Consider the following 57,439-nt stretch of genomic DNA (forward strand, 5'->3'; position numbering starts at 1 on the left):
TCGCTGAGGCTCGGGGTTCCTTCGCTCCGGCATTCATCCGGGGGCATCGCCCTCCGGTTGGCTTCGCTGGCACCTACATGCGATGTGTTCGACTGCGTCGAACGGCGCTGCGCGCCAATCCCCGGATGAACACCTCCACTCAGCCTGCCGAGGGGGCGGGTGGATCAAGATCAAAAGCTGCAGGCGAGCTAACGCTCGACCTGATGAGTGGTGAGAAGCGTCTGTGTACGCCGATCTGCTTTTGCTCTTCTGTGGGAGCGAGCTTGCTCGCGAAGGCGGTCTGACAGCCGACCAATTTCTTGCTGATGTACACCGATCAAATTGTGGGAGCGAGCTTGCTCGCGATGGCGGCCAGCCAGCCGACCAATTTCTTTCGAGTGTACCCAGCCCAACTGTAGGAGCGAGCCTGCTCGCGAAGACGGCCTGCCGGCCGACCGAAATCTTGCAGATGTACTCGATACCTGTGGGAGCGAGCTTGCTCGCGATGACGGCCTGACAGCCGACCAATGTCTCAAAGGTGCCCCCGATCCCCTGTGGGAGGCTCGAATCGCTTTTCAGGGTTGGCCGCCACTGGCACTCACGCGTGGTTGCTCGTTTGTTGCATTCACTCCCTTGTCCCAAAGAGCAACCAACCCACCGAAAGTCCCGACATAGGCCGTGCCGTCCGGCGCCAGTGTGATCGGCGACCAGTTGTTGTCGAAGGCCTGGCCGACCCCGCTCAGCGCCTTGAATCGGGTCTGGCCGCTGTCGAAATCCAGCGCCATCAGGTACCAGGCGTTCTCGCCGTCGGGCTGCGGCTCGAAGGTGTAGAAGTACAGCAGACCGTTGCTCACCGAGAGTTTGGGGACCACCGAAGGCGAACGTTCCTTCGATTCCCAGATCCGGTCGCAGCCCGACTCATCGCTGCGGATGTCGATGCGGCTGATGCCGCCGTGCACGGCCTGCCAGTCCTTCTGCGCGAAGGCGCTGGTGTAGCCGGCGTTGTTCTCGAGGATGATCGAGCGACCCCAACCGATGGCCGAGTTGTCGGTGGCCGAGGCGTTGTTGTCGAACACCGGCAGCTTGCAGATCAGGCGATTGCCGGCGTAGTCCTGCTCGCGACGGTAGACCAGCAGGTTGATGCGTCCGTCGCTGTTGTCGGTGATGGTGACGTAGCGCTCGCCGAGCAGGGTCGGGGTGGTACCGCTGCCCTGATTGATCGCGCCGACCTTGCGCCCGGTGCCGCGGTCATAGACTTCGCGCCAGCCTTGCACGGGCTTGCCCTCGGCATCGGCGACGAAGCGGTACATGGCGTGGTCGGACACCAGGTAGACACCATCGGCCGCCACCGACATGCCGTTCTGGATTTCTTCGTGGGCCAGTTGAATGCCCTGGACCTTGCCGGTGTCGGGGTTCAGGGTGCCGATGCGGCCGCGCCGGGTGATCCACCAGATCAAGCCTCGGTGATCGGGCATGACCCCGGTGACGGGGTCGCATTCGCCTTTGGGGAACCAGTTGGCAGGCTTCACACAATCGTGGGGGACCTTGTCGCTCAGGTCCCAGTTGTCGACCGCTTCGAACGACCACGCACCGGACTCATCCTGACGATGCACGACGCGCTGGATGTGCTGCTCGGCATCGGCGATGACCACGCGATTCTGTTCGTCGACATAGAAATAGGCGCCGGAGGTGTCGGCCATGATCTTGTCCGGGTCCAGGGTAATCAGCGCGTGGAAAGTCGACGGACGCGGCGGCAGCGGGTAGCGGGCCAGCAGCTTGAGGGTGCGTGGTTCGAGCAATTGCAGTTCGAACTGCATCAGGTTGGCGCACAACACCACCAGGCGACCCTGCTGATCGAAGGTATGGATCGGGCACATGCCGCCGGGCTTGCGGCTGCCATCGCGACTGTTCACCTGAACATCCCGGCCCAACGGGCCTGGCCCCGGGTGCGTGTCGGAGCTGTAGCCATCGGAATGCATGTAGCTGCTGCCGTTGCTGGTCATGTAGGGGTTGGCGGGAATGGTACCGTTCAGCGGTTGCGCGACAGCGGCGCTACCGATCAAGGGTGTGGCGCTGCCGTTGCTGGCCAGCGGTTGCGGGTCATAGGGCTCGGAACAGGCACTGAGCAGGCCGAGCAGGGGCAGGGCAAGCAGGAGTGGAGCACGCATCGAAGCCTCGCGATCTTGTTATTGGTGTGATGCGCAATAAGCGGCAACGAGGCTGCCCGGGCATCGGCTGATTGGACTAACCTCGGTGAAAGGCCTCGCACCGCTGATCAAAGCGGACATGTATTTTGGCCATTTCGATCTCCTTTTGGCCTGCCTCACGCTGTGAACCGGCGACGCCGTCAGCAAGAATCAGACGCGGGTCGCTGAGTCGGCAACCCAAGGTGAAAACCACGACCAGACGCTTCACTTCCTTGCCCTTGGCTGTTTTCAAGGCTGCTGCCGTGTACAGAACATAAAAACCATCGAACTCACGCCACACTTGGGGAAATGATCCATGGACTCAATGAAACGCATACTGGGCGCCACCGTTTGCGGACTGTCGCTGCTGGCCAGCGCGGTGCATGCCGAACAGCGCGAATTGCGGGTGTACAACTGGGCGGACTACATCCTGCCGTCCGTGCCCAAGGATTTCGCCAAGGACACCGGGATCAAGGTGACCTGGGACACCTTCGACACCAACGAGTCCCTGGAAGCCAAGCTGCTGACCGGCAACTCGGGCTACGACCTGGTGGTGCCGTCGAACCAGTTCATCGAAACCCAGATCAAGGCGGGCGTGTTCCAGAAACTCGACAAGTCCAGGTTGCCGAACTGGTCGCACCAGGACCCTGCATTGCTCAAGCTGCTGGACAAGAACGACCCGGGCAACCAGTACGGCGTGCCCTACATGTACGGCACTGTGTTGATCGGTTTCAACCCGGCCAAGGTCAAGGCGGCGCTGGGCGAGAATGCGCCGGTGGACAGCTGGGACCTGGTGTTCAAGCCCGAGAACATGGAGAAGCTCAAGGCCTGTGGCGTAGCGATGCTCGACTCACCGTCGGAGATCCTGCCGCTGGCCCTGCATTACCTGGGGCTGGATCCGAACAGCCAGAACCCCGATGACTACGAAAAAGCCAAGGCATTGATGCTCAAGGTTCGCCCCTACGTCACCTACTTCAACTCCGCCAAGTACATGACCGACATCGCCAACGGTGATATCTGCGTGGCCATCGGTTACTCCGGCAGCTTCTATCAATTCGGCAATCGCGCCAAAGAGGCGGGCAACGGCGTGGTCGTCGACTGGCGCCTGCCGAAAGAAGGCGCGCCGATCTGGTTCGACACCTTCGCCATCCCGAAAAGCGCGAAGAACGTCGCCGAGGCCCACGAATTCCTCAACCACCTGCTGGACCCGAAAGTCATCGCGCCGATCAGCGACTTCCTCGGCTACCCGAATGCCAACAAGGACTCGCTGGCGCTGATCAACAAGGACATCACCGGCAACCCGAACCTGACACCGACCAGCGAGGCATTGAAGACGCTGTACGTCGTGCAGCCACTGCCGCAAAAGCTTGAGCGGGTCCGTACCCGGGTCTGGACCAATATCAAGTCCGATCAGTAACACCGGGAAATGGTGTGAGATATCTGTGGGGGCACAGATTTTGTGTACACCCATGATCCCTGTGGGAGCGGGCTTGCTCGCGAATGCGCAGTCTCAGCCAATGCAGGTGTCGACTGACCCACCGCTTTCGCGAGCAAGCCCGCTCCCACAGTTGAATGTGTTGTGCACAAATCCTGCGTACGAAGTAATGCTCCTTGTGGGAGCGAGCTTGCTCGCGATGGCGGACTGACAGGCAACAGAGATGTACGGTGCAGGGCTCAGCGAAAAAACTCCCCCGGTGTTTCACCGAATTGCTGGCGGAAGGCTGCGATAAACGCCGACGTCGAGTCGTAGCCACAGGCCAACGCGACGTCGGTCACTCGTTCGCCCTGTTCCAGTGGCGTCAGGGCGCCGAGCAGGCGCAAGCGCTGGCGCCAGGCGCGAAAGCTCAGGCCGGTGTCGCGCAGGAACAGGCGACTGAGGGTTTTCTCGGTGACGCCGAATTGGTCGCTCCAGTGGCTGAGCGTGGTCTGTTGCTCCGGGTGTGACTCCAGGCTTTGCGCGATTTGCCGCAATCGACTGTCCTGAGGCAGCGGCAGCATCAAGTCGATCTGTGGCGCCTCGGCCAACTGATCCAGAATCACCTGAGCCAATCGACCGTGCGGCCCGTCCTGATCGTATTCCACCGGAACCTGACTGAAGGCGCGGATCAACTCGCGCAACAAATCGCTGACCCCCAGTACATGACAGCCCGGCGGCGCCCACGTCGAGACGCTGCAATCGATGTACAGGCTGCGCATTTCCGTGCGCGGCGAACTGAACACCCGGTGCGGCATGCCCGCCGGAATCCACACGGCACGCTCCGGCGGGGCCACGAAACGCCCGACGCCGGTCTGTATTTCGAGCACGCCCGCAATCGCATAGGAAAGCTGCACCCACGGGTGGCTGTGGCGCCGGGTCAGTGCTCGATTGGGCAGCGATTCGGTACGGCCGTAGAGCGGTCTTGGCAGGCTGGACAGCCCGGGAATACTGCGTCGAACACTCTTGTCATGTCCTTTAGGCGGCATCGGCTGGCTCATCGGCGTTAGTCGGTAATTATCAGGCACGTTAGAGTCACTTTCATGTACTGGCAACCCCCGGATGATCACCCCCCATGACTCGCCCCCGTTTGTTACCCGACAACTTCACCCTGACCCTGATCGGCGTAGTGACGCTCGCCAGCCTGCTGCCCGCCAGCGGCCAGGTCGCGCTCGGTTTTGGCTGGCTGACCAACATCGCCATCGCGCTGCTGTTTTTCCTGCATGGCGCCAAGCTGTCCCGCGAGTCGATCATTGCCGGTGCCGGGCACTGGCGCCTGCATTTGCTGGTGTTCAGCCTGACCTTTGTGCTGTTTCCGTTGCTCGGTCTGGCGCTCAAGCCGCTGCTGTCGCCGCTGATCGGCAATGACCTGTACATGGGCATGCTCTACCTGTGCGCGCTGCCCGCCACGGTGCAGTCGGCGATTGCCTTTACTTCCCTGGCGCGGGGCAACATCCCGGCGGCGATTTGCAGCGCGGCGGCGTCCAGCCTGTTCGGGATTTTCCTCACGCCGTTGCTGGTGACCCTGCTGCTGAATGTCCATGGCGAAGGCGCCTCGACCCTCGACGCCATCCTCAAGATCAGCGTGCAGTTGCTGCTGCCGTTCATTGCCGGGCAGATCGCGCGGCGCTGGATCGGCAACTGGGTGGCGCGCAACAAGAGCTGGTTGAAGTTCGTCGACCAGGGTTCGATTCTGCTGGTGGTCTACGGCGCGTTCAGCGAAGCGGTGATCGAAGGCCTCTGGCAGCAGATTCCGTTGTTGGATCTGCTTGGGCTGGTGCTGGTCTGTTGCATCGTTCTGGCGCTGGTGTTGGTGGCCTCGACCGTACTGGGCAAGGCATTCGGCTTCAACCAGGAAGACCGCATCACCATTCTCTTCTGCGGCTCGAAGAAAAGCCTGGCAACCGGCGTGCCGATGGCGCAGGTGCTGTTTGCCGGTAGCACCATCGGCTTGCTGATCTTGCCGCTGATGTTGTTCCACCAGATTCAACTGATGGTCTGTGCGGTGCTGGCGCAGCGTTATGCCAAGCGGCCGGAATCGATTCCCGAGCTGATGGCCCAGGTTGATCCCTGATTTGCCAGCCATGGCGGCTCGAGTGAGCCGCCACGGGTTACGGGTCAGCGCTTGTCAGCGACCAATGGCGGGGTACGCGGCGGGATCATGCGTTTGCTGCCGGTCGATTCGAACGCCGACGCCAAGTGCAGCAGCGACGAGTCGTCATAGGCGCGCCCGGCAAACGTCAGGCCGACCGGCATGCCGATGTCCGGCATCACGCCCATCGGTACGGTGACCGTCGGCACACCGAGATGACGGATGGCGAGGTTGCCATTGGCGACCCATACGCCGTTGCTCCAGGCGATATCCGCCGATTGCGGATCGACATCGGCATTCGCCGGACCCACATCGGCCACCGTCGGGAACAGCACCGCGTCGAGGCCCAGGCGATCCATCCAGTCTTCCAGATCGATCTTGCGGGTCTTTTCCAGGCCGCGCAGGCCGTCCGGCACCGTGCTGATCTGATCCCACGGCGTGATGCCGCGTTCGGCCATGCGCACGTATTCGTCCATGCCGGCGGCCAGGTCACCCTCGCGGTTGGGCAGGGTGCCCGGGTCATGAGGGAAGATCTGCGGGCCGTCGACATCGACGAGGCGATTCAGTTTGGGATCGCCGTTCGCTTGCAGGAAATCATCGAAGGCCCAGGCGGACAGGTCCCACAGTTCATGGTGTAAAAATTCCTTGGAGACGATGCCGCGATTGAACACGGTCGGCGCACCAGGACGATCGCCCTCGCAATTGGAGACCAGAGGGAAGTCCACTTCGAGCACTTCGGCGCCCGCGGCTTCGAGGGCCTTGCGCGCCTGTTCCCAGAGCCCGATCACCGAAGGACGGGTGTTGATGCGTTGGCCAGTCGGGCCACCGATGCCCGGTGCTTCGGAGGTGCCGGCTTCAGGGTCGGCGTTGATGTACATGCGCGGGATGCCGAATTTCTTGCCTTTGAGCGCATCGCTATTCGCGGCCAGCGCGGCATAGGACTCAGGGCGTACCGAAGAAGATTTCGGGATCGGTACCCAGGGCTGCAGGCGCCACAGGTCGCCACGGGTGTCCGGGTCATCGGCCACGACCACGTCGAGCACTTCGAGCAGGTCGGCCATGGTCCGGGCAAACGGCACGACCACGTCCATGGTCGGGGTCAACGGCCAGTTGCCGCGCACCGAGATCACGCCGCGCGAAGGGGTGTAGGCGCACAAGCCATTGTTCGAAGCCGGTCCACGGCCGCTCGACCAGGTTTCTTCCGCCAGGCCGAAGGCCGAGAAACTGGCCGCGGTCGCCGTGCCGGCACCGTTCGACGAGCCGGAGGCGAAAGGGGCGGTGAGGTAGTCAGCGTTGTACGGGCTCTCGGCGCGGCCGTAGACACCACGCTGCATCCCGCCGTTGGCCATTGGCGGCATGTTGGTCTTGCCCAGGCAGATGGCCCCGGCGGCGCGCAGGCGTTCGATGGTGAACGCATCGCGATAGGCGACCAGGTCCTTGAAGGCCGGGCTGCCGGAAGCGGCGGTGAGGCCCTTGACCAGATAGCTGTCCTTGGCGGTGTAGGGGATCCCGTCCAACGGCCCCAGCGTCTGGCCCTTGGCGCGACGGGCGTCGGACGCCTGGGCTTCGGCGAGCGCCTCGGGGTTGCGAACCACGACCGCATTCAGCGCGGTAGGCGTTTCGGGGCCGTCAAAGGCGTCGATCCGTGCAAGATAAGCCTGGACCAGTTCAACCGAGGTGGTCTGGCCGGATTCGAGCGCGGCGCGCAGCTCGGCAATGGAAACTTCGGTAACTTCGATCATGCTGCCACCGCCGCTTGCAGGTGGAGGGTCCCAAACACTTCACTTTTCTCGAAATGGACATTCATATCGTTATTCTCGTTGCACTGTGTGGCACGACAGGGTCGGGTGTTAAAAATACTGAGCACTATTTAGCATTAAACCGTGATTTTAGGAATCCGTTGTCCAATTTATCTTACAGATGACAGGGAAAAGGTTCTTCATGCAATCTCGGGGGAAACTGTAGGAGCCGGCTTGCCGGCGATGGACTCAAGTGCGCCGCGTTTATCCATCTCACACGCGTTATCGTTAACGACCATCGCTGGCAAGCCAGCTCCTACAAGAGACCGCGTCCAGGTCGAAAATGATCTGAACTCCAAACCAGATAAAGAACCAGAAAAAAGGCCACCACAACCCGACGTTGTGGTGGCCCGAGGGTGACTTATTATAGTGGCCCGCGCGCGCAGGCCAATGGATCAGTGAGCGCCTGCGGCCTTGTTCAGGTCGCTTTCGGCCCATTCGGTGTAGACGCAGGCATCCGCGGTAGCCCAGCGCACCCGCACCGGGTCACCGGACTTGAGCGGCATGCCGGCGGCGGACAGCGCCTTGACCGTCATCGAGGTGCCGCCAGCGGTGACCACGCTGCACGTCTGGCTTTCACCCAGAAACAGCACTTCCACGACCTTGGCCGAGACTTCGTTCCAGCCGGCGGCCAGCGGTTCGGCAATGGCTTGTTCATTGCTCAGGGCCAGGGCTTTTTCCGGACGCACCATCAGCAGCACGTTCTGATCGGTTTGCAGGCCGGCCGTGAGTCGGATCGACAGCGGTTGCCCCTCGAAGGTCGCCACCGCATTACCCTGGGCCTTGAGTTTGAGGAAGTTGGAGTTGCCAAGGAACGAGGCGACAAAAGCATTCGGCGGATTCTGGTACAGGTCATAGCCGCTGCCCAGGCCGACGATCTTGCCGTGGCTGAAAATCGCGATGCGCTGGGACAGGCGCATGGCTTCTTCCTGATCGTGGGTCACGTAGACGATGGTGATACCCAGGCGCCGATGCAGCTGACGCAGTTCATCCTGCAAGTCTTCGCGCAGTTTCTTGTCCAGTGCACCGAGGGGTTCGTCCATCAGCAGGATGCGTGGCTCATAGACCAGCGCCCGTGCAATGGCGACTCGTTGCTGCTGGCCACCGGACAATTGCGAAGGGCGGCGATGGGCAAACTGCTCAAGCTGCACCAGCTTGAGCATCGCATCGACCCGGCGTTCGCGTTCGGCGGCGGCCAGTTTGCGAATGGCCAACGGGAAGGCGATGTTGTCGCGTACCGACAGGTGCGGGAACAACGAATAGCGCTGGAACACCATGCCGATATCGCGTTTGTGCGGCGGCACTTTCACCAGCGACTGGCCGTTGACCAGGATCTCGCCGCTGCTCGGGGTTTCGAAACCGGCCAGCATCGACAGCGTGGTGCTTTTGCCCGAGCCGCTGGAGCCGAGGAAGGTGAGGAATTCACCGTCCTTGATGTCCAGCGAAATGTCGTCCACGGCGGCAAAGTCGCCGTAGTATTTGTTCAGGTTGCGCAGGCTCACCAGGGGCTTGTCATTTTGCTGCGCGGAATCTTTGATCACTGCACTCATGTCGTACTCCTGCGCGCTCAGGCGCTGATTTCATTGCGCCGGCGCAGTGCGGCGGCGATCACCATGACCAATACCGAGAGGCCGATCAGCAGCGTCGAGGCGACGGCGATCACGGGCGTCAGGTCCTGGCGCAGGGTGGTCCACATTTTCACGGGAAGGGTTTGCAGGGTCGGGCTGGCCATCATCACGCTCAGCACCACTTCATCCCAGGAGACGAGGAAGGCGAAGAGGGCGCCGGCCACCATGCCCGGACGAATCGCCGGGAAGGTCACCTTGAACACCGCTTGCAGGCGCGAGGCGCCGCAGATCACCGCTGCATCTTCGATCGACTGATCGAACAGCTTCAGCGAATTGATGATCGAGATGATGGTGAACGGCAGCGCGACGATGACGTGGCTGACCACGAACGCGAACATGGTCCCGGTGTAGCCCAGTTTCAGGAACAGCGCGTACACCGCCACGGCGATGATCACCAGCGGCACGATCATTGGCAGAGTGAACAGACCGTAGAGCATTTCCCGGCCGGGGAAGCGGCCACGCACCAGGGCAAAAGCTGTGGGCAGACCCAGCGCGACGGCGAAGAACGTGGTCAGTACCGCGACCTTGAGGCTGGCCATGGCCGCGCTCATCCAGTCGGCGTTGGAGAAGAACTGGCCGTACCATTTCAGCGTCCAGCCCGGTGGCGGGAACACCAGCCATTGCGACGAGCCGAACGACAGCAGCACGATGAACACAATCGGCAGCAGCAGGAACAGACCGATCAGCCCGGTGGTGGCATACAGGCCGAAGCGCATGCGCCGGCTCATGGCATTGGGGGTCAGGAGCATGACGGCTTACCTCGCGTTGCTGGCGCCAACCGGGGATTCCGGCTGGAGCTTCAGGTAGAAGTAGAACAACACCAGCGTGATCACGATCAGCAACGCGGCGCCGGCGCTGGCCAGGCCCCAGTTGAGGAACGACTGCACCTGCTGAATGATGAACTCGGGCAGCATCATGTTCTGCGCACCACCCAGCAGCGCCGGGGTCACGTAGTAACCGAGGGACATCACGAACACCATCAGGCCACCGGAGAACAGCCCCGGCCGACACAGCGGCAGGAACACCCGGAAGAAGTTGGTCCACGGGCTGGCGCCGCAGATCGAGCCGGCCTGCAGGATCATCGGGTCGATGGCCTGCATGGTCGCCTGCAACGGCAGCACGATGAACGGGATCATGATGTAGCTCATGCCGATCACCACGCCGGTGAGGTTGTGCACCATCTCCAGCGGTTGATCGATGATGCCCATGGCCATCAACGCCTTGTTGATCACCCCGGAGGCTTGCAGCAACACCAGCCAGGAGTAGGTGCGGGCGAGCAGGCTGGTCCACATCGACAGCAGTACGATGTTCAGGATCCAGCGCCCCCAGCCGCGCGGCACCAGGGTGATCGCCCAAGCCAGCGGGAAGCCCAGCAACAGGCTGAACAGCGTCACCAGGCCGGCCACCGAGAAGGTGTTGAGCAACACCCGCGCATAGGCCGAGTTGGCGAACAATTGCTCATAGTTGCCCAGGCCCGGCACCGGTTCCAGCACGCCGCGCAACAGCAGGCCAATCAGCGGCGCGAGAAAGAACAGGCCGAGGAACAGCAGGGCGGGGATCAGGTTGCTCGATCCGCGCCAGCGTTGCGCCAGGGTAGGGGATTGCGTCATCGCAGCCGCCTTGCCGACAGCGCCGGAGGCGCTCCCGACTGGCGTCGATGGACGGGACGCGGTTACCGCCATTTTCATTTGACCAGCCATTCGTTCCACCGTGTCGCGATAGCCGGACCGTTCTTGGCCCAGTACGCGAAATCAAGAGTGATCTGATCCTTTGCGTAGGCGGTCGGCAGGTTAGGGGCCAGCGCCGAATCCAGGCGCGCCACACTGTCGACGTTGACCGGGGCGTAGGCGGTCAGGTTGGAGAAGTCCGCCTGTCCTTTGGCGCTGCTGGCATTGGCCAGGAACTTCATCGCCGCGTCCTTGTTTTTCGAACCCTTGGGAATGACCAGGATGTCGGCCATGACCAGATTCTGCTTCCAGCTTACGCCGACCGGGGCGCCGTCTTCCTGCAGGGCATGGATCCGGCCGTTCCAGAACTGGCCCATGCTTGCCTCACCGGAGGCCAGCAGCTGCTGTGACTGCGCGCCGCCGCCCCACCAGACGATGTCTTTCTTGATGGTGTCGAGTTTCTTGAAGGCGCGGTCCAGGTCCAGCGGGTAGAGCTTGTCCGCCGCTACACCGTCGGCCAGCAACGCCAGTTCAAGCACGCCTGGGCTTGGCCATTTGTAGAGGGCGCGTTTGCCGGGGTAGGTCTTGGTGTCGAACAGCGCGGACCAGTCCTGCGGCTTGTTGGCGCCGAGCTTGCCTTCGTTGTAGCCGAGGACGAAGGAGAAGAAGAACGAGCCGACGCCGTGATCGCTGACGAAGCGCGGGTCGATCTTGTCGCGTTCAATGACTTTGAAATCGAGGGGTTCGAGCAAGCCTTCGGCGGCGGCGCGCAAGGCGAAGTCGGCTTCGACGTCGACCACGTCCCACTGCACGTTGCCGCTCTCGACCATGGCCTTGAGTTTGCCGTAGTCGGTCGGGCCATCCTGCACGACGGTGATGCCGCTGGCCTTGCTGAACGGGTCGGCCCAGGCCTGCTTCTGCGCATCCTGGGTGCTGCCGCCCCAACTCACGAAGTTGACGCTTTCAGCCGCCAGCAATGCCTGGCTGGTCACGCTCAGCAGTCCCGCAAAAAGAACTGCGGTCGCACGTTTGTTCAACACCATTTTCACGCCCTCATTGTTGTGTTTATGAGCGGGGCTTTGGAGTGCCCGCCTATCGGGAGCAGTAGGTCCGTCGAGTCAGTGCTGACTGTTCGGTCTATGGAATATCATATTATGGTATTCCAAACTTTGTGCAAGCATTTTGCCGTACCGGCTATCAGCCAAAAGGTGTTTTTTCTGTGGATCTGAACTTCGTCCGGCGACGCAATCCCCTGTGGGAGCGGGCTTGCTCGCGAAAGCGGTGTGTCAGACAACTTTGGGTCGACTGACACTCCCTCTTCGCGAGCAAGCCCGCTCCCACAGGGAATTGCGTTAAACCAAGAGTCACTCGGTGAATGGAATACTCTCCACCACCTCCAGGTCATACCCGGTCAAACCGGCATATTTCAGCGGCGGCCCGAGATGGCGCAGCTTGCCGACACCCAGGTTTTGCAGGATCTGCGCACCGGTGCCCACCTCCGAATAAATCCGCGACTGCGAACGGCTGAACTGCCGGGGCGTCTGGGTCAATTGCGGCACGCGTTCGAGCAACGCCTGGGAGGATTCGTGATTGGCCAGCACCACCACCACGCCGTGGCCTTCGGCGGCGACACGCTGCAAGGCGGCCCACAAGGTCCAGTTGGTCGGCCCGCTGTACTCGGCACCGACCAGATCGCGCAACGGGTCAATCACATGCACGCGCACCAGCGTCGGCTCATCGCGGCGCAGATCGCCCATGACCATGGCCATGTGGACACCGCCTTCGATGCGATCCTCAAAGGTGATCAGACGAAAGGTGCCGTGCACGGTGGGCAGATCACGTTCACCGATGCGCACGATGGTGTGTTCGGTGCTAAGGCGGTAGTGGATCAGGTCGGCGATGGTGCCGATCTTGATCCCGTGCTTGCGCGCAAACACTTCCAGGTCAGGGCGCCGGGCCATGGTGCCGTCGTCGTTCATCACCTCGACGATCACCGAGGCCGGGGTATGGCCGGCCAGGCGGGCCAGGTCGCAACCGGCCTCGGTATGACCGGCGCGGGTCAGCACGCCGCCTTCCCGGGCACGTAACGGGAAGATATGGCCGGGTTGCACGATGTCGGCAGGGCCGGCGCTGGCAGCGACGGCGGCGGCCACGGTGCAGGCACGATCGGCGGCGGAGATTCCGGTGGTCACCCCGACGGCGGCCTCGATGGACACGGTGAAGGCGGTGCTGAACACGCTGCCGTTGCTCGGCACCATCTGCTCCAGGCCCAGGCGTTTGCAGTGCTCGTCGGTCAAGGTCAGGCAGATCAGGCCACGGGCTTCGCGGGCCATGAAGCTGATCGCCTCGGGCGTGCAGCAGTCGGCGGCCAGCAGCAGGTCGCCTTCGTTTTCCCGGTCTTCGTCGTCGACCAGCAGGACCATTTTGCCGAGGCGGTAATCTTCGATGATTTCTTCGATGCTGTTGAAGGCCATGCTGGAGTCTCAGTGTTTGTTGGATGGGTATTGTGGTATACCATAATACAAAACAAACCGAGAGGTCACTATGAAGGCGTACTGGATTGCTCATGTGGATGTCACCGACCCCGATCAATACAGCCAATACACCCAGCGGGCGCCGAAGGCGTTTGCCCTGTATGGCGGTCGGATTCTGGCGCGGGGCGGGCGCAGCGAGGCGATGGAAGGCCGGCCTACGCCGCAACGCAGTGTGGTGATCGAGTTTGATTCCTATGAGCAGGCGGTGGCTTGCTATCACTCGGCGTTGTATCAGGAGGCCAGGGGACATCGCGAAGGCGTGGCGAAGGCAGAGGTCATTATCGTCGAGGGCATGGCGCCGCTCTGACCAACACCGCTTGACCCTGTAGGAGCGAGCCTGCTCGCGAAAAACGTTAGAGCAACGCGTTCGGTCAGTCAGCACGCGTCATCGTTGACGACCATCGCGAGCAGGCTCGCTCCTACAGGGGGAGTGGGGTTTTTTCAGCGAATGAAGTGAATCTTCCCGCTGTCGTCATTGCCCATGTAGATGCCATAAACCCCGGCCTGGCGCTCCTCGATATAGCGCTCAAGGATCTGCCGGATCGCCGGATAGTAGATGCTGTCCCAGGGAATGTCTTCGGGCGCGAAGAACTTGTAGTCGAGGGTTTCCGGGCCGTACTGCCCGGTAATCTCCAGCGCGATGGCGCGGAAGATGATGTACACCTCGCTGATCTTCGGCACGCTGAAGATCGAATAGGGCGAGACGATTTCGGCACGCACGCCGCTTTCTTCCCAGACTTCACGCAAGGCCGCCTGTTCGGTGGTCTCGCCACTTTCCATGAAGCCTGCCGGCAGGGTCCAGGTGCCGGGGCGCGGCGGAATCGCGCGTTGGCACAGCAAATATTTGCCGTCCTGCTCGATGATGCAGCCGGCAATGATTTTCGGATTGATGTAATGGATGTAGCCGCAACCGCGGCACATCAGGCGCTCGTGCGTATCGCCCGGCGGCAACTGTGACCTGAGGTCTGCGCTGCCGCACTTGGGGCAAAAGCTCGGGCTGAACATTTCAGCGACCTATGCGCGGTTCTTTCAGCGCGATGGGCAAGGTAATCGCCGGGATGTCGCCGGTTTCTTCCTGCTTGCGCTTGAGGTAGTCCAGGGCCACGGCAGCGGCCGCACGCACGTGGTCGACGCAAGCCTGGTGGGCGGCCAGCGGATCACCGCCCTTGATCGCCTCGACCATGCGTTCCATTTCCTGGTTGCTGGCGCCGCGACGGTTTTCCTGGGACACCGAGGTCGCGCGCAGGTAGCTGATGCGTGCCTGCAACTGGCGCAATTGAGTGGCCGCGACATGGTTGCCCGAGCCTTCGAGCAACACATCGTAGAAACCTTGCACCGAGTCGATGACCTGTTGCAGCTCACCGTCCTTGAGCGCCTTGCGATTTTCTTCGAGGGCTTTTTCCAGGGCCTTGATGTCCTTGGCCTTGGCGCGCAGGGTGAACAGTTGCACGATCAGCCCTTCGAGTACGCAGCGCAGCTCGTAGATGTCCACGGCATCGGCCAGGGTGATGATCGCGACACGCGGGCCCTTGGCGTCGGCGAACTCCACCAGGCCTTCGGATTCCAGGTGACGCAAGGCTTCGCGCACGGAGGTACGGCTGACGCCCAGGCGATCGCACAGATCGCGTTCGACCAGACGGTCTCCCGGCAGGAGCTGGAAGTTCATGATGGCGCTTCGCAGTTTATCCAGCACGATTTCGCGCAGGGTAACGGGGTTGCGATTGACCTTGAAGCTGTCGTCGAGTGGCAGGCGTTTCATGGGGTCCGCTCTGATTGTGGCTGTCCATGCAAAAAAGAGCACTTCGATTACGGGAATCTGGGTGCCCGGTCAGATCAAACAGCCAAGGGTTAACTGGAGGCCTCGGCATCGGCTTCGGCGAAGGCTTCACGGGCGAGCCGGAAACTGTCTACGGCAGCGGGGACACCGCAATAAATGCCGACCTGAAGCAATATTTCGCGTATTTGCTCACGACTCAGGCCGTTACGCAAGGCGCCGCGTACATGCAGTTTGAGTTCATGGGGCCGGTTGAGGGCCGAGATCATCGCCAGGTTGATCATGCTGCGCTCCTTGAGCGACAAACCCTCACGACCCCAGACATGACCCCAACAATACTCGGTGACCATTTCCTGCAACGGTCGGGTGAAGTCGTCGGCGTTCTCGATGGAACGATTGACGTAGGCCTCACCCAGCACCTGAGTACGGATCTTCAGGCCTTTTTCATACTTTTCGTTGTTCATTTACGTAGCTCCCGCGGGCTCAAAGGCCGCCCATCAAGGTGTATTTGAGTTCCAGGTAATCCTCGATGCCGTACTTCGACCCTTCACGGCCCAGACCCGAGGACTTGATCCCGCCGAATGGCGCGACCTCAGTGGAAATCAGCCCTTCGTTGATCCCGACCATGCCGTACTCCAGCGCCTCGCTCATGCGCCAGGCGCGGCCCAGGTCGCGGGTGTAGCAGTAGGCGGCGAGGCCGAATTCGGTGTCGTTGGCCATCTCGACGGCCTGGGCCTCGGTGTCGAAACGGAACACGGCGGCCAACGGGCCAAAGGTTTCATCCCGGGCGACTTTCATCTGCGTGGTGACGCCGATGAGCACGGTCGGCTGGAAGAATCCATTGCCCAGCGCATGGCGTTCGCCGCCGCACAGCAGTTGTGCTCCGTGGGCCAGAGCGTCTTGCACGTGTTCTTCGACCTTGGCCACGGCGCGCTCGTTGATCAGTGGCCCTTGGGTGACGCCATCATCGAAACCGCTGCCGACCTTGAGTTGCGAAACCCGCTCGGCCAGGCGTGCGACAAAGGCGTCGTGGATGCCGGCCTGCACCAGGAAGCGATTGACGCAGACGCAGGTCTGCCCGGCGTTGCGGAATTTGGCGATCAGCGCGCCGTCAACCGCGCGTTCCAGATCGGCATCGTCGAAGACAATGAACGGCGCGTTGCCGCCCAGCTCCAGCGAGACTTTTTTCAGGGTCGGCGCGCACTGGGCCATCAGCAGTTTGCCGATGGCGGTGGAGCCGGTGAACGACAGTTTGCGCACAAGGCTGCTGCCGGTCAGCTCGCCACCGATGGCGATGGCATCGCCGGTGATCACGTTGAAAATGCCCGCTGGAATCCCGGCCTGTTCCGCCAGCGCAGCCATGGCCAGTGCCGAGAACGGAGTTTCCGGAGCCGGCTTGACGATGCACGGGCAACCGGCCGCCAGTGCCGGGCCGGCCTTGCGGGTGATCATCGCCGCCGGGAAGTTCCACGGCGTGATGGCCGCGACGACGCCAATCGGCTCCTTGCTGACCACGATGCGCGCATCGCCCTTGTGGCTGGGAATGGTGTCGCCGTAGATGCGCTTGGCCTCTTCGGCGAACCACTCGATGAAGCTCGCGGCGTAGAGGATTTCGCCTTTGGCTTCGGCCAGTGGCTTGCCTTGTTCGAGGGTGAGGATGTGTGCCAGGGCGTCGGCGTTCTCCAGCATCAAGGCATGCCAGCGCTTGAGCGTATTGCTGCGCTCCTTGGCGGTCAGCGCGCGCCAGGCCGGCCAGGCTTTGTTGGCGGCCTCGATAGCCAGGCGCGCATGCTCGGCGCCGAGGTTCGGCACTCGGCCGATCAGTTCACCGGTGGCCGGGTTGAAGATGTCCTGACAGGCGCCATCCGGCGCGTCCAGCCACTGGCCATTGATGTAGGCCTGTTGGCGGAACAGTTGCGAGGCTGCTGGGCTCATGCCGGCTCCTTAGTAGAGTGGTGGACCCTGTGGGAGCGGGCTTGCTCGCGAAGGCGGTGTATCAGGCGCCATCAATGTTGGATGTGCCGGCCACTTCGCGAGCAAGCCCGCTCCCACAGGGGGATTGTGTTCAACCATCAGGCCAGGGTGGGCAGGGGGCCCAGTTTGCCTTTGTGGTAGATCATCGGCGTCACCGGTTGGTCGGGCAGGATCAGGTTCTTCACCGCGCCGACGATGATCGCGTGATCGCCGCCGTCGTATTCGCGCCACAGTTCGCACTCGATGATCGCCGTGGCCTTGGCCAGGATCGGGTTACCCCGTTCGCTCAAGTGCCACTCGATTCCTTTGGCCTTGTCCTTGCCTTTACCGGCGAAGGCATAGGCCTCGGCGGTCTGGTCGGCGGACAGCAGGTGAATTGCGAACTGTTTGCTGTCGCGCAGCACTGGGTAGGTATCGGAGCCGTAGTTGGGGCAGAACAGCACCAGTGCCGGGTCGATCGACAGCGCACTGAAGGCGCTGGCGGTGATGCCGACGATGCCGCCGTCCGGGTCCAGGGTGGTGACCACCGTGACCCCGGACGGGAACGAGCTCATCACGTCTTTGTAAATGCCGGGTTCGATCATTTTCCAGGACTCCTAGCGCATCACGAAGGGATCAGGCATCGGTGCCTGGGACAGGTTGATCCACACCGTTTTCAGCTCGGTGTAGGCCAGCACCGAATCGATGCCGCTTTCGCGTCCATAGCCGCTGTTCTTGAAGCCGCCGATCGGCGCCATGGCCGAGACTGCACGGTAGGTGTTGACCCAGATGATCCCCGAACGCACGTCCCGGGCCAGGCGATGGGCGCGGCCCAGGTCGCGTGTCCAGATGCCGGCGGCGAGGCCGAACTGCGAGTCGTTGGCAATCTCCAGCGCCTGGGCTTCGTCCTTGAAACGGATGACCGAAGCCACCGGACCAAAGACTTCTTCCTGCATGATCTTCATCGAATTGCGGTCGCACTCGAACAGCGTCGGTTCGTAGAACCAGCCGTCACCCAGATTCTCTGGACGCTTGCCGCCCAGGCGCAGGCGCGCGCCTTCGGCGATGGCATCGGCCACCAGGCCTTCGACCACGGCCAGTTGCTGTGCGGTGGCCATCGGGCCCATTTCGCTGCTGTCGTCCTGCGGGTTGCCAATGCGGATGCGCTTGGCGCGTTCCACCAGACGACCGACGAATTCGTCGTAGATTTCGTCCTGCACCAGCAAGCGCGAACCGGAGACGCAGCTCTGCCCGGAGGCGGCATAGATCCCGGCGATAGCGCCGTTGATCGCGCTGTCGAGGTCGGCGTCGGCGAAGATGATGTTCGGCGATTTTCCCCCCAGTTCCAGCGACAGCTTGGCGAAGTTCTCAGCACTGCTGCGCACCACATGCCGCGCCGTCGCCGCGCCGCCGGTGAAGGCGATCTTGCGGATCAGCGGATGGCGGGTGAGGGCGGCGCCGGTGCTTGGGCCGTAACCGGTGACGACGTTGACCACCCCCGGCGGAATCCCGGCTTCCAGTGCCAGGCGCGCCAGTTCAAGAATCGTTGCCGAGGCGTGTTCCGACGGTTTGATCACGATGGTGTTGCCCGCGGCAAGCGCCGGGGCGAGTTTGATCGCGGTCAGGTACAGCGGGCTGTTCCACGGAATGATCGCGGCAACCACACCCATGGCTTCGTGCACGGTGTAGGCAAACAGGTCCGGCTTGTCCAGCGGCAGGGTGCCGCCTTCGAGCTTGTCCGCCAGGCCTGCGGTGTAGTGGAAGAACTCCGGCAAATAGCCGACCTGGCCACGGGTTTCGCGGATCAGCTTGCCGTTGTCACGGCTTTCGAGCTGCGCCAGTTGTTCTTTGTTCTCGGCGATCAGGTCGCCCAGGCGTCGCAGCAATTTGCCGCGAGCGGTGGCCGTCAAACCGCGCCATGCCGGGCTGTCGAAAGCCGCCTGCGCAGCCTGCACGGCACGCTCGACATCGGCTTCGTCGGCATCGGGCAGTTCAGCCCAGGGTTCGGCCAACGCCGGGTTGAGGCTTTCGAAGGTCTTGCCGGACAGGGCATCGACCCATTCACCGCCGATGCACATCTGGAAGTGTGCGAGTGTCATGCAACGATCCCCTTGATCTGGTTTTGTTTGGAGTGCGCGGTCTGCAGAAACTCCAGCAACAGCTGGTTGACCAGGCGCGGCGACTCTACCGGCATCATATGCCGTTGCTCGGCGAGTACGGCAACGGTCGCGCCGGGAATGCGTTCGGCCAGTTGCCGGGCCATTTCCGGGGTTGAGCCGGGGTCCAGTTCGCCGGTGGCGATCAGCGTCGGCACCTGGATGCTGGCCAGGTCGTCGGCGCGGTACATGTCCTGGGTGGCGAACAGTTCATAAGTGGTCAGGTAACCCTGGGGATCATTGCCGGCCAGGGTCTGGCGAATCGCGGCGATCTGCGCCGGGTTCGCGGCCTGGTATTCACGGCTGAACCAGCGCGACAGTGCGGCTTCGGCATTGGCGTCCGGTCCGTGTTCGGCAGCCTGGCTGGTGCGGGCGATGACCCCGGCGCGCTGTTCGGCACTGCGGTTGAACACGCTGTTGAGCACCACCAGGCCTTCCAGGCGTTGCGCGTAGTGCAGGGCAAAGGCCCGCGCCACCAACCCGCCCATGGAAAAACCGATCACCGTTGCCTTGGGCAATTGCAGGTGGTCGAGCAGCTCCAGCAACTGGTCGGCATAGCCGAGCAGCGGCGTGCCACTCTCCGGGCGCGGGCTGGCGCCATGGCCGAGCATGTCGTAGGCGATGACGCGGTACTTCGTGGCCAGGCCAACGATCTGGCCGCCCCACATTTCTTTGTTCAGGCCCACGCCGTGGATCAAGACCACGGGCTGGCCTTGGCCGGTCGCCAGGTAACTGGTGCCAGCCGGGGTGAGTTCAGCGGTGAGCCGAATCATGGAGCGCTCCTGCAATGCCTTCTTGTTGTCGTTCTGCTGGCCGGTTACTGGGCTTTTTCGGCGGCCAGTTCTTCCAGGTCGATGTAGCGGTTGCCGATGCGCGGGTGCAGGCGGCCGCCATCGGCGCAACCCAGGACCACGACGATTTCGTCGGCACGCGGCGCGTCTTCGATCTGCATTTCCAGGGTGATGTAGTGCGAGCGCAGGCCTTCGTCGTCCTTGTGCATCATCGGGATCTGGATCGAGGTGCCCGGGCCGCCGCGCTTGTTGGTGAAGCTCAGGTAGCTCTTGGCCTTGACCGCTTCGCGGTAATGGTTGCCGAAGCGCAGGGTGTGGATCACCGCCGAAGCGTGCTCGATTTCGCCATCGGCGCCGACCACCGCAGCCTTGCCGTACGCCTCGATTTTCTCGGCGCCGCCAATGATGCCCACCAGACGCTCGACCATCAGTGCGCCGAGGTCGGAGCAGTTGGCGCGGATCTGTGGTTTCAGGTCTTCGACGAAGCCGTTGCCCAGCCAGGGGTTCTTCATCACCACGGCCAGACCGACCATGGTCACGGGCTTATCGGTGGCTTTGCCGCCTTCAATAAAGGTTTCTTCGACATAGCTGACGATCTTGCGGATTTCGAAACTCATGAGCTGCTCCGTAGAGGTTTGGGTGTCTGTGCGTCTGATGGTATACCATAATACCGGAAGCACAAGTCCCCGAACGGAGTTTCTGGCTGGATGGCGATAAAAGGGGGGCGGGCGAGGCGCTATGCGTGTCGGGAAGGACTTATAAAAGACGTAAAAAAACCCGGCTGATGAGGCCGGGTTTTCGTCGATTCCTGCGGTAAAGCACTGCATTCAGACAGCGCGGCTTTCGATCAGACGATCCGAACCGCCTTCGGCTACGCGGTTTTGCAGGAGTTTGTCCGAGCCACCTTCGGCAACGCGGTTTTGGATCAGTTTGTCCGAGCCACCTTCAGCAACGCGGTTTTGCATCAGTTTGTCGGAGCCATCGGCGGCGACGCGGTTTTCGATCAGGCGATCCGAACCACCTTCGGCGACACGATTCTCGATCAGACGATCGGAACCACCTTCGGCCACACGGCTTTCAATCAGACGATCGGAGCCGCCTTCGGCGACCACAGGTTGAGCAGAGGTAGCGGCGAAAGCGTTAACTGCGAAAACCGAGAAAGCGATGCTGAGGAGGGTCTGGCGTTTCATGATCGTGTGCTCCGGGGTGCTTATGGGTTGGTATGGAGCAGATGTTACGCCGTGGATTTTTTAAGAGAACTTCATTGAATTGATGGTGACTATCGACGCAGTCAATGGTGGATTCGGCGCTCCCACAGGTTTTTGCAGTGAACACAGGGTTCGCGGTGTTAGCGGGAAATGAGGCCGTGATCGATGGCGTATTTGACCAGCGCCGCCGGCTTGTCGATGTTGAGCTTGCGTCGGATGCTCAGGCGATGGGTTTCCACCGTGCGCACGCTGATGTCCAGTTCCCGGGCCATTTCCTTGTTGTTCAACCCCTGCGCCATCTTCGACAACACCTGGCTTTCCCTCGGGGTCAGTTCGTTGTCGGTGTTCCTGTCGGCGATCAGCCGCTGGGCGATTTCCGCGCTGTAGAAGGTTCCGCCGCTGGTGATGGCTTCGATGGCGGCGATGATTTCCCGTGACGGGGCGTTCTTGAGCACGTAGCCGCTGGCGCCGGAGCGCACCGATTCACTCACGTATTCGTAATTGTCGTACATGCTCAGCACCAGCACCTTGAGCGATGGGTACTGGCTGCGCAACACGCGGGTCAGCTCCAGGCCGTTCATGTCCGGCAGGCTGATGTCGACCAGCAGCAGGTCCGGCTGGCAACGTCCGACCATCTCGATGGCCGCGGCGCCGTTTTCCGCTTCGCCGACCATTTCCAGGGGCGACATCACGGCCAGCAGCGCCTTGATTCCGTCGCGGACCAGGGAGTGATCGTCGACCAGGGCGACGCGGATCGGGGAGGGCAGGTTCATCGCAGCTATTCACTCTTGTAGTTTTGGGCCGGGTCAGCGTTATGCGTCTGGTTTCATTGGCAGCCGCACATCCAGCTCACTTCTGCCCGGCATCGAGATCAATTCGAAGCGCCCGCCAAAATGTTCGACGCGTTCGCGGATGTTACGCAAGCCAATGCCAGCCTGACGACGTTCGACCTGGGCGACGTTGAAACCGATACCGTCGTCGACCACCGTCAGCCGCACGGACTCGTCGCAGCCGCGCAGTGTAATGGACACGTTCTTCGCCCGGGCGTGGCGTTCAATATTGGTCAGGCCTTCCTGGACGATTCGGAACAGCGAAACAGCCGCGCCGTCGACCAATTGGCAGTCGAATTCATTTTCGTCATAGGTCACGGTCAGCCCGCTGCGCTGCTCGAATTCCGCGGCCAATTGGCCGATGGCCGCCGGCAGGCCGAGGGTGTCGAGCAGGGATGAGCGCAGGTCGTGGGAGAGGCTGCGGACTTCACCGATGGCATCGCCCAGGCGCTCGGTGGCGTCTTTCAACGTGCTCAAGCCCTTGTCGGGGGCCTGTCCGCGTTCCAGCAGATGGCTGGCCAGTTCGAATTGGAACTTGATCGAGACCAGCACCTGGCTGATGCCGTCGTGCAACTCGCGGGACACCCGTGATCGTTCCTCTTCCTGCAGGCTGACGATGCGTTGGGTCAGGCGCTGCAGTTTCTTGTCCGCCAGGCGATGCTCGCTGACGTTGAGGGTCATGCCGGTGGCGAAGACGAACAGCACCGCGACGAGGGCGACCACGGCAATCGCCATCATGGTCTTGCGGATGCCCATGGCCACTTCGGCACGGGCCTGCTGAGTGGCGCGTTCGACATCCTCGAGGTAGATGCCGGTACCGAGCATCCAGCCCCAGCGATCGAGCATCACCACGTAGGCGAGCTTGTCGGTCACCTGGCCGGAGGAGGGTTTGTTCCAGGCATAGCGTTGAAAACCTTCGCCCGATTGCGCGCTTTTGAGCAGCGCCTGGATCACCGGCAGGCCGTGGGGATCTTTCATGTCCCACAGGTATTGGCCCACCAGTTCCGACTGGCGCGCATGCATCAGGCTGCGGCCTTCGTGGTCGTAAACGAAGAAGTAGCCGTTGATGCCAAAGCTGAGCTTGCGCAGTTCTTCCAGCACTTGTTGTTGGGCACGGGCATCGCCGTGGCCGTCGTCGTACAGCGGCGCGATCAGGCTCTGGGCCATTTCCACGTAGTTTTTCAGCTCCGCGCGCTTGCTCGCCAGAATGCTGTCTTCGATCAGTTGCGCCTGTTGATCGCCCAATTGGCGATTGAGGGAAATCACCAGCGCGCAGATGACGGCAATGGCCAGCACCAGCGGCAGAATCCCGAGGGCGACGATCTTGTGTTTGAGCTGCATGTTGACTCCTGCCCGCGCGAAGGCTCGGGATCATATGCCAAAGATACATAGCCTTGTTGGACGGAATGACCATTGGCCGGGGTGAAATGCGAAACCAATGTGGGAGCGGGCTTGCTCGCGAAAGCGGTGTGTCAGCTGACATCAATATTGACTGATCCACCGCCGACGGTAACCAACAGAAATGAGATTTTCATAACGGAGGATCGGTAGTTGTAGGTTGTGCGACCCATTAGAAATGAGAGGCTTGAGGCATTAGATTCGAGAATCAGCGCAAGCGGGTCGTCAGAATCGAGAGTGACCAATATGAGCAGAATAGTGGTCGTAAAATCTGCTGACGTTTCAATTCGAACAGGTCGCTCATGTGCTGGAGATCGCGGAGGTCACCGGTGTGTTTAATTGACCCAGCATTGCGGACAGTAACTACGAATATTTTGACTGCAATCCACTCATCGCTGCTGCTCACTGCTGTGGCGATCAGTAGTCATGGCGTTCTGAACGATGCTGTCCGGGGGGCGGTTGTATAACGCTTTTGCATTGGTAGGCGAGCCATTGTGCTGACCAGTCCCTATTCATCTGCCTTGCATGCCATATATCAGGTGTGAGTCGAGCACCTTAGGATGTCACGAATAATCTCGATGTCGAGGAGGCTGTAGCCCGAGCAGACGTGGGGGAGCTTTCGGGGATCAATTCCAAATTCACGCAACGCGGTAAGCCCCTCGGTAGGAGGGATTTTCAGAATGGTAAAGACATCGTTGATGTCGAAAAGATTTGCCGAAGGGGTATTATTGTCCAGAGTAGATGGTTTTGTGACTGAGCGAACGTATTCCCGCTTTTGATCTGACGTGTACGGTGGCGGATCGCTTCGAAGCCTGTCAGTCAAGTTGAGCGTGTATTGTATGTTTCTTAGCGTGACAGGCGTCATGCTATCACTTGATCGCTGAGGGTCGGTGTCACAGACTAAACGATAGCGTCGAAGATGGCGTCGAAGATGCTTAAGCATCACGCAGACCGTGGCGCGATGATAAAATTTTGGTTCGCAAAAAGGGTTTATTAAGCGTATTTCGGCTGCCGTCGTAAGGTGTTCGCACAAGTCGCTGGTTAAACCGAGCCTGGTGCACAGCTCATCTAATAAAATGTACTGTTTAGCGAACTGCGTAGTCGCGTTCTTGTTGAGAACGTCGGGAAGGAACGATCGATAAGGCACCGGTTTGATCTGACCGACAAACCAGCCTTGATTGCGCAATCTATTCACTGTGGACAACGAGCACTTGAGCGTTGTGGCCACCTCATCCTGGGTCATACCTTCCAAATTTTCCGAGGGGGGCGTGTAGGCCGGCCGGTACGCAGCGTTAGCACGACGGATGATCTGACAGCGGGGTAGACCGGTGGAATCATCAGGAGGGGGCTGCTCTATCCAGCGGTCAAGGTTGTAGGTGTGGAGCGTTTCAGCAGTGGCGCGCTCATCGCCAAACACGGCGCGGAGCATAATCTGATAGTCAATTGTCGCGAGTCGGCAGCAAACATGCGCATGGCATGAAAGTTTATGTGTAGATAGCCGGTTCAGCGCACGACTAGCAAGCCAGGCGACCGCAGCACTACCGCCATTAATCCACGGGGCCATGTGTAATGGTCGGATAAATCCGGGATAACTCGCTGTCTGCAACGCCACAGTCCTGTCTATATGGTCAATGACTTGTATCGGTAAGTTGCAGCACTGGTGATGATCGGCCCTTCGGCGCGCCTCCCAGAGCGTGGCACACAGTTTGGCAATGTTGTACTTTAACGAAATGTCCTCAACGACATGATGAGACTTAAACGGATCGGTCACGGCCGGCATGAAGTCACCGATGATCCGGTTCGCTGCACTGCGCTGGAAACCGCACTGGCAGTTTAATAACTGGGCGTTGTGCCAGAACTGTTTCATGTGACAGTGGGGGCAGGTGCTGATCAATTTCAAACCGTGCAACAGGCACACTTCGAGGTCAGCAAGGTCATGAAAGATGGGCGATTGTGCGGCGTCAATACATTGGGGGCAGTAGCGCAAGCTGTTGGCACAAGCGCCGCGGGGTAAAAAGATATTGTCCACCTTGAAACTGCGTGGGTGCGGCAGTATGGAGTAAAAAATTCTACGCAAGTCACCCGTGAGGACTGGCGCTTGCTGCTCCACGATGTCAAGCAGTGGGGAGCTTTGGCCTAGCAAATCGCTCCAGCGGGGCGGTATCAAGGCGAAGTAGCTGCACATGTTCCTCACCGTACCAAATCCGTTGTAGTGTGCCATACGCATCAGTAAGCTTTTTGGGCTCTCGAATTCGGCGGGTTTAGGTAAATAGCAGAGTTTATTCATACTGCTTTTTCAACGCGGCAATCACCTCTGAAGCAGACATGCAGAAGGGATTGCTTGCTCGACAGAAATGGAGGTCGGCGGCGGCGCGGGCGAGGTCTTCCAGGGTGAATTTATTGTCCTCGCGCGCCAAGGCGAGTGTCAGACTGTCATTCAAGAGCATGTTCAAATGGCGGAAGTTGCCGGCAGTGGCTAAGCAAATCGTCTTGAATGTAGTCTCTTGGGTGAGGCTGACCCGCTCTGTGAAATCTGCGGGCTCGATGACTTTATGCTCAATGGCCGCGATCACTTTTTGAAACAGGGCGGTGGCGGCTTTGTCAGCAAAGTCGAAATACCTCAGACGTTTGCGATAAGGGTAACGGTCGCTCAGTTCAGGGATGCTGTCTATCAGTTCTTCAATATCCGGCAGTCCAGCCAGCATGATAGGAATCGTTGTCTGGTTGAGGAGATGGTTGATCCAGCGGCAGACCTTTTTCTTTGGCTCAGGTGTTTTATGATCAACGAGACGGTGAAACTCGTCCAGGATAACCAGTTGTGTCTGGGTGACGATCAAGCGCTGGATGATCATTCCGGTCAAGGTGGCGCTACTGAAGCGCAGTAGGCGCTCACGATCTTCTAGGCCAAGTTTCAGCAGTAGCTCTACAGCCACGGCTTTGATGGAGGCTGACGGGGGTAACTCGATGAGGACGCAGGGCATTATCAGGATATGACTTTGTTCAGTCTCGAGTTCCGTGGCAACTCCGACTCCGACTTCGTGTTCGATCCGTTCACACAGCGTGGATTTGCCCACCCCCGGATCACCCAGTAACATTATCGACGTCGCGGCTTGCCGGTTCTTGGTCGCCTCCATGCTTTTTTGTGCCAGTGCGTACGCCCGAGCAAAGTCGGGGTGCCACACCACGCACTGTGCAAGCGCTTTAAGCACTCGGGCTTGGCGCTCGCTACTGGTGGTCATGATCCGTCTACCCGCCAGGGTTCTGCGTCGTCGACACCCCAAGGTTCTTCGAAGTCGATGGGTGCAACGCTTGGTGGAGGCTCGGTGGGAATCGCCTTGTGCGTGCGTGCACGCTTTGATTTATCCGCAATGAAGCGATCGCGATCCTCCTGCATGCGTTGACGTAAATGCTCCAAAGCAACATGCGCCTCGCGGTCATCGAATTGTTTGCCGTCAGCCGCTATTTTTTCCTGTACCAAGTCATGCTCGAATTTGGTCAGGCCTGGTTGGTAGTCTTTTGCGGTCCCCCAGGCGGGTACCTTGTCGCGGGGCGCGATGGGAGCCGCGACCCAGATCACACCTAGATCAGTCGGGTCGTAATAGCAGATCGCGTCTTCACCCTTGCGCAGCTTGGCCCGGATCCTGCCCAGATTGGGTCCGGTCCAATAGAGCTTGAAGAATTGAGCGCGGTTGCCGCTGAGGGCGGAGTATTCGATGCCGCGGAACAGGCCATCCACTGCTTCCGGCTTGAATTTCCGCGGGGGCAGTTGGTTCCGCATCGCACGCTCCCAGGCCACCCGGGGGGGCATGCGCAGCGCCCGATGTTTCGTGTTGTGGTAGACGTCTTCCAGCCACTCACGAAAATAATCTGCCAGGGACTCGACGGTGTAACAGGCGTGGCGCACCGAATCATAGTCTCCGCACGCCTCGGGGTTCGAGAAGGTGGTGCCGTACTGCTCATGCAGCCAGAACTCAAAGGTTCGGAAGAAACGCTCGATGCGGGGACGGGTATTGGGACTTTTCGGCGGCGGCAACGTCCACTTGATCCCCAGGCGATCAACGATGGTGACAAAGAGGCTATTGTAAAATTCGGGACCACCATCACTGACCAGAACCTCCATCGTCCCGCGCTGATACTCCTCGCCGGGGACTGCCACCACCGCCATCCGAATTGCTCGCAGCGTTTTCTCGCCACACGGCGGCGTCAGTGACAATTCCCAGCCGATGACCATTTCCGTGCACAGGTCAAAGATGGCGGTGAGGCTGGCGATCTTGCCCAGGACCCGGCCCTCCCGGTCGACGACCACGATGTCCAAGGTGTGCGAATCAATCTCGCACAGCTCCAGTGGCACGCTGGGTCGTGCTTGGTGGCCGCTAAACCCATGCTTTTTATTGGCGGCTGCAGCGCCGAGATGCCGATAATCCGTGCGATAGCCGGCGCGTTTGGCGATCGCACGAACGACGGTTGAGCGACAGGGGCAGGAGAGCAACGGTTGCAAACCCGCTACACGTTCGCGGTTGGTTTTTATCACCCAGCCGTCCAGGAATGAAAAAATACTGTGGACGGTGACGCGTTTCTTACTCGACAGGTATTGCTCTTCGATGGTCGCGTCGAGCTTGGCCTGTACCTCAGGGGAGAGCTGGCGTCCCCGGGGCAGCGTGCTGGGCTGTTTATACAGGGAAAATTCGTCGTTATGGTTTTCGCGGAAACGCTGGGCCCAACGGCACAACGTCGTGTAGGCGGGAGGATGGGGGTCGCCGGTTTCAACCGCGATCCGAGCGATGATGGCCTTGGTGGCCTGTTCCGGTAAGCAGTTCCCCTGTTCGCTTAATGCCGTGACGATGTAGCGCTTTTTGCGTTTCGCTTCGATGACTTTAGGGTCGTCGGGATCAAGAAAGGCGCTGGCATTGGAGCCATGGCCAGGCTGATCGGCGAACAGGGTGATGTTGCGCCGCTTAAGGTCGCTCATAAACGTGTCGACACGAATGTAGATAACCCGCAGCTGCAAGACGGTCGAGAGGGTGACCACCTCATCGTCGAGCTGGATCACTTCATGGACGATGCCGTCGATCAGGTATTGCGCACCAACGAGTGGTACGGCTATTTCCCTAGACACTATTTGCTTCCGCATCCGGGCCTTGAATGACCATGTCCAGGTTCAGCGCTTGACTCAGGTTGGCTTTAATGTCACCAAAGAAAAGGCAACTGCACAGGGCCGCGAGAGAGAGCGCTTGGGTGCGGTTCAACACCTCTTTCACGGTCGCCGGCCAACTCAGCTCTCGCAGCAGTAGCAGGCACTTTTGGTGCTCGTCAGGGGTGGTAGCCAAGCTACGTAGGTACAACGACTGCAACGTAGCAAACGTCGGCCCGTGAACGTTGGCCTCCGTGACGCGGTGGAACCGCCAGCCATGCTGGTGACACAGAGCGTCGAAAGCCATCAGGGTGTCAGTACGCTGCGCCGCCAGGTGGGCGAAACTCTCCTGCACCGCGCAATAACAGCCACCGCCATCCTGGTGCGCGATCAAGAAATGGGGGGCGTAGCGGTGTTTGTTCGTGCCTGCTGCCCACGCGAAGGCATGGGGCAGCGCCCAGTACTGCTCAACGTCCGGGTCATGTTCCAGGCGTACACAGTAATCGGCCTGCAAGCGGGTCCCACAGCGTAGCGAGCGGCGATTTTTGCGCGACGGAAAGGTCGTCGAAAAATTGCGATGTCCCGGTTGCGGCCAAGGAAAGGCCGGGACGGGATCGCAGGGCATGCTGTTGATACTGGCCAACATTTCAAGCTCCTTATGCACCGAACGGACTGGCGTCTGCCGTGTTGATATTATTTGACGGTTGGTGTGCAGTTTCCACCCGACTTTCCGCACCGCAAAAAATGCAACAATCGCTCTAATTCTGTTGTTTCAAAGACACGGAAAGTTTTCGCATTGACCACGCGTGTGCTGGTGTTTGACCGACGTTGCGCAAAAGTCGCCAATAGGGTCCATGATTGAGCGGGCAATGATGGCACCTGTGCCAGGAGCTCATCTGATGTCGGATAACAAGTCAGTGGATCAGCTACGGGCGATTTTTTTTGGTCAAACGCTGACCGAGGAGGCCGGATGTGCGGCCACGGGACCGGCCCTTGCTCGTTGGGGGGATACGTGGTGGGCCAAGCGCACGGGGCGTGCGATTCCGGAGACGTTCAATCACAAATGGCCCGACTTCCTCACGGGACGATTGCCGCGAAATCCGCTGCGCGCCGCCCTGATTGCAGCGTTCCCCCTCTTGCAGACGGTGTTGGACGATCCGCTCTGGCCGCTGTTGCAGCGCCTGGTACATCCACAAGAGGACACCGGCTGCTGGGCCGCCCAATTGCGCCTCAACGGACGCCCGTTTCGCTACTATTCCGCCGCGCGACTGATACGGCTGTGCGGCGTGCCCGATTGGCGAAGACTGGCAGGTCTTCTGGCGCTGATGGGCAGTGAGCGTCCTGGCGACGTCCGCTCGCAGTCATGGCTGCGCCTGGTAATTGCACTTTACGTGCTGTGTGCGTGTCTGGATCTGCCTGCACGGACCGACCCGCTTGACCTCTACGGGGTCCTGGATGAGGCGAACCGTCTGGACAAGTTTGGACCCCTCAAAGGCTGGCCGAACTCTGCCGCAGACTTCCAACACAAGCTCCGTCGATTGCAACGGATCAGGCAGCGTCTGCAAGCCAGGGGTTGGCTTGTTGGATGGAATCTCAAGGATCGCCTGCTGTTTTGGCATTTGCTGTGGAACCGGGCAACGTTGACCCGGTTGCTCAACAGTGCCCCCACTGTCGATTTGACCAGGCGTGATCTGCTCAAACAATCGCGTCATTGGTTTCGCCAAGCCCAGCGTGACCAGGTCAGCTTTGCGCAGGCGCCGCCGGGGGCATGGGACTGGTGCGATCCTTCGCGAGGCAATACGGTGCCTTACGCATGGGTCATGCCCGCGTCGTGAGTCAACTTAGTCGTGCCGGAAAGGAGTAGAAATGACCGTTGATGTGAGCAATGAAGAAATCTTTGCCGCCGCCGACGCCATTCTGGCCAGCGGCCAATCTGCCACTGTCGCGCGTGTCCGTGCGTATTTAGGGCACGGCAACCCCCATCGGATCAGTGCTCTTCTGGATCTATGGTGGGCGCAATTGGTCAGTGGACTGCAACAAGATACGCCTCCCGCCGCGGTCAAGATGGCCTTGGGCATGCTTTGGGATCAAGCGACTGCGCAAGGGCGCCAGGATGCAGAGCGCGCCCTCGCGCGCCAGCGACAAGCGTTGGTTGAAGATCGGCGGGTGATGGAGCGCGCATTCAGCAAGCAGCGTCAGGCGCTCGAGCGCAGACTGACGAAGGAGCGGCACGCATTCGCCGAGGAGCACCAGCGCCTACTGGAACGCAATGAGCTGATGCGGGAGCGCCTGCGCCAGCTACGCGAAGCTGCGAAGGGGACAAAAGTGGCGGTGCGTGTCGCGCAGAAAAACCTCGAGCAGACGAGGCGGCAACTGGCGTTTGCCCAGGCAGTGGACGCGCAACATCACCGTCGTGATCACGAACAGGCAGTGGAGCTGAACGCGGTGTACAGCGAACTACTCAGTCGGCCTCTTTCCGATGGGGAAGCCCCAGGAATAGCAGCGTCGGCGCCAGGCGGCACGGAGAGTAACCTGTGGCGGGATTTCATGCCGTTGCTGGACGCGGCGCAGCGCGTCCTCGGGCGGCGCCTGGATGAACTGCAGCGAGCCATCAGTCCAGCACCCGCCGGGCCCGGTCACGCCCTGAGCCCAACCCAGCGCGACAGGTGCCTCGGGCAATTGCGGGTTGTCGAGCATTTGCTGGGCGAGCTTCGGCATCAGGAAATGGTCTACCGGCGTGCGGTCGCTGCACTGGACGATCGATATTTCCCGCTCTGTTTGGAGGTCAAACAAAAGCTAGGGGATTTGACGCCTCTTCGCTGATGGCCGGTAATCCATCTGCTGCGCGGGTGTCCGCGTGATGGCCGAGCTTTCCCTACGACGCGGGCGCAACGATTCACGCTAGGGTGTACGTTGTCAGGCCGCTGTCGCGAATGTGGCAATCGTGTCAGGAGGCTTGGCAATACGCGCTGACATCTGGCCCGCATTGCTCGCTCGGGGCACGCGGGCGGATTACCCCAGGCCGGCGGGGGGTACCACGTCCTCCTCGTCGAGCAGTCGTGTGGCACGGCTGGACAGGAGGGATCCGGCCTGGAAGTAGCCCATGACGGTACTGACGCTGCTGTGTTCAGTCATGGCCATGACCTCGCCCAGCGGTACCCCTTGGCGACCCGCCTCGGTGACAAATCCGGAGCGCAAACTGTGCGCCGCCCAATCCCCCATCAAGCCGGCCAGTTGTGCCCGACGCTTGATCATCCGGGCGACCGCATCCCCTGACAGCGCCTGCGCAGTCACCTGGTCCAGCTTGCGCAGTCGACGGAAGACCGGCCCGGCGGGGCAGGGCGCGGCCGCGAGCCAGGCGTCGAGGGCACGCGCCGCGGCCCCGCACAGGGGTATTTCGCGGACCTGGCCGCCGGTGTCGGTCTTCGTGGCCCCCAGGGCATACAGCCAGGTGTCTTCGTCGAGCCGGCGCAGGTCTTCTATCCTTAAGGCGACCACTTCCGAGCGTCGGCGCCCCCCACCACTCCACGCGACCAACAACAAGGCCTTATCCCGTACCCCGCGCAGGCCATCGGTACAGGTCGCGAGCAATGCCTGCAGGGGCTCACGGGTGATCGCAGTTTTCTTGCGGACGCTGACGCCCTGGCGCACCTGGGCTTTACCGGCCTCGCGCAGCAACGTGGCCACCTCCGTCGACGCGCAGGGATTGTCCCAGCGTTGGAGCTTGTGCCATTTGGCCAGAACGGCCAGGCGATGGCTGACGGTGCTGAACGCCAGCGGCCCTGGTTGGCGTTTGACTTTTGCCTGGCACAAGGCGCGGTCGATCGTGGCCGGCAGCAGGTGGTGCCATGTCCCGTCCGCCGCGGGGCGCGCCAAGTGGTCGACAATAAATTGCACGACCACCTCGGCGGGGAGGGCGCCATCGCCCAGCGCCTGGCCGTAACGCAGCTGCAGCCACGCGTCCCAATAGGCCAGGGCGCTGCGGTAGCTGCGCACCGTGTTGGCGGCTGTGCCGGCGGCGATAAAGGCGTCGACGGCCGCTTGCGTATGCTGGGTCAGTTTGGTGGGTTCCAGCGGCATTTCCGGCGCTGGAATCACTGAAACCGGTGGAGTCGTATTATTTGATACGTCCAACGTATATTCCTAATAGTGTTAGATCGGATAAGCGAAATTTATCAGATCTAATATAGCCGGAGGTGGGCCATGGCAGTAGGGGTGCCGGAATATGAGGTGTTTGCCGCCGCCGATGCGGTATTGGCCCGCGGTGAACGGCCGACGGTCGAACGGGTGCGCCTGGAGTTGGGGCGCGGCAGCCCGGCACGGGTCGGCAGTCTGCTCGATCAATGGTGGGCACGCCTGGCCGAGCGATTGATTGGCGAAAGCCGCCTGCCGGCGTTGCCGGCCGAGGTGGCGCAGGCCTTTGTCGCGGTGTGGCAGCAGGCGATTCACTTGGCGCAGGGCGTCGCCGAACAGGCGCTGGCGGAGCAGCGTCAGGTGCTGAGCGTAGAACGTGAACGGGTGGCCGCGGTCGAGGACCAGGCGCGTCAGAATGCGGCGCAATTTCGCCAGCAGGCGGCAGAGTCCTTGGCTGGGCGTCAGTCAGCCGAGTTGCGCCTGGCAGATTTGGAGCTGCTACTGTCCCAACGCCAGGCGCAGATCGAGGACCTGCAACAGCAGTGTAAAAGCTTGCTGCACGAGCGCCGCGAAGTTCAGCAGCACAACCAGACAATGCAGCAGGATCTACAGTCGCTGCGGCTAAAGGCCGAGCAGGAGCGCGTCGCCCAAGAGATTTACGTTCGCGGAGTCGAAGACCGTGCGCACCGCGAGGTCGACCGCGCGTGCGAGGAGGGCAAGGCGATGTCGACCCAGCTGAAAGAGGCTGGTCGGCACGTCGAGCAGTTGCAACGGCGACTGGAGTCGATCCAAATTGAACTCAGTGAAACTCAGCAACGTGCCGTGGCACAGCAGACCCGTGCTGAAACGCTGGAGCAACAATTGATGCAGATGCGTCAGGCTCCCGCCGTCAAGCGTACTCCCAGGATCAGAAAACCCAAGCTGAAGAGCGACTCCTGACAGGTGATGGCGTCACTACGATCGATACCATGACTTGTGATGGAACCTCGCTATGAATGGTAATGGCTGGTTCCGGCTTCTGGTCATCTGGCCTTGTTCGACCCAAGGCTGGATAGTGATAATTGGCAGAAAACGGCCGATTCTGTTGAAAAAGTCGGTTTTTCCAGACTGCCCGCATACTGACGGCTGAAAGCGCCTTTTTTGCGCGCCGCTACGCGAAATCTGAACCCGGGAATCCACTGCTAAAAGTAAAGATTTCAATCTCAAGCGCGTACTTTTCTGTCGTGGAATCTATGGCCGACTTTTTCAACAGAATCGGCCAAAAGCAGTCACACAGTGCTTTCCACGTAAACGTGTGTGGTTGACTCACTCCTACGCATTCAAGGCGTCCCGACCATGAATACCCGTGCATAGATTGATGCCATAGCGGCAGGTCAAGGTGTCTACTAAGCTAGCCTCCAGCACCAACCTTTCGTTGATCATTGCAAGGCTGATTGCCCACCCAGCTTGCGGCATAGCGAATTGAGATAAGCAGTACTAATGCCGACATCCACGATGACCCCGTACTCGGTATCGATCGGATAGTTCGTAGAATAGGCGTAGAACGCTGAGCCAATTGGAGCTGCGGTCCAGTGGGCTTGAGGGTCCGTCAGTGATAGGCGCTTCGTCATAGACCACTGTGCGTCAGTCTTCGTGATACAAGCCCCAGATTTCATTTCGCATAAGAGGGGTTTTCGGCATTATGACGTTTAAACTCGTGGAAATACTCACTTTCAAGGAGGCATGCTTGCGCAGCGCCAAATCACCAGAAGAGGAGCCAGAATGTGGCGCCAAACGCGGACGTCTACCACCGCTTTCAATGGTGCGTGCCTTTGAGGCAGTGAGCCGGCTTGGCTCGATGCGCAAGGCTGCGGATGATCTTAATGTCGGTCATACGGTCGTTTCCCGTCATGTGCGAAATCTTGAATCCTGGCTTGGCACGCGACTTGTGGATGCTGGACCACGAGGCATTCGGCTGACTGCGGAAGGCAGGCTTTTTGCCGAGACGGTGGGCATGGCTTTCGACATGATCGCCAAGTCGACGGCGGAATTGCGTCCGGCGGTAAGCCGCTCGGTTTTACGAATCTGGTGTGTCCCTGGTCTCGCGACGCGCTGGCTGGCACCGCGTTTTAACCAGCTCCAACTTGCGCTGCCCGGTATTGATTTCGTCATGCGCGCGACCGATCTAGAGCCCGATTTCGCGCATTACGACGCCGATGTCGATATCCGTTATTTGGATGAGCCGAAGGGGAATGTGCGCTGGATTTTGCTGGAAAGGCCGCGGATTTTCCCGGTCGCTAGCCCGGACTGGATTAGCAAGAACGCACCCATCCGCTCTCTTGACGATCTTGTGAGTCAGCCGTTGATACATGAGGAAAGCCGCGATCAATGGCGACAATGGTTCCATCAGGCTGGCTATGGGCATGAAGTAGTGTTGAACGGGCCGCGGCTCTGGTCAGCCAATCTTACGGTCGACGCGGCCCTAACAGGGCAGGGAATCGCACTCGCGACACGCCTAATTGCCGCCGATGATCTGCGCACCGGGCGGCTGGTCGAGTTGCTTGGAACCGATGTTCGGCTCGGAGGCTATTATTTAGTTGGACCGCGTGAGCGTTGGAATGAAGTGACATTGGCGCGTTTCCGCGCTTGGATGCAGCAGTCTATCGCGGAGACGACGGGTGGCCAGTCAGCTGGTGTGATAAGTCAACACTGTTGCGCTGAAGAATAATTTAGCCGTCAGGTAAAAGTTCGGTTTGATACTTGAGTAGATCCAGGTCGAATAGCCTCAAACTGATCTTCCGCTCAACACATGCGCGCATGTTCCTCCTGCCATTGACGCTGGCTCGTCAAAGTTTCGTCCATTCACACAAGTATCTCCCAGTTGTTGTCGCAACCGTGCTCATTCACCAACATGCTATGCACGCGCCCATCACAAACGGACCCGTTGCGAATGACTGGCGAATGACCTTCGACAATCGGCTTGGGGGGGGCGCTGTCCGCTAGTTTCGCTGTTAGTGGCAAAGACTTGCCGTTTATGGCGATTTGCTCTGGATAACGATCCGTTCGGAATGTACGAAGCTCATGGGGAGGAATGCCTCCGTACTAGCTATGGAGTGGTGACATGAAGTCACCACTGAGGAAGTAATAAAGTGCCTGTCTGAGCAGGAGAAACTGTATCAAACTCAGCTCTCAAATGAGTGGGTGCGGGCTGAATATCAAAAACAGCGAAAGGGAAAACCACGTTAGTGCACAGCGATTCTCATGCCATAACCGCGATATAACCAAGTGCCGCAAGCTAGTCTGGAACGACTGTGTTCCGGACTAATTTCCCAGCCAAAACTTAAATCCAGACCCCGCCAAGTTGCTATTAAGGTGAGCGGGGTCGTCACTTTCTTTCTTGGAGACACCCATGTCCAATGCCACTGACACACTGTATGCGAGGGATATAGCCCATCACCTTCATAGCTATACCGATGCGCGGATGCACGAAGGTGTCGGTCCGTTGGCAATTGAGCGCGGGGATGGGGTTTTCGTCTATGACACCGAGGGGCGTCGCTATATCGAAGCCATGTCGGGCCTGTGGAGTGCGGCACTTGGCTTCAGCGAGGTGCGACTGGTCGAGGCAGCCATGACGCAGATGCGTAAGCTACCTTTCTACCACACCTTTACTCACAAAACGCATCAGCCTGCCGTGGATCTCGCGGAGAAGCTCATCTCGCTGGCGCCGGTGCCGATGAGCAAGGTTTTCTTTACCAACTCCGGTTCTGAGGCCAACGACACGGTGGTGAAAATGGTTCGTTACTACAATAACGCCCGTGGCCTGCCGCTGAAGAAAAAGGTGATATCCCGCATCGGAGCCTACCATGGCGTGACTATTGCTGCGGCGAGCCTAACTGGCTTGCCGAACAATCATCGTGCTTTCGACCTGCCGATGATGGACATAGCGCATGCAATGTGCCCGCATCACTATCGTTTCGGCGAACCCGGCGAGTCGGAGGAGGCATTTTCGGATCGTCTTGCAAAAGGGCTCGAAACTCTCATCCAACGCGAAGGGCCCGATACAGTGGCTGCGTTCATCGGCGAACCTTTGATGGCGGCCGGTGGGGTTATTGTTCCTCCGCGCGGCTATTGGCAAAAGATCCAGACGGTTTGCCGCAAGTACGATATTTTGTTGGTAGCAGACGAGGTCGTCTGTGGATTTGGCCGCACTGGCAACATGTTCGGCTCGACTACGTTCGGCATCGAGCCAGACATTATGGTGCTGTCTAAACAGTTGACCTCGTCATATCAACCGCTTGCAGCAGTGTTGATCAACGAACGGATTTATCAGGAGATCGCGGGGCAAAGTTCGACCATCGGGACCTTTGGACACGGCTTCACCGCGAGCGGGCACCCAGTGGCTGCGGCAGTGGCGCTGGAGAACATCAAGTTGATTGAAGAGCGACACTTGGTAGAACACGCGGCCGAAATGGGCGCGCGACTGCGAGCTGGCCTTTCGCAATATGCTGACCACCCGTTAATCGGGGAAATCCGAGGTGTCGGCTTCATTGCCGCCGTTGAGCTGGTCGCAGATAAATCGGAGAAAACCCGGTTCGAGCCGCTTCGCCGAGTCGGTAGTTATTTCAATGCTCGCTGCCAAGAGCACGGCATGATTGTCCGCAACATTGGCGACAGCATTGCGTTCTGCCCACCCCTGGTCACTACAGCGGAAGAAGTCGACCTTATCATCAACTGTTTCAGCAAGGCGTTGGAGGATACGCAGCGGTGGCTGGCGCAGGGGCATTGAGTACGGGTACGGCTCGACTTTGATAGGTTTGGTGTCGTATCGCGGACTCTCCTGTGAGAGTAGGTTGCGGGCCTGCTAAATGGCTTACAGGCAAGCCCGTTGTAGTGTTTACGGAAAATGCCACGACATATATATGTTAGAGCCCTGATTATTCGGGGCTTTTTCGTTGGTGCCTGCCCCGGCCTCGCCACCGGTGGTGTTAATGAAGACCACAGCGGTGACACCTTGGGTAACAATAGGCGCGAATTACAAATATGCAGCCGATGTGAATTCTGCCGATGGGTCAGGAATCGCTGGATAAGCTTCTGTATTTGTTGAATATTTCCTCACCTAGTCGCTATGGTCGGGCTCAATGCTCGCGTCGATCACGGGTTGGCAATACCGAGCTTCTGCGCCACTTTGAGGCACTGTCTTGCACGGAGCTTTTGAAGCCGTGACCCCAAGCGACGATTAGTTCAGCATGTTGTCAATTCTGGCGTTAGGAATACTCTTTATGGTCAGTTCCAGTTCATCCCAGTCGATGCAAGACTTCAGTCAAAACTTGCGCCTTCTCTGCGGATATTATAAGTCGGTGGCTAAGGTGTGCCGCTCCCTTGATATCAACCGCCAGCAGTTCAACAAATACTTGGGGGCGCAAGCGACTCCCTCGTCCTTTACCCTGCGCAAGATCTGCACTTTTTTTGGGGTGGATGAGGAGGAAATATTCTCCGAGCATGAATCCTTCCGCGCTCTGCTCAACAGGCAACGCACGGCACGAGAGCCGGACAGTGCGGTACCAGCCGATTTTTTCCCGAGCTCCGCGCAGGAGTTGTCGAAGTACCAGGGTTACTACTTTGTCTATTTGATGTCGCCTGCCGCGCCGGGGGAGGTGATCAAGTCGATTACCCGCTTGACCCGCTCCGGCGAAAAGATCCTGAGTAAAACCTACGAGCGGATGAGGCTGGGCGATGACCAACTGAATAGTTTCGGCATCAATAAATATCGTGGGTTCTGCTTTGCCTCATCGGATCTGATTTACATCGTCGAGCGCGAGTACCTCTCGTCCCGGGGCTATATCTGGTCAGCGCTTTATCCCTCGTACCGCAGTCGTTTCCGTTTTCTCAACGGCTTGGTACTCGGCGTGTCGGGTGACAATTTCCGCCGTCCTTTTGGTGCCCATATTGTATTTGAGCACCTAGGCGAATCGATCGACCTGCGTAACGCTCTCACCAGTTGCAGCTGTTTTCCGATTGATGCCCCTGAGATTCCCGACGAGGTGAGGTCGCGGCTGCTGGTACATCCATCAGAAGGTGAGTTCAACCTCGTCCCTCCGCTGTTTTAATCTTTTTTTAAAATTGACGCTAGGTGACGCTTTGGGGCGTCACTTGGCGTTTTTTTCTTCGTGCTCGCGAAATTGAGCTGGCCGTGCGGCAGATCGATAATGCCATACACCACTCAAATGTCAGTTTCGTTAACGGCCAATCACATTATTCATTCCGGTTGAATGAGTGCCTGTTTCTACAAGTGATCCGCTGCGCCCGCCATAAAAATAAGAGGAACACCTATGAAATTCAAAAGAACATTGATGGCGGGGTTGATGGCGCTGTCCATTACTGCGCCATTGACCAGTGGTTTGGTGTATGCGGCAAACAATACCTTGGTTGTCGCTGATCGAGCCTCTTTCAAGGATTGGGATCCAGCCTCCGCCTTTTCGGAGGAAGTGCGGGTACTGGGCAATATCTACGAGACACTAGTGGTGTATAACGCGCCAGGCAGTGCTGAGGAGTTTTCCCCCGGGCTTGCCACGTCCTGGGAAGGCAGCGACAACGGCAAAACCTGGACCTTCAAGCTGCGGCACGGCGTTAAATTTCATGACGGTTCGGCCTTTAATGCCGCAGCGGTCAAAAAGTCCATTGATTACGTCAAGGAGCTGAAGCAGGGCGCTGCATTTGTATGGAACGGTCTGGACGCCGTCGAGGCCCTCGCTGACGATACGGTAGTGCTCAAGTTTAAGAGTCCTACTCCGGCCAATCTGATCGCGGCAGGTCAGTATGCCGCTTACATAATTGCCCCGGCGGCGTTAGAGAAAGGTCATGACTGGATGATGGCCCCCAACGCCATCGGTACCGGTCCCTACAAACTTGGGCAGGTCGAACAGGGCCAGCAAGTGGTGCTTGAGCGATTCGATGGCTACTGGGGAGGTTGGAAAGAAGGGCAATTTGATCGGGTCATCGTGAAGGTCGTGTCCGAAGCTGCCACTCGTACCCAGATGATCAAAAATGGCGAGGCCGGTGTCGCTTGGGATATCCCTCTTGATCAGCTCAAGGTGTTGGGAGAGAACCCCTCCATCAAGGTGAGCACCGCGCCTTCGTGGAAGAACTTTCAATTTTTGATCAATACCCAGAAGTACCCTACGAACAACCTGGCATTTCGTCAGGCGCTGCAGTACCTCTGGGACTATGAAAGTGTCACCAAAGATATTTTGCATGGCTACGGCAGCGTTCCCAAGGGGCCTTTGCCCACCAGTATCTGGGGGCATGCCAGCGTGCCTATGGCCTCTTACGATCTGGATAAAGCCCGACAATTGTTGGAAGCCTCCGGTGTACCTAAGCAGGACTGGAAGGTCTCGATGCAGTACATCAGTGGCATCTATGCAAACGCTGCTGAACTATTCCAGGCCACGGCTTCTCAGGTTGGCGTTGAGGTGGAGTTACTCCCCGGCGAGTGGGGTGTGATCTGGGATAAGGCAAAGAAGCTGGATACCGCTCCCAACATGCAATCTATGGCTTGGTGGCCGACGTATCCGACACCCAGCGATTGGCTTTTCAGTGAGTTCCATACAGAAAAAACCACGCTATTCAATCTGTCTCACTACAGCAACCCAAACTTTGATCAGTTGATCGAAGAGGCGTCGGCGTTAGAGGGCAGTGATCGGGCCAAGTCCACTGAAAAGTACGTGCAGGCCCAGCAGATACTGGCCAAGGACGCTCCTGCGATCTGGTACGCCGACGTGCAGCAGATACGTGTCTCCCGCAAAGACATCAAGGGTATGGAAAAGAGCCTGAATCCTGCTTATGAGGCGATTCTCTACTACAACCTGAATCGCTGAATGCTGAGTCGTCTTTGATGAAGTGGTACGTGTAATACCTGATTTGCCATGTAAATCGATAACCAGGCAGTTAGTTAATTTGCCTGGTTATTCCCTCAAGGGTTAATCCGCTTTTGGGGGTTTTTAGTAGGGCGTAAGAAGTCAGGGTCAAGTTTTTTAGCCACAAGGGGTATTCCAAATGGCGAAGTATATAGCTCAGCGATTGATAGTGATGTTCTTCATTCTTTTGGGAGTGTTGACCATCACCTTCGTTCTGAGCCGAGCTCTTCCGGGTTCCCCGGTAGAAATGATGCTGGGAAACCACCCCACGGTGGAGCAGATTGCCGTCGCACGGGAAAAACTGGGGTTGGATAAGCCTCTGCCGATCCAATACTTCAATTACATCGGTGATCTTCTCCGAGGTGATTTTGGCACTAGTCTGCGCACCGGGCGGCCGGTGGTGGAGGAAGTGGTCAGGCGGGTTGGTGCGACTTTTGAACTGACATTCCTGGCAATGTTCTGGGTGGTGGTGCTAGGGGTGCCGATCGGTGTCATCTCAGCGGCGCGGCAAAACTCAGTGGTCGACAATGCGGCACGAGCGGGGTCCATCGCCGGGACGGCGTTTCCAGTTTTCATCCTGGCCATGGGCTTGCAGTTACTGTTCTACGGCAAGCTCAACTGGCTGCCACTACAAGGACGTATCGATGCTTCCATACTTCTCGATAGCCCTTTTGAGCGTGTAACAGGCTTTTACCTGATTGACACGCTGCTGGCCGGTAATTTCGTAGCACTGTGGAGCGCCATCAAACACCTGACGCTACCCGTGCTCACCCTGGTCATCGTGACCTTGGCCACTGTCACCCGGATCACCCGAAACATGATGGTGGAGGTGCTATCCGAGGAGTACATCCGTACGGCCGTTTCTTACGGTGTACCCAAGTGGCGTATCCATTACGCCTATGCCCTGAAGGCGACAATGATTCCGCTCCTGACAGTGGTGGGCCTGACCTTCGGTTACCTGCTCGGTGGTGCGGTAGTTGTTGAGTTCATTTTCGATTGGCCTGGCCTGGGCGGCTTCGTGGTTTTTTCGATTGCCCAGAATGATTTCCCCGCTGTGATGGGCGCCACCTTGGTGCTGGCCACGACGTATCTGTCGATCAACCTGATCGTTGATCTCTTGTATCACCTTGTTGATCCGAGGTTGCGAGTCCAATGAGTATCCAAGACGTATCCCTGTCCATGCCCTCGCGAGCCCCCTCATGGCGTATCAAGGCCCTGGCGTTTGCCAGCGATAACAAGTTGTTTGTATTCGGCGCGCTGTTATTGCTGCTGATCATCCTGGCGGCAGTCTTCGCCCCTTGGCTTGCACCTTATGAGCCGAACAAGATTGTCTTTTCCCAGAAATTGCTGGCACCCAACTGGGCACACTGGATGGGCACCGACGAGTTTGGTCGCGACATTCTTTCACGGGTGCTTTATGGCGCACGCACCTCGCTGATCATCGGAGTGAGCGTGACTCTGATTGCGATGCTGATCGGGATTCCGATTGGGCTTGTTTCCGGTTACTTCGGTGGTCGAGTCGATACGCTGCTGATGCGTTTATCAGATGTGTTCCTGGCCTTTCCGCCGCTGTTGTTGCCGATCGCTATCACCGCTGCGCTGGGATCGGGATTGGCCAACGCCATGTTAGCGCTCGCTGTCTCCTGGTTTCCCTGGTACGCGAGGATCATGCGCGGTGCGGTAGTACGGGTTCGGTCAGAAACCTATATCCATGCCGCCCGTTCCATGGGTGTCAGTCACTGCCGTATTTTGCTTCGCCATGTACTGCCCAATGCCACCACGCCTGTGATCGTGCAGGGCTCCATGGACTTTGGTTACACCATTCTCGCCGCTGCCTCGCTGAGCTTTATCGGGCTGGGGGCCAAGCCGCCCATGATCGAATGGGGGCTGATGGCCGCGGCGTCGCGCTCGCAGTTACTTGAGAATCCCTGGACGGTGCTGTTTCCCGGAGTGGCAATTTTTGTCCTGGTGCTGGCCGTCAACCTGGTGGGTGACGGGCTGCGCGATGTGCTCGATCCAAAGAAGGGGACGCGCTGATGATCGACGAATCCTTGCAGTATTCTGCTTTCGAGCGTCTCGCCGCTTCGAATAACGACGCAGCTCAAGACCTGGTGCTGGAAGTGGAAGGGCTGACGGTGTCTTTCCCTGGTTTGTTCAAGACCGTAAAGGCCGTACGCGGCATCGACCTTAAGGTAAGGCGCGGTGAGATCCTCGGGTTGGTGGGGGAGTCGGGCTCGGGCAAGTCTATGACGGCCATGTCTTGCCTTGGATTGATGCCTGAAGCCGCTCGGCTGGAAGGCAGTGTCAGGGTCGCCGGACAACAGGTCAACGGCGCCTCGGCATCGCAGCTGGCGGCTTTGCGTGGCGGTGGTGCGGCGATGATCTTCCAGAATCCGATGAAGGCGCTCAACCCGTTCTTCACCATCGGGCGGCAGATGTTCGACGTCATCGGCTGCCATCGGCAACTGAGTAAGGCACAAATCCGCGCCGAGGCGCTGAGCTCGTTGGAAGCGGTGAGCATGCCCGACCCCCCTCTGGCGCTAGCCAAGTACCCGCACCAGATGTCTGGAGGTCAGTTGCAGCGAGTGGTGATTGCCATGGCGCTGGCCTGTCGGCCGAAACTGCTGATCGCCGATGAGCCGACCACGGCGCTGGACGTCACCGTGCAGGCGCAGATCATCGCTCTGCTGCGCAAGCTGGCACGGGAGCAGGAGCTGGCGATTCTGTTTATCACCCATAACCTGGGGGTAGTGGCTTCGCTCTGTGACCGGGTGGCGGTGATGTATGCCGGCGAAGTGGTGGAGAGCGGTCCAGTGGGCGAGGTGTTCAAGCGACCTGCACACCCCTACACCCTTAAGTTGATGGGCACCGTGCCCAAGTTGGGGCAGGGACCCCAAGCCCTGGGCTTCATCCCAGGGCAGGTGCCGAACATGGCGGCTCCCCCGGCTGGCTGTGCCTTCAACCCACGTTGTGAACGCGCCACCGGACGCTGCAATCACGCTGCGCCGAGGGTTGTCATCGGCAAGGAGCACTGGGCAGCTTGCCACAACATATTGGTCAAGGTGTGAGGCTTCTGTGAAAGGTAAACGGCTATGAATAACAACAAACAGCCCGCACTGTTGAGCGTCAATCAGTTGCACAAGACCTACGCCAGCCGCGATGGCCTGGTGACGGCCATTGACCACATCAGTCTGGAGGTGCAGGTCGGTGAGACGGTCGCGCTGGTGGGGGAATCCGGTTGTGGCAAAAGTACGGTGGCCGCGACCTTGCTCGGTCTGCTGCCAGCCGATAGTGGGCAAATTCTGGTTGAAGGTCGGCCGCTGCCCACTGATGCCAGGGCGCGGGGCAGGAGCTTGAGTATGGTGTTCCAGAACCCGTACGCCTCGCTGAACCCGAAAATGACGATCAAGGCGATTGTTGCCGAGCCGCTGAAGGTTGCCTTTGGTCTGCGCGGTAGCGCCTTGCACGCGCGCATTCTCACGCTGTTGGGAAATGTGGGGATGGGCGAGGAGCACATGGAGCGCTATCCCCATGAATTCTCCGGTGGTCAGTTGCAGCGCATCGCTATCGCTCGGGCCCTGGCGCTGGAGTCGAAACTGCTGATCCTCGATGAGCCTACGGCGGCGCTCGACGTTTCGGTCCAGGCCCAAGTGCTGCAACTGCTCAAGACGCTGCAGAACGACAATGGCCTGAGCTACCTGTTTATCAGCCACGACCTTGCGACGGTCGAGTATCTGGCGCAGCAAGTACTGGTGATGTACTTGGGGCGCATCGTCGAGGCCGGGCCTGTGGAGCAGGTGTTTGGCCGACCGCGTCATCCCTACACGCGTGCGCTGCTCAATTCCGTGCCCTCCATCGACCCGGAGCGCCGTGACGAGTTGCAAATCCTGAGTGGCGAGATCCCCAGCCCCTTGAACCGGCCTGCCGGATGCCACTTCGCGCCTCGTTGCCCGCAGGCCAGTGAGCGCTGCCGCCGAGAAGTGCCGGCCGAGACCCAGGATAACCGCCACCGCTTTTCTTGCCACCACCCTCTGAACGATGAGAGCTGAACCCCTATGTACAATAAAAAAGATATGACCGCTCCCGGCATTGGTTATCAGGACCTAAGTTTGATGCAGGGCTATCCGCCGTCCCGGGAAAAGCAAGTTGGCCTGCATAATTGGGACAGTCCGCCCTATAACCGCTGGTCGTTCCAGCACATGAGCCAGTTGTTTCCGGTGGCCGCTATTCATCGCAGTCCTGGACCGGTCACTGAACTCGAGCGCAACGAACGCTCACTGGACGACGTACGTTTCCAGCGGGTCGACGGCGGACAAACCGATCTGGCGACCTTCCTGACCGACAGCTACACCGATGGTTTTTTGGTGCTTCATCAAGGCAAGGTGGTTTCGGAGCAGTATTTCAACGGTATGCAGCCGCACACGTTGCATCTGTTGCAATCGGTATCCAAGACCGTCGTCGGTAGCCTGGTCGGCAGGTTGATCGGCCAGGGCCGAATCGATCCCCAAGCGCGTGTCAGTGACTATGTGCCCGAGCTTTTGGCAAGCGGCTATGGCGACGCCCGGGTACAGGATCTGCTGGATATGCGCACGGGAGTGAGATTCAGAGAGGACTACACCGATCCGGATGCTGAATTCATCCAGTTGGATATCGCCTCGGGTTGGCGTGAACGGGGAGAGCGGGAGTCACCTGACAGCATTTATGGTTTGTTGAAGTCGCTGAGTAAGGACCGTGAACATGGTCAGTTCTTTGAGTATCGCTCAGTGGATACCGACGTGCTGGCCTGGGTCTGTGAGCGGGCCTGCGGCGAGCGGCTCCCTGTTTTATTGAGCCGGGAGATCTGGTCAAGACTGGGGGCAGAGCAAGACGCGAATATCACCCTCGATTGCGTTGGAACTGCATTGGCCGATGGCGGGATGAGCGCCACGCTGCGTGATCTGGCGCGCTTTGCCCAGATGTATCTGCAGGGTGGACATTTCAACGGTCAACAGATTGTTCCAGAGGAGTTTGTGCGTGCATGCGGCCGTGGTTCCACACCGGCTTTTGAAGTCCTCTATGGGTTCTATGTCAAACACTTTCCTGACGCCGCCTATAGCAATCAGTGTTGGGTGCTGGACAGTGAACAGGGTACCTATTCGGCGCGAGGAGTATTTGGGCAGAGTATCTATTGGGATCCGGCTTCTGAAGTGGCAATCGTAAAACTTTCCAGTTGGCCGGACTTCATCAACTCAGAGTGGACGTTGAATACCTTCCGTGCTTGTGCAGCTGTGGTTGAAGAACTGCAACGCGACTGACGCGGGTGACCGCGGCTTGTCACGCACCTCCCAGCCTTGGTGAAGAAGTGCAAATTGCAGGCTCGGCATAGCTACACCCAGACCCGGCTGAACGCCGGCGGCTGACCCTCCCGGCCCTCACTTGAACGCTGTTTGCAGCCTTCGTTCTGGTGGGCCCTACCCCTTTCATCCAGACCGCGCTTTTGCCGTGGCCGGGATGAGTGTTGCCAACAATAAAATAAACAAGAGACGGAGCGACCATGAACTTGAACACCACCCGGGCCTTGCGCTCATTGACCCCGCTGGCGCTGTTGGGGGCGCTTTCCACCCCAGCGATGGCGATCCAGGTCACCGACAACCTCGATCTCGGCGGTGCCGTCCGGGCGCGTTGGGACTATGACCCGGATCGTGACATCCAGAAGTTCAACTTCGACACCGCGATCCTCAGCGCCAAGTACAACTCCGATACCTGGATCGGCGAGGCCCAATACCGTTTCTACGGTCGAGCCTACCCTTATGAGTACACAGAGAATGTCGGTGACGTCCAGTTCGCCGAATTGGCGTGGATCGGCTACAAGTTCAACCCCGACCAGCAGGTTCAAGTCGGCCTGAACCAGCTGCCGTTCGGTTTGCAGCCGTACTTCGGCAGCACGTTCTACCAAACCCTGGGCAGCGTCATAGGACTGGAAGACGTGGAAGAAGTCGGCGCCAAGTACATCCAGCAAAGCGGCGACTGGAATATTCAGGCCGGTTACTACCTGCGCCCCGCTTGGCAGGGTAAAGGCACTAGCAATGGTGAAACCTACTCCACCGTGGTCTCCGAAGCGGACAGCTATGTCATCGACGGTAGCAACAACCAGGAACGCAACACAGTGGTCCTTCGGGTGGCCAAGGCGCTGGACCTGGGACCGTGGAAGTCCGAAGTCGGGATCTCCGGCCTGACCTCGTCCCTGGAGAACCGCGACACCAACAACGATGGCCGGCGCAATGCCATGGCGGTGCACTACATCGGCAAGAACGGCCCATGGGGCGTACAACTGCAAGCCGCGCGACAGCAGATGTCCCCGCGCAACCCCGGCACCGATGAACTGGTGACTTTCGGCAGTTACGACGCCACCTTCAACGTCGCCAGTCGCGGCAACTTGTACGTGGCGGATGTAAGCTATGACGTCAGCGGCAAGTATCTGTTCGATCAGATCAGCGGTGTGAAGCTGTACGCCAACTACAGCGCCTTCGATAAATCTGCGGACGATTTCAAGACCTCGCAACGGATGATTTTCGGCACCTCGTTCTCCCTCAGCAAACTATGGATCGCCACGGAATGGTTGTACGGCAAGAATGATCCGGTCATCGGTGGCGGCAGCCTCACCCAGAGTCTGGGGGCTGGTGGTAGTAACCAGTGGGAAAACCAGTTGTACATGAACATCGGGTATTACTTCTGATCCGGATTTTTTGGCAACAGCCCTAATGTCCTTTTCGCGAGCGGGCTCGCTCCCACAGGTTTAGCGCATAATCTGTGGGAGCGAGCCCGCTCGCGAATTCGTCAGTCCAAACAACACGTGCATCAGCCCATCCACTGATAGTCAGATAGACCCTACAGAACAATCACTACCCCAAGAAAAACAATAAACCTGCCCCACGTAACAACTGAGGCTGGTGCGGAGTCATCCTTTCATGCGTCAAATGCCCTCGCTCAACATGCTGCGAGTCTTTGAAGAAGTCGCACGGAATCGCAGTTTCAGCCAGTCGGCGCTGGGTCTGAACGTTACCCAAGGCGCGGTCAAGTGGCTTACACAATCAATAGACTCTACATGCATAAACAGCCCAGATCCGGGCTAGGAGTGGGAGAACATCAGCTTTACTCCAGCCGCTCCGAAAACTAGCGCAAGGGTACCTTCGATCCATCGGCGTGCTCGGCGATATCCCCGAATCATGGGCGCGGTGGAGAAGATGATCGCATAGCCACAGAAGATAGTGACGCTAAGCACGGCGCAACCGGCCAGAATAATCCCGACCGTTTTTGGCGAAGCGTGCGGACCCAAGCCAAGGGTCATGGTAGCGATCCAGCCGAGCAGCGCCTTAGGGTTTGTGAGATGCATGAACAAGCCGCGCTGATAAAGACTGAAGCCCGAGACTTTTGGCGCGGCAGCTATCTCTTTCTCGAGTCGCTCATTGGACGTTAGAGCAGAGCGGCCTGCTTTGATGGCAAGGAAGAGCAGGTAAGCACCGCCAACCGTTTTTAAGACACCCAGCGCCTGCGCATACTGCGCCAGGACGGCTGAGACGCCCGTGGCTGCCATCGATCCCCAGAAAATCGAACCACTGATCACACCTGCCGCTAGCAGGAGCGCAGGCTGCCTGCCTTGGTGCATCGCGACGCCCATTATTCGCATGTTGCTCGGTCCAGGACTCGCCGCTCCAACAATATAGGCCGTGAATACGAGGAAGAGATGGTGGTAATCAAATGACATTAAAAGCCCCTTAACGAAGTTCTATGCCAGTCAGCGGCTCCGTTATTAGGAGCCCTATGACGGGGCGATGATGGCCGACCATAAGAGCCAACCCGGCGGACTCCTCTGTAAGCTTCAGCGCGATGCTGTCTGAACGTTAAATTTCACGCCCGGATTGGTGGATCTCCGTTACAGACATGGTGAATATCAGTTTTGATTTGCCTTTATTCGAGTAGACATGAGGTACATCTGTTTTTGCTACGGCTGAGCAACCCGCAGAAACGCTCAGTTCGGTATCTCCTACTATGAAGTGGAGTGTCCCTTTCTCCACGTGAAGTAGCTCAGTTGTGCCGTGAGGGTGCCCTGAGGAGGCAAAGTTTTCGCCGGGAAACATTTCCCAGCGCCAAAGCTCAATCATGTTCGGACCACTGGTTCCAGCCAGGAGCCGAGCCGTCCCTCCCATGTTTCCTGTCCAGAGTGTGGGAATATCCTTGCTCTCGATGAGGTGGGCAGATGGGGCGTCGGACACGTTTACGACATCAGCAACTGAAAGGCCCAAAGCAGCAGCGATTTTGCACAGGATCGCGATGCTTGGGTTAGCCGTGCATTTCTCTATCTCGACCACCATGCCCTTGCTGACACCGGAGCGACGGGAAAGCTCGTCGAGAGTGATTTTCCGCTTCTTCCGTTCCTGTTTGAGCCTACGGGAAACTGCCTCGCTAACGGTTTGAACGTCGGCCCCGGTGTTGGTCGGTATATTGACTATTTTGGTCATTGATCGCTAGTATGAAGTGAAATTTAGGATTAAAGGGATTCTCTGATGCTGTCCGTACTGCCGTCAATCGACCAAGACGTAATCAATTTGGCACCTGAGTTCAGAGCGCTCAGCATTGTGGTCGAAGCTGCACCAATCGCCAATCCAGATATTGGCAAGGACGCTTTGGCTCGAGCCTGTCAATCAGTCACGGCGGGTGGTGCACTGTGGGCAGACGCTCACCTGACCGCTTGGGCGGATCTCTTCCGAAAATTCGGTGCCAAGCCGCAGCGCACCCCTTGCTCAGCTGAAGCTCTTCGCAAACGGGTCCTGCGTGACGGCAGTCTGCCGAGTATCGATCCAGTGGTTGATCTCTATAACGCCATCAGCATTGAATACGCAGTTCCGGTCGGCGGTGAGAACGTCGAAGCCTATGTGGGCTCGCCGCGACTCGCTGTTGCTGATGGATCGGAACCTTTCGACACCATGAAAGAAGGCGCTCCAGCCCACGAATATCCTGATTCTGGCGAGGTTGTTTGGCGGGACGATAAAGGGGTGACTTGCCGTCGTTGGAATTGGCGACAGGGTGTCAGAACACGGCTCAGTGCAGACGCGAAGCACATGTGGTTCATTCTGGAAAGTCTGCCGACAATGCCGCTCGAGGCATTGACTGAAGCGGGTGACAAGCTGATAGAAGGCCTGCAACTGATGATGCCAGGCGCTCAGATTGAGAGTGTGCTTATCGGTCCAGGTGCCAATTAGTACATAAGCGAGAGGGTACGGGCTGCTTGTGTGGATGCATACGGGGTTATGTCCAATCTCGCCTCGCACGCAGCCTTTTTATCGGTGGCATTCATGCCCCCCCACATCACCTTGAAAAAGCCTGCAGCTGAATCGAAGAAATCTCCATGGCGCATGGTGTCGATTATTGAGCAATGTATGCTTCGGAGTCCGTCCGTCCTGTGGTGATCTAATTGCAGAATCACACAATGGAGTCCTGAACTATGTTTACCGGTCTTAGTGCATTTCCTTTGACGCCAATGAATGAGCAGGGTGTGGATGAAGGAGCATTTGCTCGCCTTGTGGAGCAACTGGTGGCTGCAAAAGTGGATTCTATCGGTGCGCTCGGATCTACAGGAAGCTATGCGTACCTTTCTCGGATTGAACGCTCACGAGTTACGCAGTTGGCAGTAGAGGCAGCCGGGAATGTTCCCGTCATGGTAAGTATTGGGTCGCTGCGGACGCGTGATGTGCTGTTGCTGGCAGAGGATGCGCAGAAGGTGGGAGTCAAGGCATTGTTGCTGCCACCCGTTTCCTATCAGAAGCTAACAGCTGAAGATGTTTTTTCCCTGTACGAAACGGTCACCGCCAATATCTCCGTCCCGCTATGCGTCTATGACAACCCCGGCACCACCCATTTCGAATTTACTGATGAGCTTCACGGGCGCATTGCCCACCTGCCGAATGTGCACTCGATCAAGATCCCTGGCGTTCCTGAAGCACCAGATCAGGCCAAGGCACGAGTCGATCGCCTTCGGGCACTGATTCCGGAGCACGTAACGATCGGGGTAAGCGGGGATGTATTTGCTGCTACTGGATTGAACGCAGGCTGTCAGGTCTGGTACTCCGTCATTGGGGGCTTGTTCCCGAAAACAGCCCTGGCAATCACGCGTGCTGCGTTGTCGGGTAACGCCAAAGAAGCGACTCGCCTTTCCGAATCTTTGAAGCCTCTATGGGCCCTCTTTACACAATTTGGGGGAAGCTTGCGCGTTGTTGCAACGGCGGCCGAGCTTCGTGGATTCACCCACTCTCCGAGCTTGCCATTGCCACTCAGAACCATCAGTGGAGCAGGGCGTCAGCAAATTGCTGCGGTGATCGACGAGCTCGAACTGAGCTGAGCAGTAAGTGCTGCGAATGCATCCGAAACGCCAAGCTGCATCTTTACAATGATACAGCTCAGCAGGCGCGGTAGGGCCGATGTTTAGTCGGCTTTGACCGGCGCAGTGGCCCTAATGTTGAGCGAGCAGATCAGTTATAGGAGCAAAGTAAATGTACATCCCCCCTCAGTTTGAAGAGTCTCGTGTTGGCGTTTTGCAAGAAGTCATTATGCGAAATCCGCTTGGGTCACTTGTCACTTGTTCGGGTGATGGGATTGACGCCAATCACCTACCTTTTGAACTTGTACTCCGCAGCGGAGCGCTTGGGGTGCTGCAGGCGCATGTGGCGCGGAATAACCCCCTATGGCATGAAGTCGCCCAGGGCAGTGAGGTGTTGGTGATATTTCGAGCTCAAGATGCGTATATATCGCCGCAATGGTATCCGAGCAAACAGGATTTCCATCAGCAAGTCCCCACTTGGAACTACCGGGTCGTGCACGCATTTGGTCGTGTGACGTTTCACGATGATGCACAGTACGTGCGTCGTGTCGTAGCAAAGCTGACCAAGTCTCATGAAGCAACTCAGCCCACACCTTGGAAAATGACCGATAGTCCCAAGGAGTACATAGATGCCATGCTGAAAAAAATTGTAGGGGTCGAGATCGAAATCACGAGGCTGGTGGGGAAATTCAAGCTCGGTCAGGATGAGGAAGCCCGTGATATCCGAGGTGCTGGCGATGCTTTGGTCTCGCGTAATGAGCGAGGAATTGGATTAGCCATGCTTGAGTGCGCTGATAATAAAGACATTTAGCATCTTCCTTCCCACTTACAAAAAGGCGCCTACTGAAATAAAGGAGCATTTCTATTCGTGACACGCTCCTCATAAAAATCGTAGGCACTTATGAATTTTCTTTGCAGTGAGGACGCCTCAGCAGAAGGTGGCTTGCTGAGGCATTTTTTTGAGATCGCTGCTTCGGGCCGGCAGGCCGGCTTACTCAGTTTGAATCACACCGAAGCCTCGTTCGACATTTGAGCGGAATTGTCTCAGGTTCCTTTTATGCATCCAGCGCTCGTCATATTGGGGGCAACTGGTGCTTGATCGGGTATGCAGAACATCGAAAGATTTCCTATTACGTATCATCGCCATACATGGGCCGGACCATCAGTGCCTAGAGCTTCAAAAACGTTGTGAAATGGTCCTTGTGATCCAGCAGGAGCTCACGAGGCAAGATAGTCGCCACACTTCCTCGATGCTGCAATCCATGTGATAGCACGTGTGCAAGAACCTGCTCTTTCGTCATGTTGCCTGGTTTTCCATCCTTGAAAATAAACGCAACCGGATCAGACAGTTCGATTGCAGTGATCGACTGGGTGTAGTTCACAAACCATTGATTCGCTGAAGAAAAGCACTCTTCCAGTCGACCTAGGTCTTGTTTCTGTTCGGTCAGGATGGAGTCAAATTCATCCGGTTTTCCCTGCAGTCTGGCAATGAACAGTTGGTCAACAATATTGATATGGGCTAGCCAGTAGAGTGCTTCCTCCATTTCGGTTGGAAATTTTTTTGCCGCGGGGGCTTTCAAGCACTTGAACAGTTCCTCCTCAGACCATGCCTTGTATTTGTAAAGCGAATGAAGAAGGTTCGTGGCACTCATGGCGTTCTCCTGGATTTCTAATTTTCTGGCTGCCCTGGACCTTCTGATGGGAATGCGGATAGGGCTCCTTCCCGCAGGGGGATAGCCGTGCACGGTCGGATAGATGGGATAGTCACTATATTGACTTTTTTAGTCAATAGTTGGTAGCTTGAACGGCAAGCGACGAAAGTGGCCGTGTGGTAGCTGAGTGATGGGTGATTGGCCTGGCGCGGGTGATGTGCGACCCCTCACCATCTGCGTTTGCAGATGACGATGATCTCGCTCAACGCTTCAGAAGAAGGCCCCACATTTCACAGGAAAGGCTCACTGCAGCACTGAATTTCAGCAGGGCGCCGCCTTATGGGTGGAAGGCTCAGAAAAGGCGAGAGGGTGTCTCAAATCATGAAGTACGTCAGCACACGGACGCCTGGTAAAGAATTCGAGTTCAGCGAGGTCCTCATGGGGGCGTACGCACCGGATGGTGGGCTTTTCGTTCCTAGCAAGGTTCCTCGCTTCAAAAGCGATGATCTCCTGAAGCTTGAATGGCTACCATTTCACGAACTGGCACGTCATGTGATCGAGCCGTTCCTAGGTGACTATATCCCTCAAAATGAACTGTCTCGAATTCTTGAGGAGACATTTTACCGTTTTAAAAGTAACGCCGTTGCGCCGCTCTATCAGACGGCTACCAATGAGTGGGTATTAGAACTATTCCATGGTCCGGCAGGGGTCTATCAAGACTTCGGTCTCCAATTGATGTCTCGTCTGGTTGAATACTCTTTACTAAGGTCCGGAAAGAAAGCGCTTGTCGTTGGCTGCACTGGTGGAGACACCGGTGTCGCGGCCATCAAAGCCTTCAATGGCATGGAAGGTGTGACTGTGATTGTTCTGCATCCTTCCAGAGGAATAACAGATGAACATCGGCGTCGCTTATTAGGCGCTGCCGAAGAAAATGTTGTAAATATCTTGGTTGAGGGTGATTACGCCGATTGTCATCAGCTGTGCGAAAAATTTCACAGAGGCATTAACGAAACAGGTCAACAATTAATATCTTTCAATTCGGTGAATTGGGTGAGGGTGCTGGCGCATCTGTCCTTCTACTTCTACTCGTCGCTTCAATTAGGTGCGCCTAAAAGAGAGGTGGCGTTCAGTGTGCCTACCGGAAATTTTGGTGCTCTCTATGCAGGCTATATTGCAAGGGAAATGGGGTTGCCCATCAGGCAGCTAATTGTAGCAACGAATACCAACGCGGGTTTGCATGACTTTCTTCAGTCTAACCTCTATAGGCGGAATGAGATTCGTATTACCAACACGCCTTGCATGAATGTGTCGTTAGCCTCTAATTTCGAGCGGCTGCAATGGAGCATTCTCAATAGGTGCAGTGATAAAGTGGCTAGAAATATGGAGCTACTAGAGACGGATGGCCAAATTCAACTGGAACAGGATGAGTGGTTAGAGGCGCGAAAGCTATTTGATTCTTTGGCGGTAGAGGATGCAGAGGCATTTTCCTGTATTCATGAAGTCTTTGTTAAAAGTGGTTACTTGATCAGTCCTAATACCGCGATTGGATTACGAGCTGCGCGAATTAACAGGCGTAGCTTACTGACACCAATGATCTGCTTGGCCACGACGCATCCTTCAAGCTCTGCCTCAGTTCTGGCTGAAGCCGATGTTCAATCTCCAATGAGTGTGGTGAGTGCTCACCCCTTCTCTAATGACGAATGCATTTCAATTTCCAATGATGTTGGCATCCTTACGGAACTCATCAAGACGATATCCCAAGACACGAAGTCTCGCTCGCTATAATCCTGGAGTTAGAGATGAAGCGCGTTTTAGATAAGACGGATGAAAAAATACTGGAAGAGCTTACTCGTAATGCTCGACTTGCGCATAACGACATTGCCATGAAAGTTAATTTGTCTAGGAATGCTGTCAGGCTCAGGATTGAACGGTTGGAGCGGGACGGATATATCAGGGGTTATACCATAATCAAAGGTGGGCCACCTTCCGAGGTTGCGCCAATTAATGCTCTTATTTTTGTGTATCGAAAAGACCGAATGCGTGGTGCTGAAGTAGTGCGTTCAATTGTCTCAATGCCTGAGGTCGTGTCCTGCAATGTAATGAGTGGTGACCTGGATATCGTAGTGACAGTTGAAGCGGCAAGTTCGGATTGTATTCATCGGGTCTGGAGCGACATATCCACGTTGCCAGGAGTTCTGAATACGGTTACGTCTTTTGTATTGTCTTGCACGAAGTAGGTTGCTAGGAAATCAAAACGCTCTCTCCTGCGAGCATTTTGCTCGCAACAATGATCGGTTTGCCATATTCGTATGAGCACTGCTGCAGTTTAGTATTTCAGTACCGAAAACATAACAATGAGGCCCATGTCGTGACTGAATATAAAATTGCTTTGCTTGGTTTTGGTGGTGTAAACCGTGCGTTGACGCAGCTCATTGCAGATAAGAACGAGCACTGGGCTAATGAATTTGGTTTTAAGCTAAAAATTGTTGGTGTCAGTGATCTTTACTTTGGCTCCATCATCAACAAGAACGGGTTGGATGCCCACGAATTGGCCGCAGTTCCTGCTGTAAAAGGGGGGTTTAGAACATTGCCAGCGGGCAGTGCTGAGCCTGCAAATGAGACGGTTATCCGTTTCTCGGGGGCCGATCTTATCGCCGAGGCGACGTTCACCAACCCTGTAGACGGAGAGCCAGCTACGACTTTCTGTCGCTGGGCTCTGGAAAAAGGTATCAGTGTGGTCACCACCAACAAAGGGCCGGTGGCGTTGCACGCTGAAAGCCTGAAAGCATTGGCCAGAAGCACCGGTGCCCAATTCGAGTTTGAAGGCTCGGTAATGAGCGGCACCCCCGTCATTCGTCTGGCTAAAGAGTCGCTGGCCGGCTCGGAAATCAGCGGGTTTAAGGGCATCTTGAATGGTACGTCCAATTTCGTACTTTCTAGCATGGAAGAAGGTCTCGACTTCTCTGATGCAGTCGCCAAGGCTCAGGAACTCGGTTACGCAGAAGCTGACCCCACTGCAGACGTGGAAGGGCATGATGTTCGTCTTAAAGTAGTCATTTTGGCGAATGAGCTTCTGGGGGCGAAGTTGACTCCGAGCGATGTCCTTTGCAAAGGCATCTCGGGGATCACGTCAAAAGATATCGCCGAAGCAACGAAAGCCAATGCCCGGTGGAAACTAATTGGCAGCGCGGAAAAAATGAGCAATGGCTCCATCACTGCATCTGTTAGTCCTCAATTGTTGCCTCAGGGGGACGCACTGGCCGGTGTGAGTGGTGCAACGAATGCAATTACATTTAATACAAATGTTCTGGGCCCGGTAACGGTTGTCGGAGCGGGTGCAGGTCGGTTTGAAACAGCATTCGCCTTACTCTCGGATATCGTCAGCATTCACAAGAACAAAACTAAGATAGGTAAGTGATCATGAATAGCTTGAGTCTTTCGCTCGCTGTTGATTATAAAACCATAACAGTTTTGAGTCCGTATGATGGCGCTGCAGTTGGAGAGGTGACGGACATACCCGCTTCATTTGCCACTGCGATCATTGATACGGCGAAGCTTGGTGCGCTGATTGCCAAAGAACTTCCAAGGCACGAACGTGCTCGCATACTGGAAAAAACCGCTGCTTTGGTTGAGAGCGACAAGGAGGCGTTTGCCAGTCTGATTGTTGCCGAGTCGGGAAAAACGATCAAGCAGGCGAGAAAGGAGGTTTTACGCTGCGTCAATACGCTGAAACTGTCCGCTGAGGAGGCCAAGCGTAATGCTGGCGAAGTGATTCCGTTTGACTCCTATGTAGGATCTGAGTCCCGTCAGGGATGGTTTACTCGGGAGCCTTTGGGGGTAATTGTTGCAATTACCCCATACAACGACCCACTCAACTTGGTCGCTCACAAGTTGGGGCCTGCGATCGCTGGCGGTAATGCTGTTGTACTCAAACCCTCTGAGCTCTCTCCGTTATCTGCCATTAAGCTGGTGGCTTGCCTGAACGCTGCGGGTCTCCCTCCTGCGGTCGTGTCCATTGCAACTGGGGGGGCTGCGCTGGGCAAGGCACTGGTCGCTCATCGAGCGGTACGTATGGTTTCCTTCACGGGCGGTTTTGTTACCGGTGAGCAGATCTCTCGCAATGCAGGCCTTAAAAAACTGGCGATGGATTTGGGGGGCAATGCCCCGGTTATCGTCATGGGCGATTGTGATCTGAATGAAGCCGTTGAGTCCTGTGTATCAGGCGCTTTTTGGGCGGCCGGGCAAAATTGTATCGGTACCCAACGAATTCTTGTTGAAGAGACAATATATGAGGAGTTCAAAAAGAAATTCGTTGTGAAGACAAGTGCTTTAGTCGTGGGAAATCCTGCTGACGAAAGCACGGATGTTGGGCCAATGATTACTGAAGCTGCTGCAAAACGCACTGAAGAAGTAGTTATCGAGGCAATGGATAAAGGGGCTAACCTGTTATTTGGTAATATACGCCAAGGCTCGCTTTACTCTCCGACGGTCCTGGAGAATGTTAGCCAAAGCTGTAAAGTTTGGTGTGAGGAAGTATTTAGTCCGGTTGTCATTCTTCAACGCGTGGCCTCGCTTGATGAGGCGCTGACACTGGCTAATGAACCAGAATACAGTTTGCATGCGGGTATTTTCACCAGCAATTTGAATGTCGCCATGAAAGCAGCTAAACGACTCGAAGCCGGCGGCGTCATGATTAATGACTCATCTGACTATCGTTTTGATGCAATGCCATTTGGTGGTTCAAAATACGGCAGCATGGGGCGTGAAGGTGTGCGTTTCGCGTATGAAGATATGACGCAACCAAAAG

Annotated in this window: 51 protein-coding genes and 2 pseudogenes (1 of these 53 cut by a window edge); 24 read left to right on the forward strand and 29 right to left on the reverse strand. The window is 58.0% G+C overall.

The window, feature by feature from the left end:
- Positions 1-554: 554 nt before the first annotated feature.
- Both KGB20_RS01730 and KGB20_RS01735 read right to left on the reverse strand, forming a co-directional pair.
- Entirely contained in the window at positions 555-2,147 is a 1,593-nt protein-coding gene (locus tag KGB20_RS01730; RefSeq protein ID WP_154862052.1) for a hypothetical protein, read from the reverse strand.
- 76 nt (positions 2,148-2,223) lie between these two features.
- On the reverse strand, positions 2,224-2,466 hold the full coding sequence (locus KGB20_RS01735) for a hypothetical protein (protein ID WP_154862051.1): 243 nt from the start codon (positions 2,464-2,466) through the stop codon (positions 2,224-2,226).
- Between the two features lie 15 nt (positions 2,467-2,481).
- Between KGB20_RS01735 and KGB20_RS01740 the strand changes: the two genes are divergently transcribed.
- Positions 2,482-3,582, forward strand: a complete 1,101-nt coding sequence (locus KGB20_RS01740; protein WP_154862050.1) for a polyamine ABC transporter substrate-binding protein — start codon at positions 2,482-2,484, stop codon at positions 3,580-3,582.
- Between the two features lie 257 nt (positions 3,583-3,839).
- Here the strand turns inward: KGB20_RS01740 and KGB20_RS01745 are convergent, their stop codons facing one another.
- Positions 3,840-4,628, reverse strand: coding sequence for an AraC family transcriptional regulator (locus KGB20_RS01745; RefSeq protein WP_223531840.1), 789 nt, complete (start codon positions 4,626-4,628; stop codon positions 3,840-3,842).
- Positions 4,629-4,714: 86 nt separating this feature from the next.
- On the opposite strand from KGB20_RS01745, the gene KGB20_RS01750 reads away from it, so the two are divergent.
- A complete protein-coding gene (locus KGB20_RS01750) occupies positions 4,715-5,713 on the forward strand; it encodes a bile acid:sodium symporter family protein (protein WP_150814359.1) in 999 nt (332 codons plus the stop codon).
- A gap of 44 nt (positions 5,714-5,757) precedes the next feature.
- Here the strand turns inward: KGB20_RS01750 and KGB20_RS01755 are convergent, their stop codons facing one another.
- From KGB20_RS01755 to ribBA, 6 genes are all read right to left on the reverse strand, one after another.
- Entirely contained in the window at positions 5,758-7,473 is a 1,716-nt protein-coding gene (locus KGB20_RS01755; protein ID WP_102671430.1) for an amidase, read from the reverse strand.
- A 452-nt stretch (positions 7,474-7,925) separates the two neighbouring features.
- Positions 7,926-9,080, reverse strand: a complete 1,155-nt coding sequence (locus KGB20_RS01760) for an ABC transporter ATP-binding protein (protein WP_223531842.1) — start codon at positions 9,078-9,080, stop codon at positions 7,926-7,928.
- 17 nt (positions 9,081-9,097) lie between these two features.
- Positions 9,098-9,907 (reverse strand): ABC transporter permease, encoded by an 810-nt coding sequence (locus tag KGB20_RS01765; RefSeq protein ID WP_090456315.1) that lies wholly within the window; start codon positions 9,905-9,907, stop codon positions 9,098-9,100.
- A gap of 6 nt (positions 9,908-9,913) precedes the next feature.
- Entirely contained in the window at positions 9,914-10,846 is a 933-nt protein-coding gene (locus KGB20_RS01770; RefSeq protein WP_167362897.1) for an ABC transporter permease, read from the reverse strand.
- Positions 10,843-11,868 carry an ABC transporter substrate-binding protein gene (locus tag KGB20_RS01775; protein WP_095967714.1) on the reverse strand — a complete coding sequence of 342 codons (1,026 nt, stop codon included), beginning with the start codon at positions 11,866-11,868 and terminating at the stop codon, positions 10,843-10,845. Before KGB20_RS01775 ends, KGB20_RS01770 begins: the two co-directional genes overlap by 4 nt.
- 321 nt (positions 11,869-12,189) lie before the next feature.
- Positions 12,190-13,299 carry a bifunctional 3,4-dihydroxy-2-butanone-4-phosphate synthase/GTP cyclohydrolase II gene (ribBA, locus tag KGB20_RS01780; protein WP_154862048.1) on the reverse strand — a complete coding sequence of 370 codons (1,110 nt, stop codon included), beginning with the start codon at positions 13,297-13,299 and terminating at the stop codon, positions 12,190-12,192.
- A gap of 70 nt (positions 13,300-13,369) precedes the next feature.
- Here ribBA and KGB20_RS01785 point away from each other — a divergent pair, with 70 nt between their 5' ends.
- On the forward strand, positions 13,370-13,666 hold the full coding sequence (locus KGB20_RS01785; protein WP_159390213.1) for a DUF1330 domain-containing protein: 297 nt from the start codon (positions 13,370-13,372) through the stop codon (positions 13,664-13,666).
- Positions 13,667-13,800: 134 nt separating this feature from the next.
- On the opposite strand, the gene KGB20_RS01790 is transcribed toward KGB20_RS01785, so the two are convergent.
- The 15 genes from KGB20_RS01790 to KGB20_RS01860 all read right to left on the reverse strand — a co-directional run bounded on the left by KGB20_RS01790 (position 13,801) and on the right by KGB20_RS01860 (position 29,246).
- Positions 13,801-14,364, reverse strand: coding sequence for an NUDIX hydrolase (locus KGB20_RS01790; RefSeq protein WP_102671435.1), 564 nt, complete (start codon positions 14,362-14,364; stop codon positions 13,801-13,803).
- A 1-nt stretch (position 14,365) separates the two neighbouring features.
- Positions 14,366-15,118 carry a GntR family transcriptional regulator gene (locus KGB20_RS01795; RefSeq protein WP_015095667.1) on the reverse strand — a complete coding sequence of 251 codons (753 nt, stop codon included), beginning with the start codon at positions 15,116-15,118 and terminating at the stop codon, positions 14,366-14,368.
- 89 nt (positions 15,119-15,207) lie between these two features.
- The gene (locus KGB20_RS01800) at positions 15,208-15,597 is read right to left on the reverse strand and encodes a carboxymuconolactone decarboxylase family protein (RefSeq protein ID WP_007991919.1); all 390 of its coding nucleotides are present in this window, start codon (positions 15,595-15,597) and stop codon (positions 15,208-15,210) included.
- Between the two features lie 19 nt (positions 15,598-15,616).
- Positions 15,617-17,068 (reverse strand): NAD-dependent succinate-semialdehyde dehydrogenase, encoded by a 1,452-nt coding sequence (locus tag KGB20_RS01805; RefSeq protein WP_223531844.1) that lies wholly within the window; start codon positions 17,066-17,068, stop codon positions 15,617-15,619.
- 137 nt (positions 17,069-17,205) lie between these two features.
- On the reverse strand, positions 17,206-17,691 hold the full coding sequence (locus tag KGB20_RS01810) for a flavin reductase family protein (protein WP_150814367.1): 486 nt from the start codon (positions 17,689-17,691) through the stop codon (positions 17,206-17,208).
- Between the two features lie 12 nt (positions 17,692-17,703).
- Complete coding sequence (locus tag KGB20_RS01815; protein WP_223531846.1) at positions 17,704-19,185, reverse strand: aldehyde dehydrogenase; 1,482 nt, start codon at positions 19,183-19,185, stop codon at positions 17,704-17,706.
- Positions 19,182-20,015, reverse strand: coding sequence for an alpha/beta fold hydrolase (locus KGB20_RS01820; RefSeq protein WP_102671439.1), 834 nt, complete (start codon positions 20,013-20,015; stop codon positions 19,182-19,184). The genes KGB20_RS01815 and KGB20_RS01820 overlap by 4 nt, the downstream gene beginning before the upstream one ends.
- A 44-nt stretch (positions 20,016-20,059) precedes the next feature.
- Entirely contained in the window at positions 20,060-20,650 is a 591-nt protein-coding gene (locus tag KGB20_RS01825; protein ID WP_007978708.1) for an amino acid synthesis family protein, read from the reverse strand.
- Between the two features lie 210 nt (positions 20,651-20,860).
- Positions 20,861-21,223, reverse strand: a complete 363-nt coding sequence (locus tag KGB20_RS01830) for a hypothetical protein (RefSeq protein ID WP_223531848.1) — start codon at positions 21,221-21,223, stop codon at positions 20,861-20,863.
- Positions 21,224-21,381: 158 nt separating this feature from the next.
- Entirely contained in the window at positions 21,382-22,014 is a 633-nt protein-coding gene (locus KGB20_RS01835) for a response regulator (RefSeq protein ID WP_090456295.1), read from the reverse strand.
- Between the two features lie 39 nt (positions 22,015-22,053).
- Positions 22,054-23,412, reverse strand: coding sequence for a cache domain-containing protein (locus KGB20_RS01840; RefSeq protein WP_150814371.1), 1,359 nt, complete (start codon positions 23,410-23,412; stop codon positions 22,054-22,056).
- Between the two features lie 592 nt (positions 23,413-24,004).
- Positions 24,005-25,756, reverse strand: a complete 1,752-nt coding sequence (locus KGB20_RS01845) for a TniQ family protein (RefSeq protein ID WP_223531850.1) — start codon at positions 25,754-25,756, stop codon at positions 24,005-24,007.
- Positions 25,749-26,708, reverse strand: coding sequence for an ATP-binding protein (locus tag KGB20_RS01850; protein WP_223531852.1), 960 nt, complete (start codon positions 26,706-26,708; stop codon positions 25,749-25,751). Before KGB20_RS01850 ends, KGB20_RS01845 begins: the two co-directional genes overlap by 8 nt.
- The gene (locus tag KGB20_RS01855) at positions 26,705-28,585 is read right to left on the reverse strand and encodes a hypothetical protein (RefSeq protein ID WP_223531854.1); all 1,881 of its coding nucleotides are present in this window, start codon (positions 28,583-28,585) and stop codon (positions 26,705-26,707) included. The genes KGB20_RS01850 and KGB20_RS01855 overlap by 4 nt, the downstream gene beginning before the upstream one ends.
- Complete coding sequence (locus KGB20_RS01860; RefSeq protein ID WP_223531856.1) at positions 28,578-29,246, reverse strand: hypothetical protein; 669 nt, start codon at positions 29,244-29,246, stop codon at positions 28,578-28,580. Before KGB20_RS01860 ends, KGB20_RS01855 begins: the two co-directional genes overlap by 8 nt.
- Positions 29,247-29,499: 253 nt before the next feature.
- On the opposite strand from KGB20_RS01860, the gene KGB20_RS01865 reads away from it, so the two are divergent.
- Positions 29,500-30,435: a hypothetical protein gene (locus KGB20_RS01865; protein WP_223531858.1), complete on the forward strand. Its 936-nt coding sequence runs from the start codon at positions 29,500-29,502 to the stop codon at positions 30,433-30,435.
- Positions 30,436-30,466: 31 nt separating this feature from the next.
- Complete coding sequence (locus KGB20_RS01870; RefSeq protein ID WP_223531860.1) at positions 30,467-31,423, forward strand: DNA-binding protein; 957 nt, start codon at positions 30,467-30,469, stop codon at positions 31,421-31,423.
- Between the two features lie 189 nt (positions 31,424-31,612).
- Here KGB20_RS01870 and KGB20_RS01875 read toward each other — a convergent pair whose 3' ends face one another.
- Positions 31,613-32,680: a site-specific integrase gene (locus KGB20_RS01875; RefSeq protein WP_223532004.1), complete on the reverse strand. Its 1,068-nt coding sequence runs from the start codon at positions 32,678-32,680 to the stop codon at positions 31,613-31,615.
- Between the two features lie 123 nt (positions 32,681-32,803).
- Here KGB20_RS01875 and KGB20_RS01880 point away from each other — a divergent pair, with 123 nt between their 5' ends.
- Positions 32,804-33,673 (forward strand): DNA-binding protein, encoded by an 870-nt coding sequence (locus tag KGB20_RS01880; protein ID WP_223531861.1) that lies wholly within the window; start codon positions 32,804-32,806, stop codon positions 33,671-33,673.
- 527 nt (positions 33,674-34,200) lie between these two features.
- Here KGB20_RS01880 and KGB20_RS01885 read toward each other — a convergent pair.
- Positions 34,201-34,338: pseudogene (locus KGB20_RS01885) on the reverse strand (IS5/IS1182 family transposase); the annotation flags it as partial.
- 122 nt (positions 34,339-34,460) lie between these two features.
- Between KGB20_RS01885 and KGB20_RS01890 the strand changes: the two are divergent.
- The 11 genes and pseudogenes from KGB20_RS01890 to KGB20_RS01940 form a co-directional block, all read left to right on the forward strand.
- Complete coding sequence (locus KGB20_RS01890) at positions 34,461-35,441, forward strand: LysR substrate-binding domain-containing protein (protein ID WP_223531862.1); 981 nt, start codon at positions 34,461-34,463, stop codon at positions 35,439-35,441.
- Positions 35,442-36,122: 681 nt separating this feature from the next.
- Positions 36,123-37,499 carry an aspartate aminotransferase family protein gene (locus KGB20_RS01895; RefSeq protein ID WP_223531863.1) on the forward strand — a complete coding sequence of 459 codons (1,377 nt, stop codon included), beginning with the start codon at positions 36,123-36,125 and terminating at the stop codon, positions 37,497-37,499.
- Positions 37,500-37,992: 493 nt separating this feature from the next.
- Complete coding sequence (locus tag KGB20_RS01900; RefSeq protein ID WP_056723403.1) at positions 37,993-38,820, forward strand: helix-turn-helix domain-containing protein; 828 nt, start codon at positions 37,993-37,995, stop codon at positions 38,818-38,820.
- A 222-nt stretch (positions 38,821-39,042) separates the two neighbouring features.
- Positions 39,043-40,587, forward strand: coding sequence for an ABC transporter substrate-binding protein (locus KGB20_RS01905; protein WP_223531864.1), 1,545 nt, complete (start codon positions 39,043-39,045; stop codon positions 40,585-40,587).
- A 178-nt stretch (positions 40,588-40,765) separates the two neighbouring features.
- Positions 40,766-41,782, forward strand: a complete 1,017-nt coding sequence (locus KGB20_RS01910; RefSeq protein WP_095152373.1) for an ABC transporter permease — start codon at positions 40,766-40,768, stop codon at positions 41,780-41,782.
- Positions 41,779-42,663, forward strand: a complete 885-nt coding sequence (locus KGB20_RS01915; protein WP_095152372.1) for an ABC transporter permease — start codon at positions 41,779-41,781, stop codon at positions 42,661-42,663. Before KGB20_RS01910 ends, KGB20_RS01915 begins: the two co-directional genes overlap by 4 nt.
- Positions 42,663-43,694, forward strand: a complete 1,032-nt coding sequence (locus tag KGB20_RS01920) for an ABC transporter ATP-binding protein (RefSeq protein ID WP_223531866.1) — start codon at positions 42,663-42,665, stop codon at positions 43,692-43,694. The genes KGB20_RS01915 and KGB20_RS01920 overlap by 1 nt, the downstream gene beginning before the upstream one ends.
- A gap of 24 nt (positions 43,695-43,718) precedes the next feature.
- Positions 43,719-44,675: an ABC transporter ATP-binding protein gene (locus KGB20_RS01925; RefSeq protein ID WP_095152370.1), complete on the forward strand. Its 957-nt coding sequence runs from the start codon at positions 43,719-43,721 to the stop codon at positions 44,673-44,675.
- A 6-nt stretch (positions 44,676-44,681) separates the two neighbouring features.
- The gene (locus tag KGB20_RS01930; protein WP_223531868.1) at positions 44,682-45,920 is read left to right on the forward strand and encodes a serine hydrolase domain-containing protein; all 1,239 of its coding nucleotides are present in this window, start codon (positions 44,682-44,684) and stop codon (positions 45,918-45,920) included.
- Between the two features lie 239 nt (positions 45,921-46,159).
- On the forward strand, positions 46,160-47,341 hold the full coding sequence (locus tag KGB20_RS01935; protein WP_095152368.1) for a hypothetical protein: 1,182 nt from the start codon (positions 46,160-46,162) through the stop codon (positions 47,339-47,341).
- Between the two features lie 232 nt (positions 47,342-47,573).
- Positions 47,574-47,681, forward strand: a pseudogene (locus tag KGB20_RS01940) (LysR family transcriptional regulator); the annotation flags it as partial.
- 53 nt (positions 47,682-47,734) lie between these two features.
- Here the strand turns inward: KGB20_RS01940 and KGB20_RS01945 are convergent.
- Together KGB20_RS01945 and KGB20_RS01950 are read right to left on the reverse strand one after the other, a co-directional pair.
- Complete coding sequence (locus KGB20_RS01945) at positions 47,735-48,370, reverse strand: LysE family translocator (protein ID WP_223531870.1); 636 nt, start codon at positions 48,368-48,370, stop codon at positions 47,735-47,737.
- Positions 48,371-48,506: 136 nt separating this feature from the next.
- Complete coding sequence (locus KGB20_RS01950; RefSeq protein ID WP_090454468.1) at positions 48,507-49,124, reverse strand: helix-turn-helix domain-containing protein; 618 nt, start codon at positions 49,122-49,124, stop codon at positions 48,507-48,509.
- 45 nt (positions 49,125-49,169) lie between these two features.
- On the opposite strand from KGB20_RS01950, the gene KGB20_RS01955 reads away from it, so the two are divergent.
- From KGB20_RS01955 to KGB20_RS01965, 3 genes are all read left to right on the forward strand, one after another.
- Positions 49,170-49,865: a B3/4 domain-containing protein gene (locus KGB20_RS01955; RefSeq protein WP_218497836.1), complete on the forward strand. Its 696-nt coding sequence runs from the start codon at positions 49,170-49,172 to the stop codon at positions 49,863-49,865.
- 242 nt (positions 49,866-50,107) lie between these two features.
- Entirely contained in the window at positions 50,108-51,001 is an 894-nt protein-coding gene (locus KGB20_RS01960; protein ID WP_095153003.1) for a dihydrodipicolinate synthase family protein, read from the forward strand.
- A 151-nt stretch (positions 51,002-51,152) separates the two neighbouring features.
- A complete protein-coding gene (locus tag KGB20_RS01965) occupies positions 51,153-51,791 on the forward strand; it encodes an FMN-binding negative transcriptional regulator (protein ID WP_090454472.1) in 639 nt (212 codons plus the stop codon).
- Positions 51,792-52,149: 358 nt separating this feature from the next.
- On the opposite strand, the gene KGB20_RS01970 is transcribed toward KGB20_RS01965, so the two are convergent.
- A complete protein-coding gene (locus KGB20_RS01970) occupies positions 52,150-52,632 on the reverse strand; it encodes a DinB family protein (protein WP_024777140.1) in 483 nt (160 codons plus the stop codon).
- A 381-nt stretch (positions 52,633-53,013) separates the two neighbouring features.
- Here KGB20_RS01970 and thrC point away from each other — a divergent pair, with 381 nt between their 5' ends.
- The 4 genes from thrC to KGB20_RS01990 all read left to right on the forward strand — a co-directional run.
- Positions 53,014-54,417 (forward strand): threonine synthase, encoded by a 1,404-nt coding sequence (thrC, locus tag KGB20_RS01975; protein WP_223531872.1) that lies wholly within the window; start codon positions 53,014-53,016, stop codon positions 54,415-54,417.
- Between the two features lie 14 nt (positions 54,418-54,431).
- The gene (locus tag KGB20_RS01980) at positions 54,432-54,869 is read left to right on the forward strand and encodes an Lrp/AsnC family transcriptional regulator (protein WP_218497838.1); all 438 of its coding nucleotides are present in this window, start codon (positions 54,432-54,434) and stop codon (positions 54,867-54,869) included.
- Positions 54,870-55,000: 131 nt separating this feature from the next.
- Positions 55,001-56,050: a homoserine dehydrogenase gene (locus KGB20_RS01985; RefSeq protein ID WP_123722605.1), complete on the forward strand. Its 1,050-nt coding sequence runs from the start codon at positions 55,001-55,003 to the stop codon at positions 56,048-56,050.
- A 2-nt stretch (positions 56,051-56,052) separates the two neighbouring features.
- Positions 56,053-57,439, forward strand: the 5' portion of a protein-coding gene (locus KGB20_RS01990) for an aldehyde dehydrogenase family protein (RefSeq protein ID WP_218497839.1). It continues 32 nt past the right edge of the window; 1,387 of the gene's 1,419 nt are visible here — the first part of the coding sequence; the start codon lies at positions 56,053-56,055; its stop codon lies beyond the right edge, outside the window.

Origin of the sequence: Pseudomonas sp. BF-R-30 (assembly GCF_019956175.1) — a bacterium.
Lineage (GTDB): Bacteria > Pseudomonadota > Gammaproteobacteria > Pseudomonadales > Pseudomonadaceae > Aquipseudomonas > Aquipseudomonas jessenii.

Bases quoted from the DNA above. Each gene is read 5' to 3' on its own strand.
- KGB20_RS01875 (WP_223532004.1), bottom strand. From the start codon at position 32,680: ATGCCGCTGGAACCCACCAAACTGACCCAGCATACGCAAGCGGCCGTC.
- KGB20_RS01870 (WP_223531860.1), top strand. From the start codon at position 30,467: ATGACCGTTGATGTGAGCAATGAAGAAATCTTTGCCGCCGCCGACGCC.
- KGB20_RS01730 (WP_154862052.1), bottom strand. From the start codon at position 2,147: ATGCGTGCTCCACTCCTGCTTGCCCTGCCCCTGCTCGGCCTGCTCAGT.
- KGB20_RS01745 (WP_223531840.1), bottom strand. From the start codon at position 4,628: ATGCCGCCTAAAGGACATGACAAGAGTGTTCGACGCAGTATTCCCGGG.
- KGB20_RS01860 (WP_223531856.1), bottom strand. From the start codon at position 29,246: ATGTTGGCCAGTATCAACAGCATGCCCTGCGATCCCGTCCCGGCCTTT.
- thrC (WP_223531872.1), top strand. From the start codon at position 53,014: ATGAAGTACGTCAGCACACGGACGCCTGGTAAAGAATTCGAGTTCAGC.
- KGB20_RS01955 (WP_218497836.1), top strand. From the start codon at position 49,170: ATGCTGTCCGTACTGCCGTCAATCGACCAAGACGTAATCAATTTGGCA.
- KGB20_RS01960 (WP_095153003.1), top strand. From the start codon at position 50,108: ATGTTTACCGGTCTTAGTGCATTTCCTTTGACGCCAATGAATGAGCAG.
- KGB20_RS01825 (WP_007978708.1), bottom strand. From the start codon at position 20,650: ATGAGTTTCGAAATCCGCAAGATCGTCAGCTATGTCGAAGAAACCTTT.
- KGB20_RS01820 (WP_102671439.1), bottom strand. From the start codon at position 20,015: ATGATTCGGCTCACCGCTGAACTCACCCCGGCTGGCACCAGTTACCTG.
- KGB20_RS01915 (WP_095152372.1), top strand. From the start codon at position 41,779: ATGAGTATCCAAGACGTATCCCTGTCCATGCCCTCGCGAGCCCCCTCA.
- KGB20_RS01750 (WP_150814359.1), top strand. From the start codon at position 4,715: ATGACTCGCCCCCGTTTGTTACCCGACAACTTCACCCTGACCCTGATC.
- KGB20_RS01980 (WP_218497838.1), top strand. From the start codon at position 54,432: ATGAAGCGCGTTTTAGATAAGACGGATGAAAAAATACTGGAAGAGCTT.
- KGB20_RS01790 (WP_102671435.1), bottom strand. From the start codon at position 14,364: ATGTTCAGCCCGAGCTTTTGCCCCAAGTGCGGCAGCGCAGACCTCAGG.
- KGB20_RS01810 (WP_150814367.1), bottom strand. From the start codon at position 17,691: ATGATCGAACCCGGCATTTACAAAGACGTGATGAGCTCGTTCCCGTCC.
- KGB20_RS01845 (WP_223531850.1), bottom strand. From the start codon at position 25,756: ATGAATAAACTCTGCTATTTACCTAAACCCGCCGAATTCGAGAGCCCA.
- KGB20_RS01795 (WP_015095667.1), bottom strand. From the start codon at position 15,118: ATGAAACGCCTGCCACTCGACGACAGCTTCAAGGTCAATCGCAACCCC.
- KGB20_RS01930 (WP_223531868.1), top strand. From the start codon at position 44,682: ATGTACAATAAAAAAGATATGACCGCTCCCGGCATTGGTTATCAGGAC.
- KGB20_RS01935 (WP_095152368.1), top strand. From the start codon at position 46,160: ATGAACTTGAACACCACCCGGGCCTTGCGCTCATTGACCCCGCTGGCG.
- KGB20_RS01755 (WP_102671430.1), bottom strand. From the start codon at position 7,473: ATGATCGAAGTTACCGAAGTTTCCATTGCCGAGCTGCGCGCCGCGCTC.
- KGB20_RS01760 (WP_223531842.1), bottom strand. From the start codon at position 9,080: ATGAGTGCAGTGATCAAAGATTCCGCGCAGCAAAATGACAAGCCCCTG.
- KGB20_RS01800 (WP_007991919.1), bottom strand. From the start codon at position 15,597: ATGAACAACGAAAAGTATGAAAAAGGCCTGAAGATCCGTACTCAGGTG.
- KGB20_RS01920 (WP_223531866.1), top strand. From the start codon at position 42,663: ATGATCGACGAATCCTTGCAGTATTCTGCTTTCGAGCGTCTCGCCGCT.
- KGB20_RS01840 (WP_150814371.1), bottom strand. From the start codon at position 23,412: ATGCAGCTCAAACACAAGATCGTCGCCCTCGGGATTCTGCCGCTGGTG.
- KGB20_RS01835 (WP_090456295.1), bottom strand. From the start codon at position 22,014: ATGAACCTGCCCTCCCCGATCCGCGTCGCCCTGGTCGACGATCACTCC.
- ribBA (WP_154862048.1), bottom strand. From the start codon at position 13,299: ATGGCCTTCAACAGCATCGAAGAAATCATCGAAGATTACCGCCTCGGC.
- KGB20_RS01850 (WP_223531852.1), bottom strand. From the start codon at position 26,708: ATGACCACCAGTAGCGAGCGCCAAGCCCGAGTGCTTAAAGCGCTTGCA.
- KGB20_RS01880 (WP_223531861.1), top strand. From the start codon at position 32,804: ATGGCAGTAGGGGTGCCGGAATATGAGGTGTTTGCCGCCGCCGATGCG.
- KGB20_RS01895 (WP_223531863.1), top strand. From the start codon at position 36,123: ATGTCCAATGCCACTGACACACTGTATGCGAGGGATATAGCCCATCAC.
- KGB20_RS01865 (WP_223531858.1), top strand. From the start codon at position 29,500: ATGTCGGATAACAAGTCAGTGGATCAGCTACGGGCGATTTTTTTTGGT.
- KGB20_RS01925 (WP_095152370.1), top strand. From the start codon at position 43,719: ATGAATAACAACAAACAGCCCGCACTGTTGAGCGTCAATCAGTTGCAC.
- KGB20_RS01905 (WP_223531864.1), top strand. From the start codon at position 39,043: ATGAAATTCAAAAGAACATTGATGGCGGGGTTGATGGCGCTGTCCATT.
- KGB20_RS01815 (WP_223531846.1), bottom strand. From the start codon at position 19,185: ATGACACTCGCACACTTCCAGATGTGCATCGGCGGTGAATGGGTCGAT.
- KGB20_RS01910 (WP_095152373.1), top strand. From the start codon at position 40,766: ATGGCGAAGTATATAGCTCAGCGATTGATAGTGATGTTCTTCATTCTT.
- KGB20_RS01740 (WP_154862050.1), top strand. From the start codon at position 2,482: ATGGACTCAATGAAACGCATACTGGGCGCCACCGTTTGCGGACTGTCG.
- KGB20_RS01805 (WP_223531844.1), bottom strand. From the start codon at position 17,068: ATGAGCCCAGCAGCCTCGCAACTGTTCCGCCAACAGGCCTACATCAAT.
- KGB20_RS01770 (WP_167362897.1), bottom strand. From the start codon at position 10,846: ATGAAAATGGCGGTAACCGCGTCCCGTCCATCGACGCCAGTCGGGAGC.
- KGB20_RS01950 (WP_090454468.1), bottom strand. From the start codon at position 49,124: ATGACCAAAATAGTCAATATACCGACCAACACCGGGGCCGACGTTCAA.
- KGB20_RS01785 (WP_159390213.1), top strand. From the start codon at position 13,370: ATGAAGGCGTACTGGATTGCTCATGTGGATGTCACCGACCCCGATCAA.
- KGB20_RS01965 (WP_090454472.1), top strand. From the start codon at position 51,153: ATGTACATCCCCCCTCAGTTTGAAGAGTCTCGTGTTGGCGTTTTGCAA.
- KGB20_RS01945 (WP_223531870.1), bottom strand. From the start codon at position 48,370: ATGTCATTTGATTACCACCATCTCTTCCTCGTATTCACGGCCTATATT.
- KGB20_RS01830 (WP_223531848.1), bottom strand. From the start codon at position 21,223: ATGAAACGCCAGACCCTCCTCAGCATCGCTTTCTCGGTTTTCGCAGTT.
- KGB20_RS01970 (WP_024777140.1), bottom strand. From the start codon at position 52,632: ATGAGTGCCACGAACCTTCTTCATTCGCTTTACAAATACAAGGCATGG.
- KGB20_RS01775 (WP_095967714.1), bottom strand. From the start codon at position 11,868: ATGGTGTTGAACAAACGTGCGACCGCAGTTCTTTTTGCGGGACTGCTG.
- KGB20_RS01765 (WP_090456315.1), bottom strand. From the start codon at position 9,907: ATGCTCCTGACCCCCAATGCCATGAGCCGGCGCATGCGCTTCGGCCTG.
- KGB20_RS01900 (WP_056723403.1), top strand. From the start codon at position 37,993: ATGGTCAGTTCCAGTTCATCCCAGTCGATGCAAGACTTCAGTCAAAAC.